General features: G+C 62.4%; 58 protein-coding genes and 2 tRNA genes (2 of these 60 cut by a window edge). 29 read left to right on the forward strand and 31 right to left on the reverse strand.

What is annotated here, in order from left to right:
* Positions 1-373, forward strand: partial view of a PhzF family phenazine biosynthesis protein gene (locus ABDW57_RS04390; protein WP_343728984.1) — the end only. 473 nt of this gene lie to the left of the window's left edge; only the last 373 of its 846 coding nucleotides appear in the window; the start codon falls outside the window, past its left edge; the stop codon is at positions 371-373.
* A gap of 23 nt (positions 374-396) precedes the next feature.
* On the opposite strand, the gene ABDW57_RS04395 is transcribed toward ABDW57_RS04390, so the two are convergent.
* The 7 genes from ABDW57_RS04395 to ABDW57_RS04425 form a co-directional block, all read right to left on the reverse strand.
* Positions 397-1,167 (reverse strand): transporter substrate-binding domain-containing protein, encoded by a 771-nt coding sequence (locus ABDW57_RS04395; RefSeq protein ID WP_343728985.1) that lies wholly within the window; start codon positions 1,165-1,167, stop codon positions 397-399.
* A 62-nt stretch (positions 1,168-1,229) separates the two neighbouring features.
* A complete protein-coding gene (locus tag ABDW57_RS04400) occupies positions 1,230-2,003 on the reverse strand; it encodes a hypothetical protein (RefSeq protein WP_343728986.1) in 774 nt (257 codons plus the stop codon).
* 75 nt (positions 2,004-2,078) lie between these two features.
* Positions 2,079-2,858, reverse strand: a complete 780-nt coding sequence (locus ABDW57_RS04405) for a transporter substrate-binding domain-containing protein (protein ID WP_343728987.1) — start codon at positions 2,856-2,858, stop codon at positions 2,079-2,081.
* Between the two features lie 117 nt (positions 2,859-2,975).
* Positions 2,976-3,051, reverse strand: a tRNA-Lys gene (locus ABDW57_RS04410).
* A gap of 51 nt (positions 3,052-3,102) precedes the next feature.
* Positions 3,103-4,875, reverse strand: a complete 1,773-nt coding sequence (locus tag ABDW57_RS04415; protein WP_343728988.1) for an ATPase, T2SS/T4P/T4SS family — start codon at positions 4,873-4,875, stop codon at positions 3,103-3,105.
* Between the two features lie 16 nt (positions 4,876-4,891).
* Positions 4,892-5,698, reverse strand: a complete 807-nt coding sequence (locus tag ABDW57_RS04420; protein WP_343728989.1) for a spermidine synthase — start codon at positions 5,696-5,698, stop codon at positions 4,892-4,894.
* Between the two features lie 89 nt (positions 5,699-5,787).
* Complete coding sequence (locus tag ABDW57_RS04425) at positions 5,788-6,309, reverse strand: glycine zipper 2TM domain-containing protein (RefSeq protein ID WP_343728990.1); 522 nt, start codon at positions 6,307-6,309, stop codon at positions 5,788-5,790.
* 404 nt (positions 6,310-6,713) lie between these two features.
* Between ABDW57_RS04425 and ABDW57_RS04430 the strand changes: the two genes are divergently transcribed.
* From ABDW57_RS04430 to ABDW57_RS04455, 6 genes are all read left to right on the forward strand, one after another.
* Positions 6,714-7,106 (forward strand): barstar family protein, encoded by a 393-nt coding sequence (locus ABDW57_RS04430; protein WP_343728991.1) that lies wholly within the window; start codon positions 6,714-6,716, stop codon positions 7,104-7,106.
* A 106-nt stretch (positions 7,107-7,212) separates the two neighbouring features.
* A complete protein-coding gene (purN, locus tag ABDW57_RS04435) occupies positions 7,213-7,824 on the forward strand; it encodes a phosphoribosylglycinamide formyltransferase (RefSeq protein WP_343728992.1) in 612 nt (203 codons plus the stop codon).
* Positions 7,825-7,843: 19 nt separating this feature from the next.
* Positions 7,844-9,133, forward strand: coding sequence for an RsmB/NOP family class I SAM-dependent RNA methyltransferase (locus ABDW57_RS04440; RefSeq protein WP_343728993.1), 1,290 nt, complete (start codon positions 7,844-7,846; stop codon positions 9,131-9,133).
* Positions 9,134-9,202: 69 nt separating this feature from the next.
* On the forward strand, positions 9,203-10,546 hold the full coding sequence (locus tag ABDW57_RS04445) for a mechanosensitive ion channel domain-containing protein (protein WP_343728994.1): 1,344 nt from the start codon (positions 9,203-9,205) through the stop codon (positions 10,544-10,546).
* Positions 10,547-10,645: 99 nt separating this feature from the next.
* Positions 10,646-11,842, forward strand: coding sequence for a fatty acid desaturase (locus ABDW57_RS04450; protein ID WP_343728995.1), 1,197 nt, complete (start codon positions 10,646-10,648; stop codon positions 11,840-11,842).
* A gap of 128 nt (positions 11,843-11,970) precedes the next feature.
* On the forward strand, positions 11,971-12,282 hold the full coding sequence (locus tag ABDW57_RS04455) for a hypothetical protein (protein ID WP_343728996.1): 312 nt from the start codon (positions 11,971-11,973) through the stop codon (positions 12,280-12,282).
* Between the two features lie 52 nt (positions 12,283-12,334).
* Here ABDW57_RS04455 and rpmG read toward each other — a convergent pair whose 3' ends face one another.
* The 3 genes from rpmG to radC form a co-directional block, all read right to left on the reverse strand.
* Positions 12,335-12,502 (reverse strand): 50S ribosomal protein L33, encoded by a 168-nt coding sequence (gene rpmG, locus ABDW57_RS04460; RefSeq protein ID WP_005665735.1) that lies wholly within the window; start codon positions 12,500-12,502, stop codon positions 12,335-12,337.
* Positions 12,503-12,515: 13 nt separating this feature from the next.
* Positions 12,516-12,752, reverse strand: a complete 237-nt coding sequence (gene rpmB / locus ABDW57_RS04465) for a 50S ribosomal protein L28 (protein WP_008451488.1) — start codon at positions 12,750-12,752, stop codon at positions 12,516-12,518.
* Between the two features lie 161 nt (positions 12,753-12,913).
* On the reverse strand, positions 12,914-13,588 hold the full coding sequence (gene radC / locus ABDW57_RS04470) for a DNA repair protein RadC (protein WP_343728997.1): 675 nt from the start codon (positions 13,586-13,588) through the stop codon (positions 12,914-12,916).
* 113 nt (positions 13,589-13,701) lie between these two features.
* Here radC and ABDW57_RS04475 point away from each other — a divergent pair, with 113 nt between their 5' ends.
* The 6 genes from ABDW57_RS04475 (at position 13,702) to ABDW57_RS04500 (ending at position 18,998) form a co-directional block, all read left to right on the forward strand.
* The gene (locus ABDW57_RS04475; RefSeq protein WP_343728998.1) at positions 13,702-14,148 is read left to right on the forward strand and encodes a peptidylprolyl isomerase; all 447 of its coding nucleotides are present in this window, start codon (positions 13,702-13,704) and stop codon (positions 14,146-14,148) included.
* Positions 14,148-15,113 (forward strand): 4-hydroxy-3-methylbut-2-enyl diphosphate reductase, encoded by a 966-nt coding sequence (gene ispH, locus ABDW57_RS04480; RefSeq protein WP_343728999.1) that lies wholly within the window; start codon positions 14,148-14,150, stop codon positions 15,111-15,113. The genes ABDW57_RS04475 and ispH overlap by 1 nt, the downstream gene beginning before the upstream one ends.
* A 219-nt stretch (positions 15,114-15,332) precedes the next feature.
* Positions 15,333-16,262, forward strand: coding sequence for a branched-chain amino acid ABC transporter permease (locus tag ABDW57_RS04485; protein WP_343729000.1), 930 nt, complete (start codon positions 15,333-15,335; stop codon positions 16,260-16,262).
* Positions 16,263-16,274: 12 nt separating this feature from the next.
* A complete protein-coding gene (locus ABDW57_RS04490; protein ID WP_343729001.1) occupies positions 16,275-17,492 on the forward strand; it encodes an ABC transporter ATP-binding protein in 1,218 nt (405 codons plus the stop codon).
* A 13-nt stretch (positions 17,493-17,505) separates the two neighbouring features.
* A complete protein-coding gene (locus ABDW57_RS04495) occupies positions 17,506-18,276 on the forward strand; it encodes an ABC transporter ATP-binding protein (RefSeq protein WP_343729002.1) in 771 nt (256 codons plus the stop codon).
* Complete coding sequence (locus tag ABDW57_RS04500) at positions 18,276-18,998, forward strand: ABC transporter ATP-binding protein (RefSeq protein ID WP_343729003.1); 723 nt, start codon at positions 18,276-18,278, stop codon at positions 18,996-18,998. Before ABDW57_RS04495 ends, ABDW57_RS04500 begins: the two co-directional genes overlap by 1 nt.
* A 221-nt stretch (positions 18,999-19,219) precedes the next feature.
* Here ABDW57_RS04500 and phaP read toward each other — a convergent pair whose 3' ends face one another.
* Positions 19,220-19,780 carry a TIGR01841 family phasin gene (gene phaP, locus ABDW57_RS04505; RefSeq protein ID WP_343729004.1) on the reverse strand — a complete coding sequence of 187 codons (561 nt, stop codon included), beginning with the start codon at positions 19,778-19,780 and terminating at the stop codon, positions 19,220-19,222.
* Positions 19,781-20,117: 337 nt separating this feature from the next.
* Between phaP and ABDW57_RS04510 the strand changes: the two genes are divergently transcribed.
* From ABDW57_RS04510 to pbpG, 3 genes are all read left to right on the forward strand, one after another.
* The gene (locus ABDW57_RS04510) at positions 20,118-21,026 is read left to right on the forward strand and encodes a DMT family transporter (protein ID WP_343729005.1); all 909 of its coding nucleotides are present in this window, start codon (positions 20,118-20,120) and stop codon (positions 21,024-21,026) included.
* A 7-nt stretch (positions 21,027-21,033) separates the two neighbouring features.
* Positions 21,034-21,729, forward strand: a complete 696-nt coding sequence (locus ABDW57_RS04515) for a nitroreductase (protein ID WP_343729006.1) — start codon at positions 21,034-21,036, stop codon at positions 21,727-21,729.
* 130 nt (positions 21,730-21,859) lie between these two features.
* Positions 21,860-22,933, forward strand: a complete 1,074-nt coding sequence (pbpG, locus tag ABDW57_RS04520; protein ID WP_343729007.1) for a D-alanyl-D-alanine endopeptidase — start codon at positions 21,860-21,862, stop codon at positions 22,931-22,933.
* Here the strand turns inward: pbpG and ABDW57_RS04525 are convergent.
* Positions 22,915-23,694 carry an IclR family transcriptional regulator gene (locus tag ABDW57_RS04525; RefSeq protein WP_343729008.1) on the reverse strand — a complete coding sequence of 260 codons (780 nt, stop codon included), beginning with the start codon at positions 23,692-23,694 and terminating at the stop codon, positions 22,915-22,917. The two genes, pbpG and ABDW57_RS04525, sit on opposite strands and share 19 nt — an antisense overlap.
* Before the next feature lie 103 nt (positions 23,695-23,797).
* Here ABDW57_RS04525 and ABDW57_RS04530 point away from each other — a divergent pair, with 103 nt between their 5' ends.
* The 10 genes from ABDW57_RS04530 to ABDW57_RS04575 all read left to right on the forward strand — a co-directional run bounded on the left by ABDW57_RS04530 (position 23,798) and on the right by ABDW57_RS04575 (position 32,970).
* On the forward strand, positions 23,798-24,181 hold the full coding sequence (locus ABDW57_RS04530; protein WP_343729009.1) for a diacylglycerol kinase: 384 nt from the start codon (positions 23,798-23,800) through the stop codon (positions 24,179-24,181).
* An 88-nt stretch (positions 24,182-24,269) separates the two neighbouring features.
* The gene (locus ABDW57_RS04535; protein WP_343729010.1) at positions 24,270-25,277 is read left to right on the forward strand and encodes a sulfate ABC transporter substrate-binding protein; all 1,008 of its coding nucleotides are present in this window, start codon (positions 24,270-24,272) and stop codon (positions 25,275-25,277) included.
* A gap of 12 nt (positions 25,278-25,289) precedes the next feature.
* Positions 25,290-25,844 (forward strand): alpha/beta hydrolase, encoded by a 555-nt coding sequence (locus tag ABDW57_RS04540; RefSeq protein ID WP_343729011.1) that lies wholly within the window; start codon positions 25,290-25,292, stop codon positions 25,842-25,844.
* A gap of 26 nt (positions 25,845-25,870) precedes the next feature.
* On the forward strand, positions 25,871-26,509 hold the full coding sequence (locus ABDW57_RS04545) for a peroxiredoxin (RefSeq protein ID WP_343729012.1): 639 nt from the start codon (positions 25,871-25,873) through the stop codon (positions 26,507-26,509).
* 81 nt (positions 26,510-26,590) lie between these two features.
* A complete protein-coding gene (locus tag ABDW57_RS04550; protein ID WP_343729013.1) occupies positions 26,591-27,367 on the forward strand; it encodes a sulfite exporter TauE/SafE family protein in 777 nt (258 codons plus the stop codon).
* A 95-nt stretch (positions 27,368-27,462) separates the two neighbouring features.
* Positions 27,463-28,338 carry a sulfate ABC transporter permease subunit CysT gene (gene cysT / locus ABDW57_RS04555; protein WP_155464879.1) on the forward strand — a complete coding sequence of 292 codons (876 nt, stop codon included), beginning with the start codon at positions 27,463-27,465 and terminating at the stop codon, positions 28,336-28,338.
* Between the two features lies 1 nt (position 28,339).
* Positions 28,340-29,230 carry a sulfate ABC transporter permease subunit CysW gene (gene cysW, locus ABDW57_RS04560; protein ID WP_343729014.1) on the forward strand — a complete coding sequence of 297 codons (891 nt, stop codon included), beginning with the start codon at positions 28,340-28,342 and terminating at the stop codon, positions 29,228-29,230.
* A gap of 4 nt (positions 29,231-29,234) precedes the next feature.
* Positions 29,235-30,305: a sulfate ABC transporter ATP-binding protein gene (locus tag ABDW57_RS04565; RefSeq protein WP_343729015.1), complete on the forward strand. Its 1,071-nt coding sequence runs from the start codon at positions 29,235-29,237 to the stop codon at positions 30,303-30,305.
* Entirely contained in the window at positions 30,302-31,234 is a 933-nt protein-coding gene (locus ABDW57_RS04570) for a CysB family HTH-type transcriptional regulator (protein WP_343729016.1), read from the forward strand. The genes ABDW57_RS04565 and ABDW57_RS04570 overlap by 4 nt, the downstream gene beginning before the upstream one ends.
* Positions 31,235-31,350: 116 nt before the next feature.
* Complete coding sequence (locus ABDW57_RS04575; protein WP_343729017.1) at positions 31,351-32,970, forward strand: methyl-accepting chemotaxis protein; 1,620 nt, start codon at positions 31,351-31,353, stop codon at positions 32,968-32,970.
* On the opposite strand, the gene ABDW57_RS04580 is transcribed toward ABDW57_RS04575, so the two are convergent.
* From ABDW57_RS04580 to ABDW57_RS04605, 6 genes are all read right to left on the reverse strand, one after another.
* Positions 32,958-35,300 (reverse strand): TonB-dependent receptor, encoded by a 2,343-nt coding sequence (locus ABDW57_RS04580; RefSeq protein WP_343729018.1) that lies wholly within the window; start codon positions 35,298-35,300, stop codon positions 32,958-32,960. The two genes, ABDW57_RS04575 and ABDW57_RS04580, sit on opposite strands and share 13 nt — an antisense overlap.
* Before the next feature lie 113 nt (positions 35,301-35,413).
* Positions 35,414-36,463: an aldo/keto reductase gene (locus tag ABDW57_RS04585; protein WP_343729019.1), complete on the reverse strand. Its 1,050-nt coding sequence runs from the start codon at positions 36,461-36,463 to the stop codon at positions 35,414-35,416.
* 9 nt (positions 36,464-36,472) lie between these two features.
* Complete coding sequence (locus ABDW57_RS04590) at positions 36,473-37,510, reverse strand: quinone-dependent dihydroorotate dehydrogenase (protein ID WP_343729020.1); 1,038 nt, start codon at positions 37,508-37,510, stop codon at positions 36,473-36,475.
* Positions 37,511-37,543: 33 nt separating this feature from the next.
* Positions 37,544-38,272, reverse strand: a complete 729-nt coding sequence (locus ABDW57_RS04595) for an arginyltransferase (RefSeq protein WP_343729021.1) — start codon at positions 38,270-38,272, stop codon at positions 37,544-37,546.
* Positions 38,273-38,313: 41 nt separating this feature from the next.
* A complete protein-coding gene (gene aat, locus ABDW57_RS04600) occupies positions 38,314-39,042 on the reverse strand; it encodes a leucyl/phenylalanyl-tRNA--protein transferase (protein WP_343729022.1) in 729 nt (242 codons plus the stop codon).
* A complete protein-coding gene (locus ABDW57_RS04605) occupies positions 39,039-39,620 on the reverse strand; it encodes an NUDIX hydrolase (protein ID WP_343729023.1) in 582 nt (193 codons plus the stop codon). Before ABDW57_RS04605 ends, aat begins: the two co-directional genes overlap by 4 nt.
* Before the next feature lie 161 nt (positions 39,621-39,781).
* Between ABDW57_RS04605 and ABDW57_RS04610 the strand changes: the two genes are divergently transcribed.
* Both ABDW57_RS04610 and ABDW57_RS04615 read left to right on the forward strand, forming a co-directional pair.
* Positions 39,782-39,858 (forward strand) — tRNA-Met (locus tag ABDW57_RS04610).
* A gap of 177 nt (positions 39,859-40,035) precedes the next feature.
* Positions 40,036-42,486: an alginate lyase family protein gene (locus ABDW57_RS04615; RefSeq protein WP_343729024.1), complete on the forward strand. Its 2,451-nt coding sequence runs from the start codon at positions 40,036-40,038 to the stop codon at positions 42,484-42,486.
* Here the strand turns inward: ABDW57_RS04615 and ABDW57_RS04620 are convergent.
* The 6 genes from ABDW57_RS04620 to ABDW57_RS04645 all read right to left on the reverse strand — a co-directional run bounded on the left by ABDW57_RS04620 (position 42,443) and on the right by ABDW57_RS04645 (position 47,813).
* Positions 42,443-42,937, reverse strand: a complete 495-nt coding sequence (locus ABDW57_RS04620) for a DUF29 domain-containing protein (RefSeq protein ID WP_343729025.1) — start codon at positions 42,935-42,937, stop codon at positions 42,443-42,445. The genes ABDW57_RS04615 and ABDW57_RS04620 overlap by 44 nt on opposite strands.
* 21 nt (positions 42,938-42,958) lie before the next feature.
* Positions 42,959-43,975 (reverse strand): MerR family transcriptional regulator, encoded by a 1,017-nt coding sequence (locus ABDW57_RS04625; RefSeq protein ID WP_343729026.1) that lies wholly within the window; start codon positions 43,973-43,975, stop codon positions 42,959-42,961.
* 15 nt (positions 43,976-43,990) lie between these two features.
* The gene (gene accD, locus ABDW57_RS04630) at positions 43,991-44,857 is read right to left on the reverse strand and encodes an acetyl-CoA carboxylase, carboxyltransferase subunit beta (RefSeq protein WP_343729027.1); all 867 of its coding nucleotides are present in this window, start codon (positions 44,855-44,857) and stop codon (positions 43,991-43,993) included.
* A gap of 62 nt (positions 44,858-44,919) precedes the next feature.
* On the reverse strand, positions 44,920-45,840 hold the full coding sequence (locus ABDW57_RS04635) for a DNA-3-methyladenine glycosylase 2 (protein ID WP_343729028.1): 921 nt from the start codon (positions 45,838-45,840) through the stop codon (positions 44,920-44,922).
* The gene (locus tag ABDW57_RS04640) at positions 45,837-46,721 is read right to left on the reverse strand and encodes a DMT family transporter (RefSeq protein ID WP_343729029.1); all 885 of its coding nucleotides are present in this window, start codon (positions 46,719-46,721) and stop codon (positions 45,837-45,839) included. Before ABDW57_RS04640 ends, ABDW57_RS04635 begins: the two co-directional genes overlap by 4 nt.
* 69 nt (positions 46,722-46,790) lie before the next feature.
* Positions 46,791-47,813, reverse strand: coding sequence for an XdhC family protein (locus ABDW57_RS04645; RefSeq protein ID WP_343729030.1), 1,023 nt, complete (start codon positions 47,811-47,813; stop codon positions 46,791-46,793).
* A 44-nt stretch (positions 47,814-47,857) separates the two neighbouring features.
* Between ABDW57_RS04645 and ABDW57_RS04650 the strand changes: the two genes are divergently transcribed.
* Positions 47,858-47,986 (forward strand): hypothetical protein, encoded by a 129-nt coding sequence (locus tag ABDW57_RS04650; protein WP_343729031.1) that lies wholly within the window; start codon positions 47,858-47,860, stop codon positions 47,984-47,986.
* On the opposite strand, the gene ABDW57_RS04655 is transcribed toward ABDW57_RS04650, so the two are convergent.
* The 7 genes from ABDW57_RS04655 to ABDW57_RS04685 all read right to left on the reverse strand — a co-directional run.
* Positions 47,983-48,378, reverse strand: coding sequence for a surface-adhesin E family protein (locus ABDW57_RS04655; protein WP_343729032.1), 396 nt, complete (start codon positions 48,376-48,378; stop codon positions 47,983-47,985). The two genes, ABDW57_RS04650 and ABDW57_RS04655, sit on opposite strands and share 4 nt — an antisense overlap.
* Before the next feature lie 16 nt (positions 48,379-48,394).
* The gene (locus tag ABDW57_RS04660) at positions 48,395-49,483 is read right to left on the reverse strand and encodes a M48 family metallopeptidase (protein ID WP_343729033.1); all 1,089 of its coding nucleotides are present in this window, start codon (positions 49,481-49,483) and stop codon (positions 48,395-48,397) included.
* A 20-nt stretch (positions 49,484-49,503) separates the two neighbouring features.
* Complete coding sequence (gene dut, locus ABDW57_RS04665) at positions 49,504-49,953, reverse strand: dUTP diphosphatase (protein WP_343729034.1); 450 nt, start codon at positions 49,951-49,953, stop codon at positions 49,504-49,506.
* Entirely contained in the window at positions 49,954-51,177 is a 1,224-nt protein-coding gene (coaBC, locus tag ABDW57_RS04670; RefSeq protein WP_343729112.1) for a bifunctional phosphopantothenoylcysteine decarboxylase/phosphopantothenate--cysteine ligase CoaBC, read from the reverse strand.
* 16 nt (positions 51,178-51,193) lie between these two features.
* A complete protein-coding gene (gene lspA / locus ABDW57_RS04675) occupies positions 51,194-51,697 on the reverse strand; it encodes a signal peptidase II (RefSeq protein WP_176645401.1) in 504 nt (167 codons plus the stop codon).
* Between the two features lie 66 nt (positions 51,698-51,763).
* Positions 51,764-54,631 (reverse strand): isoleucine--tRNA ligase, encoded by a 2,868-nt coding sequence (gene ileS, locus ABDW57_RS04680; protein ID WP_343729035.1) that lies wholly within the window; start codon positions 54,629-54,631, stop codon positions 51,764-51,766.
* A gap of 63 nt (positions 54,632-54,694) precedes the next feature.
* Positions 54,695-55,148 carry the 3' end of a bifunctional riboflavin kinase/FAD synthetase gene (locus ABDW57_RS04685; RefSeq protein ID WP_343729036.1) on the reverse strand. The gene runs 503 nt beyond the window's last position, so only the last 454 of its 957 coding nucleotides appear in the window; its start codon lies off the right edge, out of view; it ends in the stop codon at positions 54,695-54,697.

Raw genomic sequence — 55,148 nt, forward strand, 5'->3', positions numbered from 1 at the left:
CGTGCACCATCTGGTGCTGGCGCTGGCCAGCCGCGACAAGCTGCGCGCCATGCACTATGAGCTGGGCGCCGGCCGCAGCCTGATGCAGCGCTATGGCCTGACCACCATTTCGCTGGTGTATGCCGAGACGCCGCAGCGCTTCCATGCGCGCAACCCGTTTGCCTCCGGCGGCGTGTATGAAGATCCTGCCACCGGCGCGGCCGCGGCGGCACTGGCCGGTTATCTGCGCGACCTGGATTGGCCGCATGGCGGCGCCATCGATATCATCCAGGGCGAGGACATGGGCGCGCCTTGCCATCTGCAGGTGCAGATTCCCAACCAGCCGGGCAGCTCAATCCGGGTCTCGGGCAAGGCGCGGATGATTGGTGATTGATTGGCCGCCGGCGTTGCCCGACGCTAGTCCCACTTATTGAGCAGCCGCGCCAGCTCGCCGGATTTCTCCAGCTGTTGGACGGCGCGCTGCACGCGCTGGCGCACGGCCGGCTCGACGTGGGTGCCCATCGCCATGTAGACGTTGGTGGTGGCCATCACGGTGGGCAGGATTTTCACTTTGCCGGCAACCCCGGCGCGGTCGATGAAGCCCTGCATGCCGGGCGCGCGGTGCAGGAAGAAGCGGCCGCGTCCGGCCGCCAGTTTTTGCAGGTTGATGGCGGGGCTGGTGGCGCTGGGATCGACGTGCAGGCCGCCCACGCGTTCCAGCATTTCCGGCGTGGTGTAGCCGCGGTTGGTCAGGATGATGGCCTTGGGGCCGAGTGCGCGCACATCGTCCCAGTTGTTGATGACGGCGGTGTCGTCGGCGCGCGCGATCAACTGATAGCGCAACTGGAACAGCGGCGGATCGAGGAAGACATACTGGCGCGCGCGCTCGTCGGTTTTTTGCACGGCGCACAGGGCGTCATGCTGGTGGGTGGCCAGTTCGGAGTGGGCGCGCAGCAGCGGCAGCCATTGCTGGTCGCCGACAAACTGCAGGGACGGATCGGTACGCTCGATGGCGCGGAACAGGTCGATGCACACACCCACCACGCGGCCGATGCCGGCCGGAATGAATTTGGGCTCGGTGCCTTCCTGCGCCACCACCTTCAGGACCGTGACCGGGGCGGCAAGCGCCGGCGCGCCCAGCAAGGCGCACAGCAGCGTCAGCCCGCAGCGCAATCCCTTCGACAACATGAGCTCTCCTCTGGTTTCCTTGTGAGGGAAAGTATAGAGCAGGCGCGGATGCGGGTGACAGATTATTGCTTGAGCAGGCGCGGCACGCCTTCGCTGACGGCCTCGCGCAGCAGGTGGTCGAGGTAGTCAGTCTTTTGCTTGGCGGTGAGCGCGCCCCAGGTGCGCACCGCGCGCTCGTCGGCATCCTGCGCGTAGGTGACCATCTGGCTCTGCTTGAGACGCACTTCACCTTCCACCGCCAGCGTATCCGCATTGATCAGGCGCAGCTTGATGTAAGCGAACGGCATCAGGACGCCCCGGTTGCTGTGATGCTGGTCCTTTTTGTCGTTATGGGAGACCACCTCCACGCGGTTGTCCATGTAGAAGCCCAGCCCTTCGATCTTGCCGGTGCCGCCCGATTCGTTCATGAACTTCAGCTCGGTGTCAGCGCGGTATTTGGTGACCAGGATCAGATGGGTGATGCCCTTGTCTTTCCACAGGCTTTTCAGGAAGTCGCGGTCGGCCTGGTTGCCGGCGGGATCGTCAAACATGGCGTTTTGCTTCTGGTGCAGGCCGGCGTCGGTGCTCAGCATCAGGAAGCGGCCAGCCGCTGGCTGGACTTCCTGCACGGCGGCGCTGGTGGCGCGGATGGCGGCTTCGTCGAACAGGGTATTCTCGCCCAGCGAGTACACCTGCTTGTCGTTGATGTCGGTGCGGCTGCCGATTTCCGGCACATAGGTGACGGTGGAGATGCTGTCGCCAACCAGCGAGAGAATGCCGTATTTGCGCGGCACATCGGCAGCATGGACGGTGCTGGCCAGCAGCAGGGCGGCCATAATGAGTAAGGATGGTTTCATGAAATCGGCCTGGGTGGGTAAGCTGGCGATTCTAACATTGTTGATTAGTGGAAATACTCACCAATTGCCACCACTTCAGTCCCATTTCCGCATCAGGCGTTCCAGCTCGCCTTTCTTTTCCAGCTGGTTCAGTGCGGCGGCCAGGCGCTCGCTGATTTTGCTGTCCAGTTGCTTGCTGGTGGCGAAGTACAAATTCGCGCTGTACATCACTTGCGGCAGAATTTTGATCTTGTCGGCAGTGCCGGTGCGCTGCAGCAGTTTTTGCAGGCCGGGGCCGCGATGGAAGTACAGGCGGCCGCGGCCAGCGATCAATTTTTGCAGGTTCAATTCCGGGCTGGTGGAGCTGGCGTCGACTTCGATGCCGCCCATCGCCGCCACGATATCGCCGGCGGCAAAGCCGCGGTTGACCAGCACGATGCCGTTGGGCGCCAGCTTGCGCACGTCGTCCCAGCTCTGAATGACGGCGTTGTCGTTCTGGCGTAACAGGAAGTGGTATTCAATGGCGTACAGCGACGGACCAATGAAGTTGAAACGCTTTTCGCGGTCGACGGTCCGCTGCACGGCGCACTGTACATCCTCCAGGCCGGCTTCCAGTTCCGAATAGGCGCGGATCAGGGGTTTCCAGAGCTGGTCGCCGACGAAGCGCAGGCCGGGATCGATTTGCTCGACGGCGCGCATGATGTCGATGCACAGGCCGCCAATGCGGCCCCTGCCGTCAGCAATGAACTTGGGTTCGGTGCCTTCTTGGGCGGCGGTGCGCAACTGCACCGGCTGTTGCGCCTCGGCGGCGGCCAGCAAAGGAATGAAACACGCGGCCAGCAGCAGCTGTTTCCGTTTGCCTCGCCCTGCACTCATATCATCCCCAGGAGTCCGGCGCATCGCGCGCTTTACCCCTAGCTTACACCAGCGGCTGCCCGTGCGGAGAATGGACGAAAAAAAAGCTTCCGTGTGGAAGCTTTTTTAGGAATTCGGTGGTAGGCCGTGCGGGATTCGAACCTGCGACCAACGGATTAAAAGTCCGCTGCTCTACCAGCTGAGCTAACGACCCCCGAAAGAGGCCGTATTATAGACTGCTCCCGCTAAATTGCAAAGGGCTTTTTTATTTGAGTCCCAAGGCTGCGGTGACTTTCAGCACTTCGTCGGCGGTGGTGACGCCTTCCTGAATCTTCAGCGCGCCGGCGATGCGCAAGGGTTTCATGCCGTCCGCCACGCTCTGGCGCCGCAGGGCCTGGATGTCGGTTTCTTCGCGCACCTGGGAACTGAAGGCTTCGGTCACGGTCAGCAGTTCGTACAGTCCGGTCCTGCCGCGATAGCCGGTCTGGCGGCATTCCGGGCAGCCGACCGGTTTGTAGATGGTTGCCGGCTTCGGCAACTGCCATTCGCCGGCCAGGCTGTGCCAGATCTCGTCGCTCAGTTCGCCGCCTTCGGCCTTGCAGTCCTCGCACAGGGTGCGCACCAGGCGCTGCGCCATGATGCCGATCAGCGTCGCTTCCAGCAGGTAGTAGGGCACGCCCAGTTCCAGCAGTCGCATCACCGCCGAGGGCGCGTCGTTGGTATGCAGGGTGGACAGCACCAGGTGGCCGGTTAGCGCCGCCTGGATCGCCATTTCGGCGGTGGCCAGATCGCGGATCTCGCCCACCATGATGATGTCCGGGTCTTGCCGCATCAGCGCGCGCACGCCGTCGGCAAACGACAGGTCGATGCCGGGCTGCACCTGCATCTGGTTGAAGGCCGGCTCCACCATCTCGATCGGGTCTTCCACCGTGCAGACGTTGACCTCGGAGGTGGCCAGCGCTTTCAGGGTGGTGTACAGGGTGGTGGTCTTGCCGGAGCCGGTCGGGCCGGTGACCAGGATGATGCCGTGCGGGCGCTGGGTCAGCGCGTCCCAGCGTTGCGCGTCGTCCAGCGGGAAGCCCAGTTCCGGCAGGGTCTTGACCACCACGTCCGGATCGAAGATGCGCATCACCAGCTTTTCGCCAAACGCGGTTGGCAGGGTGGACAGGCGCAGCTCGACTTCCTGGCCGCCAGCGGTGCGGGTCTTGATGCGGCCGTCCTGCGGGCGGCGCTTTTCAATCACGTCCATGCGCCCCAGCAGCTTGATGCGCGCGGTCATGGCGATCATCACCACCGCCGGCACCTGGTACACCTGGTGCAGCACGCCGTCGATGCGGAAGCGGATCGCCGCCATGTCGCGCTTGGGTTCGAGGTGGATGTCGGAGGCGCGCTGTTCAAACGCGTACTGCCACAGCCAGTCGACGATGTTGATCACGTGCTGGTCGTTGGCGTCGACCTGCTTGTTGCTCTTGCCCAGCTCCACCAGCTGCTCGAAGTTGTTGCGCAGGGCCAGGTCGTTGCCGCTGGATTTGTTGGCCTTCTTGATCGACTTGGCCAGGCTGAAGAACTGGGTGATGTATTGCGCGATGTCGAGCGGATTGGCAATCACGCGGCGCACCGCGCGGCGCGAAATCTTGGCGATCTCCGCTTCCCATTCCTGCACGTTGGGATCGGCGGTGGCCACCACCAGCGTGTCGGCGGTCAGTTCCACCGGCAGGATGTTGAAGCGCGCCGCGTAGCTGGCCGACATCACGTCGGCCACCTTGGTGAAGTCGATCTTCAAGGGGTCGATGCGGATGAAGGGCAGGTTGGCGCGGTGCGCCAGCCACTCGCACAGCGCGTCCAGCGTCAGCAGCTTGTGCGGCGGCTGCGCCGACAGCAGCTTGGCGTGCGCCACCGCGCACAAGGGATGCATATAGCCGCTGGTGTTCTTGAGGATGGCCGAACTTTGCGCGTACAGCTGCTTGACCTCGGCCTTGCGTATCATGCCGTCGGCCAGCAGCCATGTGTAGATCTGTTGCAGGTCGAGCGGTGTCATGGTGCGGCCAGCCTTTCTATTTCGTGATGATGCCCTTGACCCAGGATTTGGCCGGCAGCTTGGTGTCGGCCACGATCTGCGCGGCGCGCGCCGCCAGCACCGCCGCATCGATCGCGTGCTGGCGCTTGAAGGCAATCGCAACCACGTTACCATCATGTACCTGCGGCAGGCAAATCACCTGCGCAAAGGCGAACTTCATGGCCTTGAGATTGCGCGCGTAGCTTGGATGGTCGCCAAACAGGTTGACGGTCATCACGCCATCGTCGGTCAGGCAGGCGTTGCAGGCGCTGTAGAACTCCGGCGTGTCCAGCACCGGGCCGCGCGCGGTGGCGTCGTACAGATCGACCTGCAGCACCTCCAGCGTGTTGGCATTGGCCGGGTCGTTGACGAAGTCCAGCGCATCCATCTCCAGCACCTGCAGGCGCGCGTCGTCGGGCGGCAGCTTGAACATCGATGCGCAGATCGCAATCACGGCAGGATTCAGCTCGACCGCCGTCACCTGCGCGTCGGGGAAGGTGGCGTGGCAGAACTTGGTCAGCGCCGCCGTGCCCAGGCCCAGCTGGGCGATGCGGCGTGGCTGTTCCAGCCACAGCATCCACGCCATCATCTGCTGCGCATATTCCAGCTCCGGCCAGTTCGGCTTGCGGATGCGCATCGCGCCCTGCACCCATTCGGTGCCGAAGTGCAGGTAGCGCACGCCGTCCTGCTCGGACAGGGTGACCGGCGCGTATTTCGGCTTGCGGGCCTTGGCCGGGGCTGGCGCAGCTTTCGAGGCCGGGCGCGAGGATTCTTCTTTTTCGATGGATTTGCGTTTAATTAACATGGGGAAGGCCGCTGGAGGTGAAACGGCATTATCTGAAAACGACAATGCCGGCGCAAGGCCGGCATTGACAGGGCAGGGCGCTCAGGCGATCAACGCTGCATCGGTTCCACCACCACGCGCAGGCGCACGCGCTCGCCCGGGTCGTAGGACATCACGCTGGTGTAGTTGCGGCCGCGATAGTCATAGGTCACTTCGTAGCCCGAGGTGCGCGACTCCCAGTGATCGACCGTGCGGCACTGCTTGACGGCCTGCTGCGATACCGGGCCGCTGTTCGGGGTGTTGGCGTTGTCGACGCGGTCGCCCACCAGCGCGCCGGCGATGGCGCCCGCCGCGGTGGCCACCGAACGGCCGCTGCCGCCGCCGACCTGGTTGCCGGCCAGGCCGCCCACCAGGCCGCCGATGATGGCGCCGCCGACGCTGCGCTCAGGCGCAGGCTGCTGCACTTGCACGTACTCGGTACGGCATTCCTGGCGCGGACGGTTGATCTGTTCGACTTGCGGGGTAACGCGCACCACACGGCCAAAGTCTTCAAAGTCGGCGGCTTGGGCGTGGGCAAAAGGCATGGCGGTCAGGCACAGGGCCGACGCGATCAGTTTGGCTTGCAGGTTCATGTGATACCTCGTTTTGGTTCAGGGTGTCTATCAGGGGAATTCTGATATTGCATGAAACGTATGGTAATCCGGCGCGCAAGCCCCGACTAGTGGCCAGGCAGTATCTGTGGCAACAAATTGTAACAGCGGGCCAAAGGCGAATTGTGCCGATTTCACCCCTAAAACCGGCAAAAAACTTCTGTTTTTAACAAATATTGCGTTAGACATCACATACGTGTTGATCTGGGAGGAACAACACGTTACCCTAATACGCGTATGGGATTAATGGCTGGCGCCGACCTGCTGGCCATGTTTAGTGGACAGGTGCTCAAATTATTTACTCTTTAATACACAAGTTAGGCACTCCCGACAGTAATAAAGTGGACACTCCGTACATACCAGGTCAAATTGAGGGAAACGAGAGCTTGCTGGCCAGCGTGCCGCCCAACCTCGTGCAGTCGATCCGCGCCTACCGCGTGGCCGAACTGCAAGAGGAAGCAGCCCGGCTGGGACAGCACTTCCTGTACGCGCACTGCATCGCCGGCGCGACCAAGCAGCAAGTGCTGGGCATTATTTCGGAGTCGTTCCAGTTTCCCAAGGGAGTAGGCAAGAACTTTGACGGGCTGCGCGCCACCCTGACCGAGACCATGTTCCAGGCCGGCGCGCAGACCGGGTTCCTGATCGTGCTGGAACAATTGCCGAATACCCAAAAATTTGACAAGGAAGCAAGGGAAACCTTGCTGGACGTCTTCCGCGACGCTGCCGATTACTGGGCCGACAAAAAAGTGCCATTCCGGGTGTTTTACTCCTTCGAGTAAGCCCGCGCCGCCGCCTGCCCGCGCTTGGGCAGGCCGCCGGCCGTCTGCTGCGGCGCAGCAATTCTTCAGTGGCCCTGTGCCTGTGGACAAGGTACAATGCCGGGTTATGAAAAACATCGTCATCCTTATTTCCGGTCGCGGCAGCAACATGGAAGCCATCGTGCACGCGCTCAAGACCGAGGGCTGGCCGGCGCGCGTTGCCGCCGTGATCAGCAACCGCGCGGATGCGCCCGGCCTGGCGTTTGCTGCCCAGCACGGGATCGCCACCGCAGTGGTGGGAAATAAGGATTACGCCAGCCGCGCCGAGTTCGACGCCGCCCTGCAAGCGGTGGTGGACGGCTACGCGCCGGATCTGGTGGTGCTGGCCGGGTTCATGCGCATCCTGACCGAGCCGTTCGTCACGCACTATGCGGGCCGCATGCTGAATATTCACCCGTCGCTGCTGCCGCTGTTCCCGGGCTTGGCGACGCATGCGCAGGCGCTGGCCGCTGGGGTGCGGGAACATGGCGCCACGGTGCATTTCGTAACGGCCGAACTCGATCACGGGCCGATGGTGCTGCAGGCGTCCGTGCCTGTGCTGCCGGATGATACGGTCGAAACCCTGTCGGCCCGCGTGCTGGAACAGGAACATGTCATCTATCCACGCGCGGTGCGCTGGTTTATAGAAGACAGGTTGACAATAGCGCAGGGCGCGGTCCAGGTGGACCACAGTAAGTAAAAACTAACCAAGGAATTCCATGAGATTGCCTCCAGCGATACTCGCCAACGCCGAAGAAGTGTTGCGCGAGATTTTGCGCTTTGCCGCGCCGGCCGACACCACCCTGTCGCGCTACTTCAAAGATCACCCGCGCCTGGGCGGCCGCGAGCGCGGCGCCATTGCCGAAGCCGTGTACAACGTGCTGCGCAACAAGAACTTCTACACCGACTTCTCCGAGCAGGGCGGCGGCGCCACCATGCGCCGCCTGACGCTGCTGGGCATGGCCGATGCCGTCGGCCTGGAATCGCTGGGCGGCGTGTCGGCCGAGGAAGCCGAGTGGGTCACCCGCATCATGGGCATCGACCGCAAGCTGATGCACAAGTCCAGCCGCTCCAACATGCCGAAATGGCTGTTCGACAAGTTGGTGGCGCAAATGGGCGAGGAAGAAACCCTGCAACTGGCCGACGGCATGAACCGCCCGGCGCCGCTGGACCTGCGCGTCAACACGCTCAAGGCCAACCGCGACGAGGTGATCGCCAAGCTGGCCGAAGCGCCGATCAAGGCCGAGCCGACCCCATATGCGCCGCTCGGCCTGCGCATCCTGACCAAGCCGGCGCTGCAAAACCTGCCGCTGTTCAAGGACGGCCATATCGAAGTGCAGGACGAGGGCAGCCAGATCCTGTCCGCGCTGGTGGCTGCCAAGCGCGGCGAGATGGTGGTGGACTTCTGCGCCGGCGCCGGCGGCAAGACGCTGTCGCTGGGCGCGACCATGCGCAACACCGGCCGCCTGTATGCCTTTGACGTGTCCGAAAAGCGCCTGACCAAGCTCAAGCCGCGCCTGGCGCGCAGCGGCCTGTCGAACGTGCATCCGGTGGTGATCGCCCACGAGCGCGACGCCAAGATCAAGCGCCTGGCCGGCAAGATCGACCGCGTGCTGGTGGATGCGCCATGCTCGGGCCTGGGCACGTTGCGCCGTAACCCGGATGTCAAGTGGCGCCAGAAGCCGGATGCCATCGCTGAACTGCAGGCCAAGCAGGCCGCCATCCTGGACGGCGCCGCGCGCCTGGTCAAAGGCGGCGGCCGCCTGGTGTACGCCACCTGCTCGGTGCTGGATGACGAGAACGACTTCATCGCCCAGCAATTCCTGGCAACCCATCCGGACTTCGAACTGGTCCCGATGAGCAAGGCGCTGGCCGAGCAAAAGATCGAACTGGAGATGGGCGACTACCTGAAGCTGTTGCCGCACAAGCACCAGACCGACGGCTTCTTTGCCGCGGTATTCGAGCGCAAGCCGATGCCGAAAAAGGCCAGGGAAGACGACGAGGAGTAATTCAACAGGCCGGGGAATCCGGCCTGTTTTACGTTAAGCTACACACCTCAACAACAACGCACTGAAACGATGTCGCAACAACAACCACTGCTCAACCTGATCGAAGACCTGACCGGCGACCTGAACGACCCACGCATCCTGTGGCAGATTGCTGCCATCGTGCTGTGCGCGGCCATCGGCTTCGGCATGGCGCGCCTGCTGAAGAAGCGCTTTGGCCGGCAGGAGGTGCAGAGTGGCGTGCTGGGCTTTGGCGTCGAGAGTTTCGGCCGCGTGATGGCGCCGCTGATGGTGGTGGGCCTGCTGGCGATCGCGCGGCTGGTGCTGCTCAAGTACCGCTTCCACGTCAACTGGATTGATGTGGCGCAGCCGATCTTCGGCTCGCTGGTGGTGATCCGCTTCACCTTCTACCTGATCCGCCGCGTGTTTGCGCGCAACGGCCGCACCATCAGTCCCGGCATGCTGGCGTTTGAGAAAGTGTTCCAGCTGCTGGTGTGGCTGGCTTTCGTGCTGTACGTGACCGGCATGTGGGTCGATGTGTTTGACGTCATGGAAGGCACCAAGCTGCCGATCGGTAAGTACAAGGTGTCGATTGCCGACATCCTGCAGGCCAGCGCTTCGGTCATCGTGCTGCTGATGCTGGCGCTGTGGGCCGGCGCCGCGCTGGAAGAATGGCTGATGAAAATGCAGGGCGGCATGCACACCAATTTGCGGGTGGTGGTGTCGCGCACGGCGCGCGCGGTGCTGATCCTGGTGGCGGTGCTGATGAGCCTGTCGCTGGTGGGCATCGACCTGACCGTGCTGTCGGTGTTTGGCGGCGCGCTGGGCGTGGGCCTGGGTCTGGGCCTGCAGAAAATCGCCAGCAACTATGTGTCCGGCTTTGTGATCCTGCTGGACCGTTCGCTCACCATCGGCGACATGATCACGGTCGACAAATACAGCGGCCGCGTCACCCAGATCAACACCCGCTACACCGTGCTGCAAAGCCTGGACGGCATGGAATCCATCGTGCCGAACGAGATGCTGGTGTCGGGCGCGGTGCAGAACTCCTCGCTGTCAAACAGCAATGTGAACATTTCGACCAAGGTGTCGGTAGCGTACGATACCGATGTTGATTTCGTGATCCAGCTGCTGACCGATGCCGCGCTGACGGTGGAGCGCGTGCTGAAAGATAAACCGCCCTCGGTCAACCTGACCAGCTTTGGTGCCGATGGCCTGGACCTGACGGTCAGCTTCTGGATTGCCGATCCGGAAAACGGCCGTGGCGGCGTCACCTCGGACGTCAACCGCGCGATCTGGCGCGCGCTCAAGGAAAACCATATCTCTGTTCCATTCCCGCAACGGGAAATGCGCATCCTCGGTCCCGTGCCTACGCCCCTGACGGGGCAGGAAAGCACGACCGTGCCCAAGGAATAGTCAGTGATTCGAGGAAAACCATCGTACAATATCGTCCAAAAGACGGAAGCGGCGGGCGGCTTGCGCCTGTAAAAAAACACAATCTTGGTTGGAGTAGTAATGAGTTTATACGCAGTATTGGATTTCCTGTCGAACGGCATCACCCGCTTTACGGGCTGGGAAGTTTTCTTCTACACGATGGTCGTGACCCACATCACCATCGCCAGCGTGACGATTTACCTGCATCGCTGCCAGGCGCACCGCGCGCTGGATCTGCACCCTGTCGTCAGCCACTTCTTCCGCTTCTGGCTGTGGCTGACCACCGGCCAGGTGACCAAGGAGTGGGCATCGATCCACCGCAAGCACCACGCCAAATGCGACACCGAGGAAGATCCGCACAGCCCGGTGACCCGCGGCATCAAGAAAGTGTTCTGGGAAGGCGCCGAGCTGTATCGCGCTGAATCGAAGAACAAGGAAACCATGGAGAAGTATGGCCATGGCACCCCGGACGACTGGATCGAGCGCAACGTCTATACCCGCCACAGCGCGCTGGGCGTGTCCTCGCTGCTGGTGATCAACGTGCTGCTGTTCGGCGTGATCGGCATTACCGTGTGGGCGGTGCAGATGCTGTGGATACCGGTGACGGCTGCCGGCATCATCAACGGTATCGGCCACTACTGGGGCTACCGCAACTACGATTGCGCGGACGCGGCCACCAACATCATTCCGCTGGGCCTGCTGATCGGCGGCGAAGAGCTGCACAACAATCACCACACTTTTGCCACTTCGGCCAAGCTGTCGTCCAAGTGGTATGAATTCGATATCGGCTGGGGCTACATCCGCACGCTGGAAATCCTGGGCCTGGCCAAGGTGAAGAAGCTGGCGCCGGAGCCGAAGTTCGCCAAGGGCAAGCTGGAGGCCGACTTCGACACCCTGCAGTCGGTCATCGCCAACCGCTACGACGTGATGGCCAAGTACGCCAAATCGGTCAAGAGCGCCTGGAAAGAAGAGCTGGAGCACCTGAAGGACAAGGCGCAGCTGGAAACGCGTTTCCTGAAATCGTCGCGCAAGCTGCTGCAGCGCGAGCCGGGCAAGCTGGAAGCGCCGCAACAGCAGCAGCTGTCGGAGCTGTTCCAACACAGCAAAGCGCTGGAAACCATGCACAATATGCGCGTGGAACTGGGCGTAATCTGGGAGCGTTCGCACTTCACCCGCGACCAGCTGCTGCACAAGCTGCAAGACTGGTGCAACCGCGCGGAAGCGTCGGGCATCAAGTCCCTGCAAGACTTCTCGCTGCGACTGCGCAGCTACGCTTGAGGAAGATGGCCCTGCGGGGCCATTTTTTTTGGCCGGTTCTCCTACAGGCGCGCATGACGCCGGCCTATATCGTGGTCCGGCGGGCGCGGCTACGCTGGTGCTTCACTCATTTAGGGGAGGGGACCACCATGCGAACATTATTCCAAACCATGCTGGCGACGGCCGTGATGACGCTGGCGCTGGGCGGCTGCAAGGACAGCCGCGTCAATGCCACGCCGTCGGGCGCCGGCAATAGCGAAAGCGGCGCCAGCGGCGGCTCGGCGGCGGCGCCCGGCGTCGAACGCGGCACTACCGGCAACAGCTCGGACAGCCCGGCCGCCACCGCGCCCGGCACCACCAATGGCGCCACCGGCACGCCCACCACCACCGGCGGCAATCCGACCGCCAGCGGCCAGCAGGTCACGCCGCCGCCGGACGGCAAGACCAACACCACGCGCTAGGACGAAAAAAAAGCCACTCGATGAGTGGCTTTTTCAGAGAAGCGAAGACCGATTACTTGATCTTGGTTTCTTTGTAGATCACGTGCTTGCGAGCTTTAGGATCAAACTTGGTGATCTCCATTTTCGCAGGCATGGTGCGCTTGTTTTTGGTCGTGGTGTAGAAGTGACCAGTACCAGCGGTCGATTCCAGCTTGATTTTGTCGCGGCCAGTTTTTGCCATGATAGCTCCCTATTTAGACTTTTTCGCCACGGGCGCGCATGTCGGCCAGAACGGCATCGATGCCGACCTTGTCGATTACACGCAGACCAGCGTTGGACAGACGCAGGGAGACCCAGCGGTTTTCAGATTCAACAAAAATACGACGGTTCTGCAGGTTAGGCAGGAAACGACGTTTGGTTTTGTTGTTTGCGTGGGAAACGTTGTTGCCGACCATCGGCTTCTTCCCAGTAACTTGGCAAACACGTGCCATAACGCACTCCTTAAAAGACATTCCAAAATTGGAAAAACAAGAGTATATCCAAAAAAATCAGGTTTTTCAATCACTTACGAAAAACAATGGTGTCTTGCGCTAACGCAGAAATTTAACAATTGTGAATTCGCTGGTAAACCCTTGAGCGCATAGGGGTAAACCTAGAGTTGCCCGTGCTCGGCAAAGGAGTGAATTTGATGTCCGGCGACCACAAAATGGTCGAGGATGCGGATATCGACCAAGGCCAGTGCCTGCACCAGCGCGCGCGTCAGCAGCAGATCGGAGTCGCTGGGCTCGGGCGTGCCGGACGGGTGGTTATGGGCCAGCATGACGCTGGCGGCGTTGCGCGCCAGCGCTTCCTTGACCACTTCGCGCGGGTAGACCGAGGTGTGGGTCAGGGTGCCGCGAAACATTTCCTTGGCGTCGATCAGGCGGTTCTTCACGTCGAGGAACAGCACGTGGAAGGATTCAAACGGCTTGGCGGCAAAGGTGGTGCGCAGGTATTCCTTCACCGCGCGTGGCGAGTTGAGCATGGAACCGTTCTGGATGTCCTCCAGTATGGCGCGCCGCGCCAGCTCCATCACTGCCTGCAGCTGGGTGAACTTGGCCGGCCCCAGGCCCTTGACGGCCGCAAATTCCGGCAAGCTGGCGCTGAACAGTTTCTGCAACGAGCCGAAGTGACGCATCATTTCCGCGCCCAGCTGCACGGCATCCTTGCCCATGACGCCGGTGCGCAGAAAGATGGCCAGCAGTTCGGCGTCGGACAACGCCTGCGGGCCTTCGCGTATCAGGCGTTCGCGCGGGCGCTTTTCTTGCGGCCAATCCATTATCGCCATGGTGATCCTCCCCGATTGATCATTTACTTTGCATCAGCTGCAGCGGGAGAAGGCGAGGAGGATCAAAGGTGGCTTACAATAGAGCCTTTGTCAGTTCACCCAAGCTTAAGTCCATGTCTAACGAGCAACCTGTCGTCACCGCGTCGTCCTACCTCACTTTGAACTATCGTCTGGCCTCGCTGGACGGGAAGGATATCGTCACCACTTTCAGCACCACGCCCGCCACGCTGCTGATGGGCCAGGGCCAGCTGGCGCCTGTGCTGGAGGAACTGCTGATCGGCCTGCCGGAAGGCACGCACAAGACTTTTGAGGTGAGCGGCGGCATCGGTCCGCGCAATCCTGAGCTGATCCGTGAAGTCAGCCGCGCCACGCTGGATCAGAATTCGGCGCCGGACGCGGAATACAAAATTGGCGACCTGGTGGATTTCGCCGCACCGGGCGGCGGTCGTTTTGCCGGCATTTTGCGTGAGTTGGGCGAAGAAACCTGCGTGTTCGACTTCAATCACCCGCTGGCCGGCCAGCCATTGAAGTTTGAAGTGCAACTGATCTCGGTGCTGTGATGAGCGATAAAGAACTCCTGTTGGCCCAGCCGCGCGGCTTTTGCGCCGGCGTCGATCGCGCGATTGAAATCGTCGAGCGCGCCCTGCAGCAATTTGGCGCGCCGATCTACGTGCGTCATGAAATCGTCCACAACGCTTATGTAGTGGCTGACTTGCGCGCCAAAGGCGCCATTTTCATCGAAGATCTGGATGAAGTGCCGGCCGGCCAGACGCTGGTGTTCTCGGCCCACGGCGTCTCCAAGGCGGTGCGCGCGGAAGCCGATGCGCGCGGTTTCAGCATCTTTGACGCCACCTGTCCGCTGGTCACCAAGGTGCACGTGGAGGTGGCCAAGATGCGCAAGCAGGGCTGCGAAATCATCATGATCGGACATGACGGCCACCCGGAAGTGGAAGGCACCATGGGCCAGACCGAGGAGGGCATGTATCTGGTGGAAACCGTGGAGGACGTGGAAAAGCTGCAGGTGACCAAGCCGGATCAGCTGGCCTACGTGTCGCAGACCACGCTGTCGGTGGACGATACCGCCGACATCATCGAGGCACTCAAGCGCAAGTTCCCGGCCATCATCGAGCCGAAGAAGGGCGACATCTGCTACGCCACCACCAACCGTCAGGAAGCCGTGAAGTTCATGGCCCCGCAAGTGGAAGTGGTGATCGTGGTGGGCAGCCCGAACAGCTCGAATTCCAACCGTCTGCGCGAAGTGGCGGAAAAGAAGGGCACGCCGGCCTATATGGTCGATAACGCCAGCCAGATCAATCCGGCCTGGCTGGAAGGCAAGCTGCGGGTCGGCGTGACGGCAGGCGCCTCGGCGCCGGAAGTGCTGGTGCAGGCGGTGATCGACCGCCTGAAGGAGCTGGGCGTGCGCAGCGTTCGTCCGCTGGAAGGCGTGGAGGAAAACGTCACCTTCCCGCTGCCGAAAGGCTTGGACGGTGTCCAAAAAACTGCACCAGTCGAGGGCGCAGTCTAACTATTGTTTGGACGGCGCGGAATATAATTCAGCGCCGTTGGTATTATTCCACGATTAGTTTTTCGGAATTATGGCTATCATTTGCAACGCTCTAAAAGAGTGAGAGACACCGATCAGGCATGAATCTTGCATCGTGGGCATGCAGTCAACGGCGGCACTACGGGGACACCCGGGTGCCGTTTTTGTTACATGGTCGCATAACAATAGGTAAAGGCAGAAATGGATACTTTTATCCAACAAATCATTAACGGGCTGGTGCTGGGCAGCATGTACGCACTGGTCGCGCTGGGCTACACCATGGTGTACGGCGTGCTGAATCTGATCAACTTCGCCCACGGCGATGTGCTGATGATCGGCGCCATGACCGGTCTCACCATCCTCAACATCCTCAACACCCATTTCCCCGATTTGCCCGGTTACGTCAAGCTGGCAATTGCCATCGGCGGCGCGATTCCGGTCTGCATGATCGTCAACATCATCATCGAGCGCGTCGCTTACCGCAGCCTGCGCAACGCGCCGCGCCTGGCGCCGCTGATCACCGCGATCGGCGTGTCGACCCTGCTGAACACCTTTGCCATGATGATCTGGGGCCGCAACCCGCTGGCTTTCCCGCAACTGCTGCCATCTGATCCGATCTCCATCGGTGGCGCGTTGATCTCCCCGACGCAGATTCTGCTGCTGGCGCTGGCGCTGGTGTCGATGGCCGGCCTGGTGCTGCTGGTGGAGAAAACCCGCATGGGTCGCGCCATGCGCGCCACGGCGGAAAACCCGCGCGTGGCCGGCCTGATGGGCGTGGATTCCAACAAGGTCATCATCGCCACCTTCGCGCTGGGCGCGGCGCTGGCGGCGGTGGCCGGTGTGATGTGGGGCGCCAACTATGCCTCGATCCAGTTCTCGATGGGCTTCCTGCCGGGCCTGAAAGCCTTCTGCGCGGCGGTGCTGGGCGGCATCGGCAATATCTATGGCGCCATGCTGGGCGGCATCGTGCTGGGCATTATTGAAAGCCTGGGCGCCGGCTACATCGGCGACCTGACCGGCGGCTTCCTGGGCAGCCATTATCAGGACATCTTCGCGTTTGTGGTGCTGATCCTGGTGCTGACGGTGCGGCCGTCCGGCATCATGGGCGAGCGCGTGGCGGACCGGGCGTAAGGAGGGCGGACTATGGGCATCATGAATTTCGACACCACCCGCAATCCGCGCAAGGCGTACGCCAGCATGGCCGTGCTGGCCATCCTGCTGGTGGCTTTCCCGTTCTTCGCGCAAAACTATGGCAACTCCTGGGTGCGCATTGCCGACATGGCCTTGCTGTACATCATGCTGGCGCTGGGCCTGAACATCGTGGTTGGCTTTGCCGGCCTGCTGGACCTGGGCTATATCGCGTTTTACGCGGTGGGCGCCTACCTGGCCGGCCTGCTGGCCTCGCCGCAGTTCGCCACCCTGCTGGAATCGATTATTTCTCAGTATCCGGCGCTGGGGGAATCGCTGGTCGCCATCCTGGGGCCGGAAATCCAGCAGAACGGCATTCACCTATCGGTATGGGTCATCGTGCCGCTGGCGGCGGCGCTGGCGGCCTTCTTCGGCGCCCTGCTGGGCGCGCCGACGCTGAAACTGCGCGGCGATTACCTGGCCATCGTGACGCTGGGCTTTGGCGAGATCATCCGCATCTTCATGAACAACCTGAACGAGCCGATCAACTTCACCAACGGCCCGCAGGGCATCAACCTGATCGACCCGATCAAGGTGTTTGGCGTCAACCTGGCCGGCGAGGCCGGCTCGCGTGCCACCGTCTACATCGGCAGCTACGGCATGCCGTCGGTGAACGCCTATTACTTCCTGTTCCTGTTCCTGTGTGTGGCGGTGGTGTTTGTGACTTCGCGCCTGCAGCACTCGCGCCTGGGCCGGGCCTGGGTGGCGATCCGCGAGGACGAAATTGCCGCCAAGGCCATGGGCATCAATACCCGCAACGTGAAATTGCTGGCGTTCTCGATGGGCGCTTCGTTTGGCGGCATCGCTGGCGCCATGTTCGGCTCGTTCCAGGGCTTTGTCTCGCCGGAATCGTTCTCGCTGACCGAATCGATTGCGGTGCTGGCGATGGTGGTGCTGGGCGGTATCGGCCACATTCCGGGCGTGATCATGGGCGGCGCGTTGCTGGCGGCCTTGCCGGAAGTGCTGCGCCACGTGGTGGAGCCGTTGCAGGAAAAACTGTTCGGCCACGTGCTGATCGAGGCGGAAGTGCTGCGCCAGCTGCTGTACGGCCTGGCCATGGTGTTGATCATGCTGAATCGTCCGGCCGGCCTGTGGCCCGCGCCCAAGCATGAAGATCGCCCGGATGGCGATTCCGACACCAAGAATCAATCGTCCGGCGTGATGGCGGCTTGAGGAAGAGACAATAATGACTGAACAGGTAATTCTCCACATCGCCGGCGTCAACAAGCGTTTCGGCGGTTTGCAGGCGCTGACCGATGTTGGCATCAAAATCATGAAGGGCCAGATTTACGGCCTGATCGGCCCGAATGGCGCCGGTAAGACGACGTTCTTCAACGTGATTACCGGCCTGTACCAGCCGGACACCGGCACCTTCGAGCTGGCAGGCAAGCCGTATTCGCCGTCGGCGCCGCATGAGGTGGCCAAGGCCGGCATCGCCCGCACGTTCCAGAACATCCGCCTGTTTGGCGAGATGACGGCGCTGGAAAACGTCATGGTGGGCCGTCATGTGCGCTCGAAGCAAGGCGTGTTTGGCGCGATTTTCCGCCACAAGGCGGCACGCGAAGAGGAGGCGGATATCCGCCGCCGCGCGCAGGAGTTGCTGGACTTTGTCGGCATCGGCCAGTTTGCCAAGCGCACGGCCAAGTTCCTGTCCTACGGCGACCAACGCCGCCTGGAGATCGCCCGCGCCTTGGCCACCGACCCGCAGCTGCTGGCGCTGGACGAACCGGCGGCCGGCATGAACGCCACCGAGAAACTGGCCCTGCGCGAACTGTTGATCAAGATCAAAGAACAGGGCAAAACCGTGTTGTTAATTGAACACGACGTCAAGATGATGATGAGCTTGTGCGACCGCTTGATGGTGCTGGAATACGGCAAACCGATCGCGGAAGGCTTGCCGGCAGAAATACAGAGCAATCAGGCAGTGATTGACGCCTACCTCGGAGGATCGCATTAATGAGCGACAACGTTCTAAAAGTATCGGGACTGAAAGTCGCATATGGCGGCATTAAAGCCGTCAAGGGGATCGATCTCGAAGTTAATCAGGGCGAATTAATTGCCCTGATCGGCGCCAATGGCGCCGGCAAAACCACCACGCTGAAAGCCATTACCGGCACTTTACCGCCGTGTAAAGTCGAGGGCACGATTACTTATCAGGGCGAGGCTTTAAAAGGCACTAAATCTTTCCATTTGGTGGAAAAGAAACTGGCGATGGTGCCGGAAGGCCGTGGCGTATTTACCCGCATGACGATACACGAGAATCTGATGATGGGGGCTTATACCCGTGATGATAAAGCCGGCATTGAATCGGATATTGCCAAATGGTTTGAGGTATTCCCGCGTTTGAAAGAACGGGCACAGCAATTGGCCGGTACCTTATCCGGCGGTGAACAACAAATGCTGGCCATGGCGCGGGCATTAATGTCGCATCCCAAATTGCTGTTATTGGATGAGCCATCGATGGGTTTATCACCGATTATGGTGGAAAAGATTTTCGAGGTGATCCGCAATGTGTCGAAAGAGGGGATTACCATTTTGCTGGTGGAGCAGAATGCGAAACTCGCATTGCAAGCCGCACACCGCGGCTATGTCATGGACTCCGGCAATATCACCATGACCGGCAATGCCAGCGACATGCTGGACGACCCGCGCGTCAAAGCCGCCTACCTGGGCGAGTAATCCCGCCGCTCCTATGAAGAAGCCGCCGCGCGCGGCTTTTTTGTCGTCCTGCTTATGCTAGAAATTGGCATGTATAAGCCGTTTTCTGGCGTGGAGCGGGAATAAAAAAAAGCCCCGGGATTAACCGAGGCTTTCAAGGACACCCGTTAAAGTGGAAACCACGGATGCCGAGGAGACCTTTAAAACGGGAAGCCGGCGCCCTACCGCGCCGGCGTCCTTATTTATTTCTTGGCTGGAGCGGCTTTAGCGGCAGCAGCGCTGAATTGGTTCACAGCGGCATTCAGATTGCTTTCCAGCGATTCAACAGCTTGTTTAGCGGTTTTGGTGAATTGCTCGTAACCGGCGCTGGCATTGCCAATTGCCGATTTAAACAGGGCCACGGCATTTTCGGTGCCGGCTGGGGCGTTTTTGCTCACTTCTTCAACCAGCGAAATAACTTTACGGTTGGTTTCGGCGATTTGGGTTTCAGCAGCTTTGCTGAATTCAGCGCCGGTGCTGGAAGCGATGGTTGCCAGGTGACGGCCGTAAGCGATGGTTTTTTCAGCGCTTGGTTGTGCCTGAGCGGTCGCCAGCGAGAAGAATTCCTGTGGATCTTTAGCGGCCAGCAATTGCTTGGTGGTGGCCGAAGTTTCTTCCAGCGAGGCTTTGGCGGCGGTCAGGTTCAGGTCGACAAATTTCTCCACGCCTTCGAAGGCTTTATTGGTCAGCGTCGAAAAGATAGCGAACTGAGCTTCGAAATTAGCTTTGGTCGCATTGGAAAATTGCTCAGGAATTGCAAACATTTAGTTCTCCAGGAAAAATAGTCGTTGATGAATACTGCTCATGTTTCTACCGTCGGTGAGAAACCTCCAAACTACGTTTCAGACCGAACAACGAATTGTGCAACGCAACAAACCCGATTTTACGGCCTTCAAAAATTAAGTCAAGCGATTTTTTGTGCGTTGCATCAAAGCACATCATCTTCATCTCGCGGAAATATTGATAGGCGTGAACTATTGCTTTCGCCTGAGGAAAATAGCGGCCTCCCGATGAGAAATCGCCTGTCGTGTTAGACTGGGACCATCCCGGGTCGGCGCCGAAATGTGGCGCCGATTGCCTTTTAGATCACAAGTCAACTTGATGACCGATACCTCCAAAGCCGTTCCTGTTGCCCGGCAAGCCAGTTTTTTGTCACCGTTGCCGTTGTTTTTCGTGCTTTTGTGGAGCAGTGGTTTCATCGTGGCCAAGTTTGGCTTGCCGTATGCGCCGCCGCTGACTTTCCTGCTGCTGCGCTTCCTCGGCGTGTTGCTCATCCTGGTGCCGGCGGTGTTGCTGCTGAAGGCGCCTTGGCCCCACGGCAAGATCGGCCACATCGCGATCGCCGGGCTGCTGGTGCAAGCCGGTTACCTGATCGGCGTCTGGTGCGCCATCAAGCAGGGCATGCCGGCCGGCCTGTCGGCGCTGATTGTCGGCATGCAGCCGATCCTGACTGCGTTTGCCGCGCCGCTGATCGGTGAAAAAGTCCGCCCGCGACAATGGCTGGGCTTGCTGTTTGGCATCGGCGGGGTAGGGCTGGTGGTGGCCGCCAAGATCCAGTTAGTGGGGCTGACCCTGGAGGCCATCCTGCTGTGCCTGCTGGCCCTGGTCAGCATCACGGTCGGCACCTTGTATCAGAAGCACCATTGTCCGCAATTCGACCTGCGCGTGGGCACCGTGATCCAGTTTGCCGCTTCCGCGGTGCTTATATTGCCCTTGGCGATTATTTTTGAAGACCTGGGTCCGGATTTTGCTGCGGTGCATTGGGAGCCGGGCTTTATTGGTGCATTGTTGTGGTCAGTACTGGGCTTGTCGATCGGCGCCATTTTCCTGCTATTCGCCTTGATCCGCCGAAATGACGCCACCCAGGTCACCAGCTTGATGTATCTGACGCCGCCAACCACCGCTATCATGGCATGGCTGATGTTTGGCGAAGCTTTTAACGCCCTCGGCATGGCAGGCATGGTGCTGGCCGTCACTGGCGTGATATTCGTGGTGAAGCAACCCAAATAGAGGACGCATGATTTCCAATCCAGACCAGCAAGCCGTCGATGCGGCCATCACCTCGCGGCGCTCGATCCGGGCGTTTCTGGACACGCCGGTGGCGCGCGAAGATATCGAAGCCATTCTGCAGGTGGCTGGCCGGGCGCCGTCCGGCACCAACACCCAGCCGTGGAAAGTCTACGTGCTGCAGGGCGAGCGCAAGCATCAGTTGTCTTCCGCCATCCTGGCCGCACATAACGACCCGGAGCTGGCGCGCCAGCACACGGAAGCATATGCCTATTATCCGCGCGAGTGGGTGTCGCCCTATGTCGACCGGCGCCGCAAGGTCGGCTGGGATTTGTACGCGCTGCTGGGCCTGACGCGCGACAACAAGGCCGGCATGGCGGCCCAGCATGGCAAGAACTATGCATTCTTTGGCGCGCCGGTCGGCCTGATCTTCACCATCGACCGGATCATGGAGCAGGGCTCGTGGCTGGACTACGGCATGTTCTTGCAAAACATCATGGTGGCGGCGCGCGGCCGCGGCCTGGATACCTGTCCGCAGGCGGCTTTCACCCAGTATCACCGCATCATCAGCGCGCAGCTGGCGCTGCCGGAAAACGAGACCGTGGTGTGCGGCATGGCGCTTGGTGTTGCCGATATGAGCAAAATCGAGAATTCTTTGATCACTGAGCGCATGGCGCTCGAAGAATTTGTTAAATTTATCGAATAACTCAGCTTGTTTTTCCCGTATTGCGGCTACGCAACCAATAGCGGGAAAAAGGTTAAATTTGCTTGCGCTCGCTCAGTGTTTTGCTACACTGCAACGAGTATTGGAACGGATTCTTTTTTGGGGAAGTGGAATGATTAAACTCGCAATTAGCGCGCTGATCTCGCTGATGTTTGCATCTGCTGCCATCGCCGCACCGGCGACGGAAGCCGGCGGCGCCGCGCCCAAAAAACAGCAAGTCAAAAAGAAGCGCCAACCCGTGCGCGTGGCCGCCGCCGATGCCGGCGACCGCGTGGTCAAGCGCGTGATGAAAGTCAACGGCAAGCGCAAGGTGGTGTACCAGCGCGTGCTGGCGGCCGCGCCGGCCGTGCCGACCATGGGCGATCTGGCGGGCCTGAACCACACCAGCGATCCGCTGGACCTGAAATCGAATGTGGCGCTGGTGCTGGACCAGGCCAACTCGGAAGTGCTGTTTGAAAAGAATTCCAATATCGCCTTGCCGATCGCCTCGATCACCAAGATGATGACCGGCCTGGTGGTGGTGGAAGCCAAGCAGGACATGGACGAAGTCCTGACCGTCACCGACGAGGACGTCGACCGCGAAAAATTCAGCAGCTCGCGCCTGAAAGTCGGCACCCAGATGACGCGCGCCAATATGCTGCACATCGCCCTGATGAGTTCGGAAAACCGCGCCGCCTCGGCGCTGGGCCGCAACTACCCGGGCGGCAAGCCGGCCTTCGTGGAAGCCATGAATGCCAAGGCGCGTGAGCTCGGCATGACCGATACCCACTACGTCGATTCCAGCGGCCTGTCGAAAATGAATGTGGCCAGCGCGCGCGATCTGGCCAAGCTGGCCATGGCAGCGTATCAGCAGCCGATGCTGCGCCAGTTCTCCACCGATCCGAAAGCCATTGTCGAGACCAGCAATGGCCGTCCGATGCAGTTCGGCACCACCAACCATCTGGTGGCCAACCCGGACTGGGCGATCGGCTTGCAGAAAACCGGCTTCATCAACGAAGCCGGGCGCTGCCTGCTGATGCAGGCCGTGATTGAAGGCCGCTCGGTGATCATGGTGTTCCTTGATTCCAAGGGCAAGCAGTCGCGTACCGCCGATGCCGGCCGCATGCGCAAGTGGCTGGAAGCGCTGCGTCCAGCCAGCCTGGGCGGCGGCATCAGCACCGGCGCCGCTTATTCCACCGGGATGTAACCGAGGGTGACGGAGATCTGGCGCGCAGTCAGCACCAGATCTTCCAGCCATTCTTCCTGCAGACGGTCGGCCGGCGCCGAGATCGACAGCCCGGCAATCAGCTTGCCGCTGTCATCGTAGATGCCGGCGGCCATGCAGCGCACGCCCAGTTCCAGTTCCTCATTATCGCGCGAGTAGCCGCGCGATTTCACCAGGCTCAGCTCGCGCTCCAGCTTGCCCAGATCCGTGATCGAATTCTTGTTGTGCCCCGCCAGCCCGGTGCGGGTGGCGTAGGCGCGGATGGCTTTCGGCTCGTCCACCGACAGGAACAGCTTGCCGGTCGAGGTCAGGTGCAGCGGGCCGCGGCCGCCGATGGCGCGCACCACCTGCATGCCCGAGCGCTCCGAGAAAGCGCGGTCGATGTAGACAATCTCGTCGCCTTGCCGCACCGACAGGTTGATGGTCTGCTGGGTCTTTTTGTGCAGTGCACGCATGAAGTCCAGCGCCGCCTCGCGCACGGACAGGCGGCTCTTGACCACATTGCCCAGTTCCAGCAGGCGCATGCCAAGCCGGTACGTGCCGGGCTCGACCCGGTCGACAAAGCGGGTGACCACCATGTCGTTCAAAATCCGGTGGGCGGTGGACGGGTGTAGCCCTGAGACCTTGGATAATTCCTTCAGGCTGACGGGGTCGGGATACTTGGCCAGGGCATCGAGCAGCGCCACCATGCGCTCGATCACCTGGATGGTGGTCTTTTGCTCTGGAACGGGTTCGATTTTCATGATGTGGTTGGTGCGATGCAGTATGCGATACCAAACTTTATACCATAATGTGGAAAAAAACGAAAATGCTGCATAATGTGACATTATTTCTTTTCGCCACATCATGGAACCAGTCAGCGAGTTCAAGAGCAAGAGCGGCCTCAAACGCATCTACACGGCATTTTTCTATTCCATCGACGGCTTCCGATCGGCCTGGCGCAACGAGCACGCCTTCCGCCAGGAGGTGGGGGTGTTTGTGGTGGGCGCCATTATTGCGCTGCTGCTGAAGGTGTCGGCGTTTGAAAAACTGGTGCTGATCGGCGTGCTGCTGCTGATCCTGATCGTGGAACTGATCAATTCCTCGATCGAGGCGGTGGTGGACCGGGTATCGCTGGAGCGCCACCCCTTGTCCAAGAACGCCAAGGATTTTGGCAGCGCGGCCGTGCTGCTGACCTGCCTGCTGGCGATCGCTACTTGGTCTGTGGTGCTTTACAATCGTTTCATATGATTTTTATGCATAAGAAACTGATAAAAGCTTAGTTCTCATTTATAAGGGGCAGGATTAATCTGGAGGCCTTCACTACTAGGGGAATCCAATGCTGTCCAAGAAAATCATTGCTGCCGCTGTTCTTGCTGTTTCCGCCGTTGCCCCAGCCCTGGCTGCGGACATCTCGCTGCTGAACGTTTCCTACGACCCGACCCGCGAGCTGTACCAGGACGTCAACACGGCCTTCGCCAAGGAGTGGAAAGCCAAGACCGGCGACAACGTCAAGATCAAGCAATCGCACGGCGGTTCGGGCAAACAAGGCCGCGCAGTGATTGACGGCCTGGAAGCCGACGTGGTCTCGCTGGCCCTGGCCTACGACATCGACGCCATTGCCGACCACAAGCTGCTGTCCCCAGACTGGCAGAAAAAGCTGCCGCATAACAGCACCCCCTATACCTCGACCATCGTGTTCCTGGTCCGCAAAGGCAATCCCAAAGGCATCAAGGACTGGAACGACCTGGTGAAACCAGGCGTGGCCGTGATCACCCCGAATCCGAAAACCTCGGGCGGCGCCCGCTGGAACCACCTGGCAGCCTACGGCTACGCCCTGCGCCAGCCCGGCGGCAGCGAAGCCTCGGCCAAGGAATTCCTGAGCAAGCTGTACAAGAACGTGCCGGTGCTGGATTCCGGCGCCCGCGGCGCCACCACCACCTTCGTCGAACGCGGCATCGGCGACGTGCTGATCGCCTGGGAAAACGAAGCCCTGCTGGCGATCAAGGAACTGGGGCCGAACAAGTTCGACATCGTGGCGCCGTCGGTCTCCATCCTGGCGGAACCGCCAGTGGCCGTGGTCGACAAAGTGGTCGACAAGCGCGGCACCCGCAAAGTGTCGGAAGCCTATCTGAACTTCCTGTACACCGATGAAGCGCAGGACATCATCGCCCAGAACTACTACCGTCCCGGCACCGAGAAAGCGTCGAAAAAATACGCGGCCCAGTTCCCGAACGTCAAGCTGTTCACCATCGCGCAAGTGGCTGGCGACTGGACCAAAGCCCAGAAGACCCACTTCGCGGACGGCGGCCTGTTTGACCAGATCTACCAGCCTACCGGCAAATAAGGTCAGCAAGCCATGACCGGCGTCTTTGAACAACTGCGCGTGCTGATCGCGCCCGGTCTGCACAACAGCGGACCGGACCACTGGCAAAGCCGCTGGCAACGCTTGTACCCCGCTTTCGAGCGGGTGCAGCAGGATGACTGGAAGCAGCCGGACCTGGCGCGCTGGTCGGCCAGGGTGGACGCGTTGCGCGGCGCCGATGAACGGCCGACGCTGATCGTGGCGCACAGCTTCGGCGCGCTGGCCACCGTGCACAGCGTGGCGCGCAAGCCGGACCACGTGGTGGGCGTGCTGCTGGTGGCGCCGGCCGATCCCGACAAATTCAAGGTGGCGGCGCTGCTGCCGCAGCAAGCCCTGCCGGTGCCGTCCATCATGGTCGGCAGCACCAACGATCCCTGGATGGCGGCGCCGCGCGCCGAACTGTGGGCGCGGCGCTGGCACAGCCGCTTCATCAACGGCGGCCCGCTGGGCCATATCAATGCCGAGTCCGGCTTGGGCGACTGGCCGGAGGGGCTGGAAACCTTGTACTTTTTAGCAGAGCAGGCGCACAATAGCGCCTTGTCCGCGTGACCACTTTCTACTCTGGAGACCAAGTTATGACTATCCGCCTGGGCGATACCGCGCCTGATTTTGAACAAGACTCGTCCATCGGCAAGCTGAAGTTCCATGAGTGGGCGGGCAATTCGTGGGTGGTGCTGTTCTCGCACCCGGCGGATTTCACCCCGGTCTGCACCACTGAACTGGGCCTGACCGCCAAGCTGAAACCGGAATTCGACAAGCGCAACGTGAAAGCGATCGCGCTGTCGGTCGATCCGGCGGAATCGCACCAGGCCTGGATCAAGGATATCGAAGAGACGCAGAAAACCGTGGTTGGTTTCCCGATCATCGCCGATGCCGACCGCAAGGTGGCCACCCTGTACGACATGATCCACCCGGAAGCCTCGGCCACCGCCACCGTGCGCACCCTGTTCGTGATCGACCCGAACAAGAAGGTACGCCTGAGCATCACCTACCCGATGAGCACCGGCCGCAACTTCGACGAAGTGCTGCGCGTGATCGATGCGCTGCAACTGACCGACGGCTACACCGTGGCCACGCCGGGCAACTGGAAAGATGGCGACGACGTCATCATTCCGCTGACCGTGCAGGACCCGGACGTGCTGAAGCAAAAGTATCCGAAAGGCTTTACCGCCGAGCGCCCATACCTGCGCGTGACGCCGCAGCCAAACAAATAATCCGGATAAGCTTATAAGTTTTCCGTTGTTTGGATCTTTCCCCAAAGTAGGTAACCTTCACACCTACTTTGGGGAAACTCTATGGATTTGCAGTTTGTCGCGTCAGGTTTTGCGGTGGGTTTGCTGGTCGGGATGACCGGTGTAGGCGGCGGTTCGCTGATGACGCCACTACTGACCCTGCTGTTCGGCGTCACGCCCGCAGTGGCGGTCGGCACCGATCTCGCCTTTGCCTCCCTCACCAAAGGGGTCGGCACCTTCACCCATCGTATGCGCGGCACGGTTCACTGGGACATCGTGCGCCGCCTGTGCATTGGCGCGCTGCCGGCGGCCCTGCTGGCCAGCATCGGCCTCAAATATTTTGGCACGCTCAGCAAGGAGATGGGCCAGATCATCCGCTACACCATTGCCGGCTCCGTGCTGCTGACCGTGATTGCGTTGCTATTCAAACGCAAGATGCTGACCTGGATCACCGCCCACCCAGAACGCCAGTTGCAGGGCAGGGCGCTGCACAACGCCACCATTTTTACCGGCGCCGTGCTGGGCGTGCTGGTGACGATATCCTCCATCGGCGCCGGCGCCATTGGCGCCACCGTGCTGGTGATGTTGTATCCGCGCCTGACCGCCGCCGAAGTGGCCGGCACCGACATCGCCTACGCCGTGCCCCTGACCGCGATTGCCGCAGTCGGCCACTGGTGGCTGGGCTCGATCAACTGGACGCTGTTGCTGACCCTGCTGGTGGGATCCGTGCCTGGTATTACCATTGGTGCGTACGCTGCCCGCGCCGTGCCGGAGCGCCTGCTGCGCGGCATTCTGGCCTTCACCCTGGTCGCTGTGGCCGTCAAACTTGTATATAGCTGAATCGCATAACGACATGAGAAATGCTTCGTTTGTATTATGAAGCATTGATGAGAACATGCAGCCCTTATAGAAGGAATTGTAATAAGGGAGCATACATGTCTGCTGTTCTTGCAGCGTCCGGCGCCACCCCGGTGGCGGCCAAACGGGGCGCACCGTTCCGCGTCATGCCGGGTTTCCGGCTGTCGCTGGGCTTCACCATTTTCTACCTGACGCTGATCGTCCTGATCCCGCTGTCGGCGGTGTTCCTGAAAACGTCCACCATGAGCTGGGAGCATTTCTGGAACACGGTCACCTCGGCGCGCGTGGTGGCTTCCTACAAGCTGACGTTTGGCGCCTCGCTGCTGGGCGCTTTCATCAACGTCATTTTTGGCGGCATCGTGGCCTGGGTGCTGGTGCGCTACGAATTCCCCGGCAAGCGCATCGTCGACGCCCTGGTCGACCTGCCGTTCGCGCTGCCGACCGCCGTGGCCGGCATCACCCTGACCGCGCTGTACTCGGCCAATGGCTGGCTGGGCCGCTTCATCGAGGGCGAGCTGGGCATCAAGGTGGCGTTCACCCCGCTGGGCGTGATCATCGCGCTGACCTTCATCGGCCTGCCGTTCGTGGTGCGGACCGTGCAGCCGGTGCTGGAAGACGCCGAGCGTGAACTGGAAGAGGCCGCCGCCAGCCTGGGCGCCAACGCCTGGCAAACTTTCTCGCGCGTGGTGTTCCCGACCATCCTGCCATCGCTGATGACCGGCTTTGCGCTGGCCTTCGCGCGCGCCACCGGCGAATACGGTTCGGTGATTTTCATTGCCGGCAATATGCCGATGGTGTCGGAAATCACGCCGCTGTTCATCATCACCAAGCTGGAGCAGTACGACTACTCGGGCGCCACCGCGATTGCGGTGGTGATGCTGGTGGTGTCCTTTATCCTGCTGCTGACCATCAACCTGTTGCAAGCCTGGGCTCGCGGAAAGTCGGGGAAATAATATGAGCGGAGCTCCTGTCACCAATGTGCGCCGTGGCGAACTGCCATCGGCGCCGCAAATCCTGGAACCGCGCTGGGTGCGCGGCGTGCTGATCGCCGTCGCGCTGCTGTTCCTGACCCTGTTCCTGTTCGTGCCGCTGGTGTCGGTGTTTTACGAAGCGCTGAAAAAGGGCTGGGACGCTTACGCCGCCGCCATCGTTGAAGAAGACGCGATCTCGGCCATCAAGCTGACCCTGATTACCGCCGCCATCGCCGTGCCGCTCAATCTGGTGTTTGGCGTGGCTGCCTCGTGGTGCATCGCCAAGTTCGAGTTCCGCGGCAAGAGCATCCTGCTGACGCTGATCGATCTGCCGTTCTCGGTGTCGCCGGTGATCTCCGGCCTGATCTATGTGCTGCTGTTTGGCGCGCAGGGCTGGTTCGGCCCGTGGCTGCAGGAGCACGATATCAAGATCCTGTTTGCGGTGCCGGGCATTGTGCTGGCCACCATCTTCGTCACCTTCCCGTTTGTGGCGCGCGAGCTGATCCCGCTGATGCAGGCACAGGGCAGCGAAGAAGAAGAGGCCGCCATCGTGCTGGGCGCCTCGGGCTGGGATACCTTCCGCCGCGTCACCCTGCCGAACATCAAGTGGGGCCTGCTGTACGGCGTGATCCTGTGTAACGCCCGCGCCATGGGCGAGTTCGGCGCGGTGTCGGTGGTGTCCGGCCACATCCGTGGCGAAACCAACACCATGCCGCTGCAAGTCGAGATTCTCTACAACGAATATAACTTTGCCGCCGCCTTTGCCGTGGCGTCCCTGCTGGCCCTGCTGGCGCTGGTGACGCTGGTCGTGAAAACCTTTATCGCCTGGCGCCTGAACGAATCCATCGCCGACGACGTGCGCACTTCGGAGTAATACCATGACGATCCAAGTTAAGAACATCAACAAGCGTTTCGGCGATTTCGTCGCCCTCAACAATATCTCGCTGGACTTCCCGCAAGGCGAGCTGACCGCGCTGCTGGGGCCTTCGGGCTGCGGCAAGACCACGCTGCTGCGTTGCATCGCCGGCCTGGAACATCCGGATTCGGGCCAGGTGCTGCTGGACGGCCAGGATGCCTCGGACCGCCATGTGCGCGAGCGCCAGGTGGGCTTTGTGTTCCAGCATTACGCGCTGTTCAAGCACATGACCGTGTTTGAAAACGTCGCCTTCGGCCTGCGCGTCAAAAAGCGTTCGGAGCGGCCTTCGGAAGACCAGATCCGCCGCAAGGTCAAGGACCTGCTGGAACTGGTGCAGCTGGACTGGCTGGCCGACCGCTATCCGCCGCAATTGTCGGGCGGCCAGCGTCAGCGCATCGCCCTGGCGCGCGCGCTGGCGGTGGAACCGCGCGTGCTGCTGCTGGACGAACCGTTTGGCGCGCTGGACGCCAAGGTGCGCAAGGAACTGCGCCGCTGGCTGCGCCGCCTGCACGACGAATTGCACGTCACCTCCATCTTCGTCACCCACGACCAGGAAGAAGCGCTGGAGGTGGCCGACCAGGTGGTGCTGATGAACAAGGGTAACGTCGAACAGATCGGCGCGCCGGACGAGGTGTACAACCACCCGGCCTCGCCGTTTGTGTACGGCTTCCTCGGCAACGTCAACGTGTTCCACGGCCGCGTGCAGGATGGCGTGCTGGCCAGCGGCGAAGCCAGCTTCGACGTGCCGGGCCAGCCGGCAGCGGCGGGCCGGGGCACGGCCTATGTGCGGCCGCATGAGCTGGACGTGGACCGCTACACGCCGGGCGCGGAAGGCATCGTGGTCAAACTGCGCCGCGCGCATGCGATCGGCCCGCTGGCCCAGCTGGACCTGGAACGCGGCGACAACGCCGAACTGATCGAAGCAGTCATCCCTAACGAGCGCTTCAGCAGCCTGGGCCTGAAAGAAGGCGAGACGCTGGTAGTGCGACCGAAACGCCTGCGCGTGTTCGTGGACGAAGGAGCCTCCATATGAATTTTCAACAGCTGCGGTCCATCCGCGAAGCCGCCCGTCGCGGCTACAACCTGACCGAAGTGGCCAATGCCCTGTTTACCTCGCAACCTGGCGTGTCGCGCCAGATCCGCGAACTGGAAGACGAACTGGGCGTCGTCATCTTCGAGCGTAACGGCAAGCGCCTGACCGGCATGACGGAGCCGGGCAAAGGCATCCTGAAAATCATCGACCGCCTGCTGATCGAGGCCGAGAATCTGCAACAAGCCAGCCTGGAATACACCGGCCAGCAAAGCGGCACGCTGAGCGTGGCCGCCACCCACACGCAGGCGCGTTATGCGCTGCCGAAAGTGGTGCAGAGCTTCCGCACCGCGTACCCGGACGTGCGCATCGCCCTGCAGCAAAGCGCGCCCGAGCACATCGCGGAGTGGATCCTGTCCGGCAAGACCGATATCGGCATCGCCACCGAAGGCTTGTCGGCGTTTCCGGATCTGGTGTCCTTCCCTTGCTACCGCTGGAGCCACCTGATCGTGGTGCCGGACGGCCATCCGCTGCTGTCGCGCTCGCCGATCAGGCTGGAAGACCTGGCTGAGTTCCCGCTGATCACCTACGATGTCGGCTTCACCGGCCGCGGCCACATCGATGCCGCGTTTGAACAAGCCGGCGTGCGCCCGGACATCGTGCTGACCGCCATGGATTCGGACGTGATCAAGCAATACGTCTCGCTCGGCCTGGGGGTCGGCATCGTTGCTTCGATGGCCTTTGATCACGGCCGCGACAAGGGCATGCGCGCGGTGGAAGCCTCGCACCTGTTCGCGCAAAACACCACGCGGCTGGCGGTGCGCAAGGGCGCTTACCTGCGCTCCTACGCGTATCACTTCATCCAGCAATTCGCGCCGGAGCTGAGCCGCGCCGACATCGACGCGGCCCTCAACGGCAACGAGTTGAACTAAGCGCTGGCCGCCGCCACCAGAGTGTGGCGGCGGCAAAACAGTCTTAAATTTTTTCCTATTTGCATGTTCAATTGACCATATACTGAATCCCTGCAACCAACTCCGGGGAGCCTCAAATGGGATTCGGTAATTGGAAAATCGGCTATCGCCTGGCAGCCGGTCTGGGTGTGGCCATCATCTTCATGATCGGCATCGCTGTGGTCGGTATCGGCAATCTTGGCAAGTTGAATAACAACACCAACGATCTCGCCACCGACAAAGTTCCCAAGGTGATACTCGCTTATGAAACGATAGGCGGTCTGAATGATATTGCCCGCGCCATGCGCAATGCCATGCTGTCCAGCGATCCGGCGGTGGTCAAGGCCGAGCTGGAGCGGGTGGACCAGCGCAAGCTGGAAAACGCCGAGCGCCTGGAAAAACTGGGCAAGCTGGTTGCCGACGACACAGACCCGCAAAGCAAGGCCAGGCTGCAGGCGGTGCTGGACGCGCGCGAAAAATACCTGGTGGTGCAAAGCCAGTTTGTCGCCATGTCGGCTGACGACAGCAAGCGCGGCGAGAACGTCAAGTACCTGCTGACCACGGTGCGCAAGGAGCAGACGGCTTACCTGAATGCGCTGACCGATCTGGTCAAGTTCCAGAACGCGGCGGTGGAGCAGGCCAGCGCGCTGGCCGAGCAATCGTATTCCAGTTCGCGCACCACCATGGTGGTGCTGACGGTGATTGCCGTGGCGCTGGCGGCCTGGGTGCTGCACTGGATTACGCGCAGCATCACGCAGCCGCTGAACCGCGCGGTCGGCATGGCGCAGGCAGTGGCGGGCGGCGACCTGACCATGCGCATGGAGTGCAACACCACCGATGAAACCGGCCAGCTGCTGCGTGCGCTGATCGACATGAACGAGGCGCTGGCGCGCACAGTGGGGCAGGTGCGGTCCGGGACCGACACCATCACCAATGCGTCCAACGAGATCGCCAACGGCAATCTGGATTTGTCGACGCGCACCGAGCAGCAAGCCTCCAGCCTGGAGGAAACGGCGTCGTCGATGGAGGAGCTGACCTCGACCGTGTCGCAGAATGCGGAAAATGCGCGGCAGGCCACCCGGCTGGTGGTGGCGGCGTCCGATTACGCCACCAAGGGCGGGCAGGTGGTGGGCCAGGTGGTGAGCACCATGGGCGCCATCAAGGAAAGCTCCAGCAAGATAGTCGACATCATCAGCGTGATAGACGGGATTGCGTTCCAGACCAACATCCTGGCGCTGAATGCGGCGGTGGAGGCGGCGCGCGCCGGCGAGCAGGGCAGGGGCTTTGCCGTGGTGGCCTCGGAGGTGCGCACGCTGGCGCAGCGCTCGGCCGCTGCCGCCAGGGAGATCAAGGAATTGATCGGGCGTTCGGTGGAAACGGTGGATGCGGGCGCTTCACTGGTGGATCAGGCCGGGGCCACCATGCAGAACATCGTGCAATCGGTGCAGCAGGTGGCGGACATCATGAAGCAGATCAGCGCCGCCAGCAGCGAGCAGAGCACCGGCATCGAGCAGGTCAATCAGGCCATCGTCTCGATCGACGATGTGACGCAGCAGAACGCCGCGCTGGTGGAAGAAGCGGCCGCCGCCGCGCAGAGCATGCGCGATCAGGCCGATTTGCTGGCGCAGGCGGTCAGCGTGTTCAAGCTGGCGGGCAGTGCGCCGCCAGCGCGGCCGATGAAGCAGCTGAGCGCCCGCTTGGGCGCTTACCAGCTGTAGCCGGCCTTGGCGTAGTAGTAGCGGCCGTTGAAGCCGTTCGGCGCCCAGCCGCTGTACGGGTTGATGCCGTTGTTGTTGAGGTTGCCCGCCGACGTGACCTGATCCGGATAGCGGTCGGTCACGTTGTCGATGCCCACACTCAGGCGCCAGTGCCTGCCCAGCCTGACGCTGGCCGACAAGTCCAGCACCCATTGCGGATCGTAAGTCTGATCCAGCGTCGCATTATTCTGCGGCACGGTGAAGCTGCCGTAGCGCGTGACCACCGCGCGCGTGCCCCAATTCCCCAGCGTCCAGTCGGTCGCCAGGCTGAACTTGTCCTTGGGCGAACCCACCGTGATGCGGTTGATGGTCTGGCGGTCGATCAGGGTCAGGCCATTGGCGCTCAGGATGGCCGGATTGGCGTTGACGTGCTCCAGCGAATTCTTGTTGTGGTTGTAGGCGGCGGTGAAGTCAAAACGGCCGGCCTTGCTGGTTTCCCAGCGGTAGGTGCTGAGGATGTCGACGCCGGTGGTGCGGGTGTCGATGGCGTTGGTGAAGTAGCGGCCGGCGCCCACCAGCAAGCCTTGTTTGGCCAGCGTGTCCTTCAAGGCCTGGTTCAGGGTCATATTGGCCGACAACGCGATGCGGTCGTCGATGTCGATGCGGTAAGCGTCGATGCTGGCGGTCCAGTTGCGGGTGGGCTGCAGCAGGATGCCGAGGCTGTAGTTGCGGGCTTTCTCGGCCTTGAGCGGCGTGGCGCCGAGGGCTGCCGCGGCGGCGCTGCCGACCGCAAAAGTGCCGGTTTCAATCGGCGTGTTGACGCCATTCACCACCGAGAAATTGGTGGTGGTGATGGTGTAGAACTGCTGCGCCAGCGATGGCGCGCGGAAACCGGACGAGGCGGTCGCGCGCAGCGACACCGTATCGTTGAAGGCGTAGCGGGTCGAGGCCTTGGCCGACGTCGTATTGCCGAAGTCGCTGTAGCGCTCGTGGCGCAGCGCGGCCGAGGCCGAGAACTGCCTGCTCACTTCCGCCTCGAAGTTGGCGTACAGCGATTCGTTGTGGCGGCTGTTCTTGCCCGCATTCACCGCGCGGAAGCCGGAGAAGCCCTGCGCGCCCGAGCCGCTGTACGAGGCCACGTCGCCGGCGCCGATCTCATATTCCTCGCGCCGGTATTCGGCGCCCAGCGCCACCGTCAGCGGGCCGGTGAAGGCTTCCACCGGATAATCACGCGCCACGTCCACATTCAACAGCGATTGCGAGCTCTTCAGCTTGCCGGCGTAGAAGTGGGTCGGGCTGTTGGCGCCGAGGTCGAGGTTGACGGTGTTGTCGAGGTCCAGCTTGAATGCATTCTGGCCGTAGTTCAGGCTGACGTCCCAACGCCAGCCCGCTGCTTCGCCGCGCAGGCCGGTGACCAGCGAGGCGTCGGTGGACTGGCTGTTCTCCAACGGCAGGAAGCCGTCCGGATACAGCGGCGAGCGGCCGAATGTGCGCCAGGTGGCGGCCGCCGACGTGTCGCGCTGACCGTAGTTGGCGAAGGCGTACCAGTCGATGTCGTCGCTCACGCGGTACTGGCCGTTGACGAACAGCACGCGTGGTTTGGTTTCGGGATCGCCAAAGCGCTGATTGACCTTGCCATAGCGCGGGTCGGCCGGATTGCGGAAATCGGCGCCGGCGCGGTTGGTCGGATCGCGGTCGGCGGCGTCGATGGCGATGCGCACCCAGCCGTCTTCACCGAGGTTGAAACCGGTCGAGCCGCGCAGCGAAACTTGCTTGCCGTCGCGTTCCTGGTATTCGCCAAAACCGATCTCGGCGTCGCCGCCGGCCGCGCCCTTTTTCAGGATGATGTTGATCACGCCGGCAATCGCGTCCGAGCCGTACTGGGCGGCGGCGCCATCGCGCAGCACTTCGATGTGATCGATGGCTGACAGCGGAATCGCGTTCAGGTCGACCGGCGCCGAGCCGCGGCCCTGGGTGCCGTTGACGTTGACCACCGCCGAGGCATGGCGGCGCTTGCCGTTCACCAGCACCAGCACCTGGTCCGGCGACAGGCCGCGCAGCTGTGCCGGGCGCACGGCATCGCTGGCATCGGCGCCGGATGGCCGCGGGAAGTTCAGCGACGGCAGCACGCGGCCCAGCACGGTGGCCAGTTCGGTCGAGCCGCTGGCCTGCAGCTCGCGCGCGCCGATGATGTCGACCGGCGACTCGGTATCGACGGTGCGGCGGTTCTTGGCGTAGGTGCCGGTCACCACAACCGACTGCAGCTCGCCGTCAGCGGCTTGTTGTTGGGCGAAGGCGGGAATGACGATGGAGGAAATCAGGCTGGCAAGCAGGAGGGGGCGTACGCGCATCGGTCAACTCGTTATGGTATCAATGGCAAAAGGATAGCAGCGGGTAGCCATGCTGCCCACTAATCGTTATGACTAATGATATTCAAGTTTTGGATAACGTGTCGCGAATGCCGTCATTGGCCGGGATTGGTGATCTCGGCGTGGACCTGATCCACTTGCTTGATGAGCTCCAGCGGCAGCTGGATGGCGTAGGCGTCGATGTTGTGCCTGAGCTGGTCGACACTGGTGGCGCCGATGATGGTCGAGGCCACAAACCAGCGCGAGTAGCACCACGCCAGCGCCAGTTGCGCCGGCGTCAGACCGTGGTCGCGCGCCAGCTGGGCGTAGCGCGCAGCTGCCGCCACCGTGGCCGGACGCGTGTAGCGCGGGCTCCAGTTGCTCGGGAAAATGGTCAGGCGGCCATGCGCCTTCGGATCATCGAGGTATTTGCCGGTCAGCTGGCCAAACGCCAGCGGGCTGTAGGCCAGCAGGCTGACGTTTTCGCGGTAGCAGGTCTCGTCCAGCAAACTGGTTTCGAAGTGGCGCGCGGTCAGGTTGTACAGGTTCTGGATGGTGGCGATGCGCGGCAAGTCTTTCATCTCGGACTGCTTGATGAATTCGTTCACGCCCCAGCACGATTCATTGGACACGCCGATCGCGCCGATCTTGCCCTGCTTGACCAGATCACCCAGCGCCGCCAGCGTTGCTTCAATCGGCACGCTCATCCGCTCGTGCCGGGGATTGAAGACGTTGTTGCCGAAGACAGGCACGTTGCGGCTGGGCCAGTGCAATTGGTATAAATCGATATGCTCGACCTGCAGGCGCTGCAGGCTGGTCTCGACCGCCGCCTTCAGGTTGGCGGCGTCGTAGTTGCGCGCGCGGCCGCCGCGCACCCAGGTCACGCTGGCGTTGGGGCCGGCGGCCTTGGTGGCGATCACCATCTTGTCGCGCCGGCCGGTCTTCTTCAGCCAGGTGCCGATGTAGCGCTCGGTCAGGCCCTGGGTTTCCGGGCGCGACATCACCGGGTACATTTCCGCCGTGTCGATGAAGTTGATGCCGCGCTCGAATGCGTAGTCGAGCTGGCTGTGTGCTTCCGCCTCGGTGTTCTGCTCGCCCCAGGTCATGCTGCCGAGGCAGATCTTGCTGACATGCAGATGGCTGTTACCCAGTTGTACCTGCTGCATAGGCTGTCCTTATTGGCGTACCGCGTCGGCGCAATCCTTGATCAGTGCCGGCCCCGCGTAGATCAGGCCGCTGTACAGCTGCACCAGTTGCGCGCCGCATTCCATTTTGACCTTGGCGTCCGCACCTTGCATGATGCCGCCCACGCCGATGATCGGCAGCGCGTCACCCAGCTCGGCCTTGAGCAGGCGGATCACGGTGTTGGAGAACTGGAACACCGGCGCGCCCGACAGGCCGCCCGCTTCAGCGCCGTGCAGCATGCCGGTGACGGCATCGCGGTTGAGCGTGGTGTTGGTGGCGATCACGCCGTCGATCTTGTGACGGATCAGCGCGTCGGCAATGTTCTTGACCTGGTCGCCATCCATGTCCGGTGCGATCTTCAGGGCCAGCGGCACATAGCGCTGGTGCTGGTCGGCCAGGCGCAGCTGGGCTTGCTTCAGCGTACTCAGCAGACCGTCCAGTTCCGAGCCGCCCTGCAGCTGGCGCAGGTTCTTGGTGTTGGGCGAGGAAATGTTGACGGTGACGTAGCTGGCGTAGGGATAGACTTTTTCCAGGCAGTGCAGGTAATCGTCGGTGGCGCGCTCGATCGGCGTATCGGCGTTCTTGCCGATGTTCAGGCCCAGCACGCCGGCCTTGTCCTGGTAAAAGCGCGAGGACTGCACATTGGCCACGAAGGCATCCACGCCGCCGTTGTTGAAGCCCATGCGGTTGATGATGGCGTGCGCTTCCGGCAGGCGGAACATGCGCGGCTTCGGGTTGCCGGGCTGGGCGCGCGGCGTCACGGTGCCGACTTCGATCGAGCCGAAGCCGAGATCGGCCAGCGCGTCGATGTAGGCGCCATCCTTGTCCAGGCCGGCAGCCAGGCCGACCGGGTTTTTAAAGGTAATGCCCATCACGGTGCGCGGATCGGCCTTGGGCTGCTGGATCAGCTTGGTCAGGCCCAGCGAGGCGGCGCGTTTCAGGGCCGGCAGGGTGAAGTGGTGGGCGGCTTCGGCGTCCATCGAGAACAGCATCGGACGGGCCAGGGAGTACAGGAATTTGTTGGACATGGGGCGCTCTGGTTATTGTTCGCCCGTATTTTATCAGGCGTCCAACACGCTCCACACGCCTTTCACGCGGGCTTCCAGCGGTTTGAAGTTGGTTTTGTAAGACATTTTCGGGCTTTCCTTGATCCAGTAGCCCAGATAAACGTAAGGCAGTTTCAGCTCGCGCGCCTGCTCGATTTGCCACAGGACGTTGAAGGTGCCGTAGGAGGCGCCCTCGACATCGGGATCGAAGAAGGTGTAGACCGAGGACAAGCCGTCCGACAGCACGTCGATGATGCTGACCATGCGCAGCGTGCCGCCCGGCTCGCGGAATTCCACCAGCCGCGTGTTGACGCGGCTTTGCAGCAGGAATTGCGCGTACTGGTCGCGGCTGTCCTGGTCCATGCCGCCGCCGGCGTGGCGCTTGCTCTGGTAGCGCAGGTAAAGCTCGTAGTGCTCGTCGGAGAACGACAGCGTGGCCACGCCCGCGACCAGTTCGCCATGCTTGATCCAGGCGCGGCGCTGGGTGCGGTTGGGGCGGAACTGGTCGGCCACCACGCGCACCGGAATGCAAGCCTGGCAGCCATCGCAATATGGCCGATAAGTAAAGATGCCGCTGCGGCGGAAGCCGTTTTTCACCAGCTCCGAGTAGACGTCGGCGTTAATCAGATGCGAAGGCGTGGCCACCTGCGAGCGCGCTTGACGGGCGTCAAGGTAGCTGCAAGGGTAGGGCGCCGTCGTGTAAAACTGCAGCGTCGCGAAAGGCAGGTCGTTCAGGTGCGTCATGCACGTCCTATCTGGCGTTTTGGTTGAGTCTTGATGCTAGCTTAACTGGCTGGCGCGAGTGGTGCAATTGGTTCCCATCCGGTGATCTGGGGCAATTCAATACTGTTGCGCAGATGCGCCAGGAATTGCGCGCGCGGCATCGGGCTGGCGCCGAGGGAGGCCAGATGGCCAGTCTCCTGTTGGCAATCGATCATGCTTACCCCTTTGTCACGCAGAAAGCGCACCAGATAGGATAAGGCGATCTTGGAGGCATCCGTGACGCGCGCGAACATCGATTCGCCGTAGAACATGCGGCCGATGCAGACGCCGTAGGCGCCGCCGACCAGCTCGCCGTCCAGCCAGACTTCGGCCGAGTGCGCGTAACCCATGCGGTGCAGGCCGGTATAGCCGGCAATGATGTCTTCCGAAATCCAGGTGCCGGGGCCGTCGCGGCGCGGCGCGGCGCAGGCGCGCATCACCTGTTCGAAGGCGCTGTCGAAGCGCACTTGCCAGCGGCCGTTTTCGCTGCGGCTGCGCTCCACCTTGCGCAGGGTTTTCTTGAGCGAATCGGAGATGCGGAAATTCGCCGTGTGCAGCACCATGCGCGGATCGGTGCTCCACCACAGGATGGGCTGCCCCTCCGAGAACCACGGGAAAATGCCGTGCCGGTAGGCCATCAGCAGGCGCTGCGGCGACAGGTCGGCGCCGGCCGCCAGCAAGCCCGGCGCGTCCTTGGTCAGCGCCTCGGAGACGTCGGGAAACGGCGTGTGGGTGTCAAGCCAGGGGATCACGTGGGGTCGAGGTCCGAACGCATATTGCGGATGATGTCTTGCGTGTGGAAACCGTAGCTGCCGCCTTCACGGATGTTGACGCGGTCGGCAAAGAACAGTTCCAGCGTGGTGCGGATGGTGGGGAAGGCCAGGTCGTCCCATGGGATGTCCTGTTCCGTGAACAGCCTGACTTCCAGGCTTTCCTCGCCGGGGGCGAAATCGAGGTCGAGCAGTTCGGCCAGGTAGAACATGTGGACTTGATGGACACGCGCCACGTTCAGCAGCGTGAACAGCTTGCCCAGTTTGATATTGGCGCCGGCTTCTTCCTGCGTCTCGCGGATCGCCGCTTCGCCGGTGGTTTCATTGTTTTCCATGAAGCCGGCCGGCAGCGTCCAGTAGCCGTAGCGCGGCTCGATGGCGCGCTTGCACAGCAGGACCTGCAGTTCGCCGTCGCGTTCCCACACCGGGATCGAGCCCAGCACCATTTTCGGATTCTGGTAATGGATGGCGGCGCAGCTGCTGCACACATAGCGGGGACGGTTGTCGCCAGCCGGAATGGACAGGCTGACGGGGGAAGCGCATTCGGAACAGAATTTCATAAACAATTGCTCAAGTCGATTTTATGCTTACTTTACACCGATTGCCGCCCGCACGGCGTGTTGGCGGCGGCGCCGGCCGGGCATTTATTCGAACTATCGCGCCTGTTTCCGGGATTGATATTGCCTAAACTCCAGATCTGCCCTATAATAACGGCATCAGACGCGGGGTGGAGCAGTCTGGCAGCTCGTCGGGCTCATAACCCGAAGGTCACAGGTTCAAATCCTGTCCCCGCAACCAAATTCGAAGCCGTTGATACCGTCAGGGATCAGCGGCTTTTTCGTTTTCCGCCGGCCTCCTGCTTCGTGCGCATGAAACTAGTTTAAAAAAAACTGTTGACGTACGGAAACTATGTAACTTAGACTCCACTGCAGTTTGCATTAATCTGGCGTACACGTTCATTTTGGAGACTGGTCTATGGAAATCCGAAACATCCTGGCGGGCATGTTTGATCGAACCCATGTTGCAGCTGCGTTGCTCCTGCTGAGCACTGCCACACTGCCGGGGCACGGCAGCGCTGCCGAGTCCCGTGTTTTCACGCATCCCGGCACGCCGCTCACGCTGGCGGATCTGAGCGCGCTCAAGGCGCAAGTCGACCAGGGGCGGGAGCCCTGGAAGTCGGCCTATGACATGCTGGCCAACGATGGGCGGTCCCGGCTCACCTACGGCATGGCGGGGCCGTTCGCCACCGTCAGCCGGGCGCCCGATGTGAATCTGGGCGCGTGGCGCAGCGATATGATGGCAATCTGGAATCTGTCGCGGATGTGGTATTTCACCGGCAACCAGGAATACGCGAAGAAGGCGCGGGCGATCCTGAGGGCATGGGCCACCACCCAGACCGAATTCACCGGCCGCGAATCGATGCTGGATCTGGGCGATTACGCTTACATGTTCGTGGGCGGCGCCGACATTCTGCGCGGCACCTGGCAGGACTGGACCGAGGACGACACGGCGGTGGTGAAGAAGTATTTCAAGGACGTGCTGATGCCGGCTTCCAACCCCTACGGCGAAAAACAGTTCGGCGCCGCCAACAAGGGCGCGCTGGCGCTGGTTGCGCTCGGGCTGATGGCCATCTACAACGACGATGCCGAGGCGCTGGACAAGGTGATTTACCAGACTCGCACGCTTGCCCACATCGGGCTGCGCAGTTCCAACGATATCGGCATGCTGGGCGACTCCCTGCGCGACCAGGGCCATGCCCATGGTCAGCTCAAGTCGCTGACCATGCTGGCCGAGGCGTTGTGGAAGCAGGGCATCGACATCTATTCCGATCTGGATGATCGTTTGCTGGCGGCCGGCGAATATTTTGCGCGGGTGAATGAGCTGGCGCCGACGCCGGCGCTGCCGTTCGGCACCACCGACGCTTACTACACCGCCGACAACACCAACCGCGGCTGGGGTGGCGGCAACATTACCCTCAATCAGGTGTATGGCGCTTACGTCCTGCGCAAGGGCATGCAGGCGCCGTTCATCGCCCAACGGCGTTTGTGGATGCCGGTGGACAGCGGCAGCTTCATGTTCCTGAAGGAAGCCGACAGCGCGACCGCAGCGCCCGAGCCGGCGCCGGCCATGCCGTCCAGCGCGTCGGTCACTGCCGGGTTGAGCGGCATTAACATCGGCGGCGCCACGCCGGCCGGCACCGCCACCTATGCCGACGGCAAATGGACCGTGCAGGGCGCCGGCGCCGAGATCTGGGGCACGAGCGACAGCTGCTACTTCGCCTACCAGGCCCTCACCGGCGACGGCAGCATCATCGCCAAAGTCGACGCGGTGCAGAACACCAGCCCGTCCGCCAAGGCCGGCGTGATGATACGCACCAGCCTGGACCAGGGCGCCCCGCGCGCCTGGATGGCGATCACCAACCGCATCCAGGCCGAGCAGAACATGCAGAATCTCGCGGTGTACGGCGGCAACAACTACGGCAACAAGGCCCTGCCCATCGCCAGCGCCACGCCGTCGTACTGGGTCAAGCTGGAGCGCATCGGCAACGTCATCAGCGGCTACATCTCGCCCGACGGCACCAACTGGGCCGCCACCGATGTCGGCCGCCTCAACGCGCCGCTGCCGGATACCATTTATGTCGGCCTGGTGGTGTCCTCGGTGGCGAATGGCACGCTGAATCGCTCGGTCTTCAGCAACGTCCAGATTACTGGTGGCGACGGGGCGGCGCCGGCCGTCATCCCGGCGGCGCCGGCGGCGCTGCTGGCGGCGCCTGGCGATGGCGTGGTGCCGTTGCGCTGGCAGGCGGCGTTCGGCGCCACCAGCTACGCGGTAATGCGCTCCACCTTCAGCGGCGGGCCGTACACCACCATCGCGCCGCACGTGACGGGCAGCAGCTATACCGACACGACAGTGACGAATGGCATGACCTACTACTACACGGTCAAGGCGGCCAATGCCGCCGGCACCAGCGCCAATTCGCCGGAGGACAGCGCCACCCCGGTCCATCCGCTGGTGAACGTGGCCACCGGCGGCAGCGCCACCGACAGCGCCAGCAACGCCGCCAACGCCAGGCGCGCTTTCGACCAGAATTCGGCAACGCAGTGGTTCTACTCGGGCGTGGCGGGCTGGCTGCGGTATGACCTCGGCCACACCGAGAGCGTGCAGCGCTACACGGTCATCAGTTCCAACGACAAGGTCGAGCGTGATCCGAAAGACTGGCAATTCCAGGGTTCCAACGATGGCGTCAACTGGACCACGCTCGATACGCAAAGCAACCAGATGTTCAGTGCGCGCTTCCAGCCGAAAAACTATGCAGTCGCGACGCCGGCCGCCTATCGCTACTACCGGCTCAACATCACGGCCAATAATGGCGACGCCAGTTTTACCGACCTGTCGGAATTCGGACTGTTCGCGGCCCGGCCGTAGGTAGCGCCGTCCACGGCATGAAGTCCCGTTCCAGTAGTTGTTCCCGGGTATAGGCCAGGGTGTCAGGGAAGCTGGAGCGGGGCAGATTGGCTTTGCAGGTCAGGCGCTCGGTGATGTCGGCGTAGGCGTCGGCGATGTGGTTGTCGATAAGCGGCGCCATGCTGGGCATTTTGTTGATCAGCTTTTCGATCCAGCGGCGATGGTGGCATAGCTCGCCCAGCCAATGACCCGAGACCCGCTCGGGGTAGAGTTTGCTTTTCAGGAAGTAGTGCAGCAGCTTGCGTACGTGGCGCTTGAGCTGCTTTTGCTCCTGCCCGGCCAGATGCAGTACTTCGGCTACCAGATTGTCCACGTCCAGTTGTTCAAAGTGCTTGGTAGAAGTCTGCGTTGTAGAGATTGTTGAGATGATCGTCCATGGGGCACCATCGTAGAATGGGGGAGGGACTTTCACTTTATGCGGGATCAACGCGTGTCAAGCGGCGGCGGCTGTGCGGATGTAGTCGAGCATGGCTGTGCTGACCCAGGTGCCTTGCAGCAGCGCTGGCTCGCGTTCGTGGGCGGTGCGGATTTTTTTCAGGGTGGCCGGATCGTTGCCGACGCGCAGGCGGAACAGGCGCAGCCACTCGCAAGCCAGTGCATGCGACGATGGCGCGTTTGCAGGTACGCCGCTGGCCATGTGCTTGTGCACGGCGACGATCAGTTCCATCCATTCGCGAAAGTGCTTGCCGCCGTGCTCGCGCATGTGCTGCACTTCTGCGGCGCTCAGGTAGTTGGCGTACAGTGATAGCCGGTATTCGCTGAACGCTTCGCCGACGTATTGCCTGAGTTCCGGCGTGATGCGCGTGAGCCGCTGCGCCGTGGCTTCCTGTTCCAGCATGGCGGTCATGCGCCAGGCGAATTCGGGGTTGCCGCCGGTGTCTTGTTCCAGCATCTGCATCCAGCGTCGGGCCAGCGCACCGGCCTGCGGATCGCTGGCCGGCAGTTTGCGCGCCATGGCTTCGCGGACTTCACGCACCAGCGCCTCCCACGCCTGATTGCGGCGCGCGTCGCGCTGCCAGAAGGGCAGGCGGCGCAGTTCGTCCTGTGAGAAGTATTGCTCATACAGATGCATGTGTTCGAGCGTGGACAGCCAGTCCTCCAGCGCCGGTTCGTCGCCGCCACGCATCTGGCGCTGCAATTGCGAGAGCTGCTCGCGCAGCGTGGTCGCTTGCGCGATCTGGCGGTTGAGCGCCTCGATCTGCTGCGCGACGATATCGGCAAACGGTGCATCGGGACTGGCGAGGAAAGTGCCGATATCGGCCAGCGACATGCCGAACTTGCGCAGCGCCTGGATCTGGTGCAGGCGCGCGACGTCGTCGCGGCTGTACAGCCGGTAACCGGAATCGGCGCGCGCCGATGGCGTCAGCAGGCCGATGTTGTCGTAGTGGTGCAGCGCGCGTACGGTAAGGCCGGAGCGCGCCGCCAGTTCGCCGATTTTCAGTGCTTTCATGCGTGCTAGTGTACTTCACGCCACCGCATCACGTGGCAGGTTAAGCAGCAGCGCCAACAGGGCCGCCAGTTCGGCGCGCATTTCGCGGCGGTCGACGATCATGTCGATGGCGCCGCGCTCCAGCAGGAACTCGGGCCGCTGATAGCCATCCGGCAGCGTCACGCCCAGCGTGCTTTTGATGACGCGCGCGCCGGTGAAGGCGATCAGCGCTTTCGGCTCCGCGAGCACCAGGTCGCCCAGGAAGCAGAACGAGGCCGAGATGCCGCCCGAGGTGGGATCGGTCAGCACGGAGACGAAGGGCAGTTTTTTCTCCGCCAGCCGGGCCAGCATGGCGGTGGTTTTCGCCATCTGCATCAGCGACATCAGGCCTTCCTGCATGCGCGCGCCGCCGCTGGCGGTGATGCAGATGAAGGGCACGTGCTGCTCGATGGCCGCCTGCACGCCACGCACGAAACGTTCGCCCACCACGGCCCCCATCGACCCGCCCATGAAGTTGAATTCAAAGCAGGCCACTACCACCGGCACCGAAAGGATGGCGCCGCCGATGACGATCAGGGCATCGGTTTCGCCGGTGGCTTCCATGGCGGACTTCAGGCGCTCGGTGTAGCTTTTGCTGCCTTTGAATTTGAGGGTATCGACCGGCAGCACTTCCTGGCCGATTTCGTGGCGGCCGCCGGCATCGAGCAGCGCGTCGAGCCGTGCGCGCGCGCTGATGCGCATGTGGTGGCTGCACTTGGGGCAGACGTGCAGATTGGCTTCTAGGTCGGCGCGGTACAGCACCGCGTCGCACTCCGGGCATTTGATCCACAGGCCGGCCGGAATGGCCTGGCGCGCGGCGCCGCTCTTGATGCGCGGCGGTAGCAGTTTTTCGATCCAGCTCATGACGATCCTCCAGTAATGCAGCGGATCGTAAACCCTGACGTTACGTCAGGTTCAAGCGGAATTTAGTCTTCGTCGCGTGGGTGCAGGCTGGCCCACAGGTGGGCGGCCGCCATGGTGCGGTGGGGGCTGTAGCGGGCCAGGATTTCTTCGGTGCGTTTGATGTCGGGACGTTCGTCATCACCCAGCAGGGTTTGCAGCGCCGCGCGCACGGCGACGTCGCCATGCAGCGAGCAGTCGGCGTAGCCGTAGCCGCGCAGCAGGCCATAGTTGACGGTCCAGGGGCCGATGCCTTTGACGGCCAGCAGGGCGGCGGAGATCTGTTCGATGCTGTTGTCGTCCGCGAGCTCCAGCCGCAGCTGGCCATCGGCCACCAGTGCGGCCAAGCGCAGCAGGGTTTCCGCTTTCGCGCGCGAGAATTTGCGGCTGGTGAGGTCTTCCACCGACAGCGCCGCCGCGCTGCGGGCGTCGGGATAGCACCATAGGCCGCTGCTGTGCTGGCGGCCGGCCAGCAGGATGAAGGTGCGACGCAGCGAGATCGCAAACGACAGGTTGATCTGCTGGCCGATGATGGCCCAGGTCAGCGCCTCGAACACGGTGGCCGACTGCACGATGCGCAGGCCAGGCTGTTTGCGCGCCAGGGCGGCGAACAGTTTGTCCTTTTTCACGAAAGCGATGAATGGTGCGGGATCGATGCGCAGGCCGAGGATGTTCAGCACGGCCTCGCGCGCCTGCTCGCGGCCCGCCGCGGTTAAAGCGCCATCCGCGTGAATGCTGACGCGGGCGCCAGCGCCGGCGCGTGCGGTCTTCCCGGCGGCCGGTGGCAGCACGATGTCCAGCACCACCGGCACGCCCTCCAGCAGCACGCCCTTGCGCAGGCGTTCTGCGCTGACTTCTTCAGCGATGCTTTCGGCATCGCGGCGGTGAAAGGTCAGCACATCCTGCAGGCGGTAGTCCGCGGGCAGCTCCAGCGTGTAGGGTTTCATGCCGAGCGTGGCTTGAGGCCGAAGCCTGGACGGAAGCCGGTCACCAGCGCGGTGCCGGCGATGACGATGGCGGCGCCGGCAAAGGTGTACCAGCCCACGGTCTCGTCGAGGAACATGACGCCCCACAGGATGCCGAACAGCGGGCTGAGAAAAGTCACTGTCAGCGCCGACGACGGACCGACGTCCTGGATCAAACGGAAGTAGATCAGGTAGGCCACGCCGCTGCACAACACGCCCAGCGCAATGACCGCGCCCATGATGCCGACGGTCGGTTCGCCGGGCGCGGGGAAGAACGGCACGACTGGCAGCACCAGCAGCGCCGAGGCCCACATCGAGCCATGTGCATTGGCAAACGGCTCCACCGCCTTGGCCTGTTTGGCGTAGTTGCTGGCGATGCCGTAGTTGAAGGAGGCGAACAGCACCGCCGCAATCGCGATGCCGGCGCCCGGCTTGGAGCTGACGTGGTCAAAGCCGACCAGCAGCGCGACGCCGGCCGTGCCCAGCGCAAGGCCGATCAGCACTTTGGCGCTGACCATGGTGCGCGACCACACGGCGGCGATCAGGGTGCCCCACAGCGGCGTGGTGGCGTTCAGCACCGCCAGCACGGAGGCCGACAGCGTGCGCGCGGCGAAGGCAAACATCAGGAAGGGCAGCGCGGAATTGAACAGCCCGAGGATGAAGTAATGCTTCCAGTGCTGTTTGAGATCCAGCGACTTTTTCAGGAACACGCCGATCACTGCCAGGAACAGCGCCGCAAACAGCACGCGGTATTCGATCAGGACCGCGGCGCCCAGCACCGGCGCGGCAATCCGCATGAACAGGAAGGAGCCGCCCCAGATGGCGGCCAGCAGGATAAGGCGGAGTAGGTTGGCGGTGCTCATGCTGATTCCAGAAAAAGAAGTATTCTCCGGCTAGCGAGCCGATTGCGCCAGCCGTTTCTTGCTTTTGAATTAAACGGCGCCGCTATCGACCACGCAGACCGCATCACCGGCTTTGGTCGGCGCGGCGGCGTGCGGCACGATCAGATTGGTCGGCACGCCGTTTTTAATCGCGGTCATTTCGGCCAGGATGGAGATGGCAATCTCCGATGGCGTCTTGCTGCCGATGTACAGGCCGATCGGACCATGCAGACGCGCCAGCTGTTCCGGCGTCAGGTCGAATTCCAGCAGCCGCTCGCGGCGCTTGCTGTTGTTCAGGCGCGAGCCGATCGCGCCGACGTAGAAGGCGTCCGATTTCAACGCTTCCATCAGCGCCAGATCATCCAGTTTCGGATCGTGCGTCAGCGCCACCACGGCGCTGCGGTGGTCCAGCTGCATGTCGATCACTACGTCGTCCGGCATCTCGTGCACCAGCTGCACGCCGTCGACGTGCCAGCCGGCGCGGTATTCTTCGCGCGGATCGCACACGATGACACTGTAATCCATGGCCAGCGCAATCTGCGCCAGAAAGCGCGACAACTGTCCGGCGCCGATGATCAGCAGCCGCCAGCGCGGGCCGTGCAGCGTGACCATGGCTTGTTCGCTGACCTGCATCTGCGCGCCCGGCGCGGCCTTGGACAGTTCCACTGCGCCGCTGTGCAGATCGAGACGGCGCTGCACCAGTTCATGCCGCTCCAGCCGCTCCAGCAGCTCGGCAATGCGGCTGCGCTCCGACAGCGGCTCGATCGACAGTTCAATGGTGCCGCCGCAGGGCAGGCCGAAGCGGTGCGCTTCGTCGGCGGTAATGCCGTAGCTGACGATTTCCGGCACCGTGCGGCTGATGCCCTCATTGCGCACGCGGGCAATCAGGTCGTCCTCGATGCAGCCGCCCGAGACGGAGCCGATCACCGTGCCGTCCTCGCAGATGGCCAGCGTGGCGCCGATCGGGCGCGGGCTGGAGCCCCAGGTCTTGATGACGGTGATCAGTTCACAGCGGCGTCCGGAGGCAATCCATGCGGCGCTGGTTTTTAATACTTCGAGGTCGATAGAGTCCATGGATGGAATATACTACGCCGATGCTAATCTTGCAGGGAACGGATATGCCTCAAAAGGAAGATGACGGTTCACCTAAATTCGGCCGCCTGCTGGTGGTGCTGATTTGCGCGGTGCTGGTGTGCGCCGGCCTGACCTGGCTGATGGCGACAGTCTTCCCCAACTTCCCGAATTAGATCTTGCAGGCTGCGGCCAGCGCGCTGTCGAAAGCGCTGTCCGGCACGATGTCTTCCGGGTTGAATTTCTCGAACTTGTAGTTCTCGACCGGCTCGCCCTTGCCCATCGGCTCCGGATAGTAGACCTGTGCCAGCAGGGTGGTGGTGTGCTCCTCGCAGGCATACACGTGCAGCATCTTCACCGAGCGATACAGCTTGCCCTCCGGCGTTTTCTGCGGGCGTCCATAGCTTTGCATGGACCAGACCTTGCGCGTTTTCTCGGCCTTGATCACGCTGGCCTTGTCGATGTAGAAGACGTTGCCGCTGCTGCTGCCCACCTTCATCCATTGCGCCGCCTGCGCCCAGCCGGCCGTCAACATCAATACGATTGCGATCAGGCCGGATTTGTTCATGGCGTTCTTTCGGAGGTTACGGGACCAGCGGGCGCTTGGCCGCCTGCTTGCTGCGGATTTCGGCCACGGTCTTCTCGATCACGGCCAGGCGGTGCGACACGGCGGGATGGTTGGCGGTGTAACCGTTCAGCACTGTGGCCGGATACTGGCTGGCGAGACGCTGCCAGAACGCACGCGCGCCGTCCACGCTGTAGCCGGCGCGCGCCACCATGTACAGCGACAGGTAGTCGGCGGCGCCGTCCAGATCCTGCGGCATCGGCTTGACGCCGGCGGTCCCGATCAGCATCGACAGGTCGGGGCGCACGGCCACCAGGTTGTCGATGATGCTGCCCACCGTGTAGGCCTGCTTGGTGATGGCCGCGTGGCCCAGCACATTGTGGGCGATGTCCTTGGCCAGCACGTAGGCAATCGCTTCGTCGCTCTGCGCGAAGTTGACCATGCCGCGCGTGATCATCACACGCTGGCCGTCGGAATAGGCGTTGATGTTGTCCGAATTGCCGATGTCGATCTTGAAGGCGCAGGCGCGCGTGACCGGCACCTTGAGCTGCTGGTTGCTGCCGCCGCGCGCCACCGTCAGGTCGAGCGACTGGCTGCTGCTGGCCAGCGGACCGAGGATGCCGGCGGCCAGCGTTTCGGCGTTCGATCCGATCGGCAGCACCTTGCCGTTGGCGGCCACCAGCGCGTCGCCCTTGCGCAGGCCTGCGCGCGCGGCGCCGCTGCCGGACAGCACGCTGGCGACCTCAAGACGGTCGCCGTAGTTCAGCACCGCCTGGGCGGCGTCGACGAATTCGCCGGTGTAGGAATATTTATTCTTGGCGGTGAAGCCCAGCAGGTTGCGCGCCTGCGTGCGGCACAGGTCGGCGTTGTTGATCAGCAGGGGACCGGCGATGCGGTACAGCCGGTCCTGCAGGGCCACCATCTGGCTCAGTTGCTGGCGCGCGGCGGCCATCTTGGCGGTGACCACCGGCGGCGCCTCGGTCACGCTGCTGACGACTGCCGGCGCCGGCGCCGGGGCGGCGGGCTGGGACTGGAAGGTGGAGCAGGCGCTGAGCAGGACGCTCGCGGCCAGCAGGGATAATGTGCCAATGTTATGCGTCTTGTTCATCCCTGTGCTCCGTCTCCATTTTAGTGTTTGCCAGTGCTGCCGAAACCGCCGGCGCCGCGTTCGCTGGTGTCGAATTCTTCAACAATATTAAAGCCGACCTGCAGGACCGGTACGATGATCAGCTGCGCCAGGCGTTCCATCGGCTGCAGCGTGAAGGCGCTGTGGCCGCGGTTCCAGGTCGATACCATCAACTGGCCCTGATAGTCGGAGTCGATCAAGCCTACCAGATTACCCAGCACGATGCCGTTTTTATGGCCCATGCCGCTGCGCGGCAGGATCATGGCGGCATAGCCCGGATCGGCGATGTGAATCGCCAGGCCGGTTGGAATCAGCACGGTCTGGCCAGCTTCGATCACCATCGGCGCGTCGATGCAGGCGCGCAGGTCCAGGCCCGCCGAACCTGGCGTGGCATACGCCGGCAGCTGGTCCTTCATGCGCGGGTCAAGGATTTTAACGTCTACGTTTTTCATTTATTTAGCGAACAAAGAGTGTTGCGAGATCCGCTTGGAGATCTCCGAAATCAGCTGGCGCGCCAGCGTCAGTTTGTCGGCGCGCGGCAGGATGGTGTGGCCGTTCTCATCGAACAGGATGATGGTGTTGTCATCCTGGCCGAAGGTGTGATGGCCGATATTCCCGACCAGCAGCGGGATGCCTTTTTTCTCGCGCTTGTCGGCGCCGAACTGCACCAGGTTCTCCGACTCGGCGGCAAAGCCCACGCAGTAGGGATGGCCGGCCAGGTTGGTGCGGGCCGCCACGGTGGCGAGGATGTCCGGGTTCTGCTCGAATTTCAAGTCAGGCGCGGTGCCGTCCGGGTTTTTCTTGAGTTTCTGCTCGCTGGCGTTGGCGATGCGCCAGTCGGCCACCGCCGCCACCGCGATGAAGATGTGCTGGTGGTCGACGTCGGCCATCACCGCGTCGTACATCTGCTGCGCGCTTTGCACGCTGATGCGCTGCACGCCAAACGGCACCGGCAGCGTCACCGGCCCGGAGACCAGCACCACTTCGGCACCGGCTTCGCGCGCGGCGCGCGCCACGGCGTAGCCCATCTTGCCGGAGGACAGATTGGTGATGCCGCGCACCGGGTCGATCGGCTCGAAGGTCGGGCCGGCGGTGATCATGATGCGCTTGCCGGCCAGGACTTTCGGCTGGAAGGCGGCAATCACTTCTTCCAGCAGCTGCTCCGGTTCCAGCATGCGGCCGAAGCCCACTTCACCGCAAGCCTGGTCGCCGGCCGCGGGGCCGAACAGGGTGATGCCGTCGTCGCGCAGCTGCTGCACGTTGCGCTGGGTGGCGGGGTTCTGCCACATCTCGACGTTCATGGCTGGCGCGATCAGCAGCGGCACGTGGCGCGGACGGGCCACGCACATGGTCGACAGCAGGTCGTCGCAGGCGCCGTGCGCCAGCTTGCGGATGAAGTCCGCCGAGCAGGGCGCGACGATGATGGCGTCCGCATCGCGCGTGACGTCGATGTGAGCCATGTTGTTGTTGACGCGCGGGTCCCACTGGTCGGTGTACACGGTGCGGCCGGACAGCGCCTGCATGGTGACCGCCGTGATGAAGTGGGTGGCCGCTTCGGTCATCACCACCTGCACCGAAGCACCGGCCTTGGTGAAGGCGCGGCACAGCTCCGCGGCCTTGTAGCAGGCCACGCCGCCGGACAGGCCGAGGACGATTTTTTTACCAGTCAATTCCATCATGATGCTGCTCCGCTTATTTATTCACCCGGCGCAGTTCGTCGAGGATGAACAGGCCGGCGCCGATGCAGATGGCCGAATCGGCGACGTTAAACGCCGGGAAGTGGCCAATGCCGGGCCAGTGAAAATCGAGGAAGTCGACCACGTGGCCGTAGGCGATGCGGTCGATCACGTTGCCGACGGCGCCGCCCAGGATCAGCGACAGCGCCCACGAGAACATGCGCTGGCTGCCGTTCTTCTTCAGCAGGTAGACGATGAACACCGCGGCAGCGATGCCGATGCCGGTGAAGAAGTAGCGCTGCCAGCCGCCGCTGTTGCTGAGGAAGCTGAAGGCCGCGCCCTTGTTATAGGCCAGCACCAGGTTGAAGAACGAGGTGATGATTTTTTCTTCGCCCAGCTGGAAGGTCTTGGTGATGGTGATCTTGGTCAGCTGATCGATCAGGATCACCAGGGCGGCGATGCACAGCCAAGGCGTGAGACTCGACGAGGATTTGGTCGGGAAGATTTTTTTGGTGGCCATGTTGAATAATTTACGTAGCGGTAGCACCGTCATCCCGGCCTTCGCGGGATGACGGTGGCCGTCATATTAAGCGAACTTGCGTTTTTCGCCCGCACCAAACAGGTTGCTGTGGCAGCGGCCGCACAGGGTCGGATGATCGGCGTGGGCGCCGACGTCGGCGCGGTAGTGCCAGCAACGCTCGCACTTCTCCGCCTTCGACGCCGCCACGTTGACCGCTTCCTCCGCTTCGGTCGCCACTTCGCTGACCGATGCCAGCGAGGTGATGAAGATGAACTTCAGATCATCTTCCAGGCTGGCCAGCATCTTGTACTTGTCGCCGGCAGCCTTGATGCTCAGCTCCGCCTGCAGCGACGAACCGATCGCGCCCGAGGTGCGCAAGTCCTCCAGCTGCTTGGTCACGTCGGTACGCACGGTGCGCAGTGCGCTGTACTTGGCCAGCAGGGCGTCGGCATCGGCCAGTTCCGGCAGCTGCCACCAGGTCTGGGTGAAGATGGTTTCGTCGCTGGCTTGCCAGCCTTGCGGACCGGCGAAGATTTCCCACGCTTCCTCGGCGGTGAAGGACAGCGCCGGCGCCATCAGGCGCAGCAGGCTTTGCGTCAGGTGATACAGCGCGGTCTGCGCCGAACGGCGCGCCTGCGAAGTCACGCCGGTGGTGTACAGGCGGTCCTTCAGGATGTCCAGATAGAAGCCGCCCAGGTCTTCCGAGCAGTAGTTCTGCAGCTTGGAGGTCACCGGCTGGAATTCGTACTGCATGTAGTGCGCTTCGATTTCCTTCTGCAGCGCCGCCATGTTGGCGATGGCGTAGCGGTCGATCTCCAGCAGCTCGGCCGCCGGCACGGCGTCCCTGGCGTAGTCGAAGTCCGACAGGTTCGCCAGCAGGAAGCGCAGGGTGTTGCGGATGCGGCGGTACGACTCGGTCACGCGCTTGAGGATCTCGTCCGAGATCGACAGCTCGCCGGTGTAGTCGGTCGACGCCACCCACAGGCGCAGCATGTCGGCGCCCAGCTTGTTCCACACGTCCTGCGGCGCGACCGTGTTGCCGATCGACTTGGACATTTTCTTGCCTTCGCCATCGACCACGAAGCCGTGGGTCAGCAGCGCCTTGTACGGCGGCGCGCCGTTCAGCATGGAGGAGGTCAGCAGCGACGAGTGGAACCAGCCGCGGTGCTGGTCCGAACCTTCCAGATACAGGTCGGCAGGGAAGGCCGATTGCTCCTTGTGCGAGCCGCGCAGCACGGTCTGATGGGTGGTGCCGGAATCGAACCAGACGTCCAGCGTGTCCTTGTTCTTCTCGTATTGCGCGGCCTGGTCGCCGATCAGGTCTTTCAGGTCGAGCGACTGCCAGGCGGCGATGCCGTCTTGTTCGATCAGCTGGGCCACTTGCTCCAGCAGCTCCGGGGTGCGCGGGTGCAGCGCGCCGGTTTCCTTGTGGACCACGAAGGCCATCGGCACGCCCCACTGGCGCTGGCGCGACAGGGTCCAGTCAGGACGGTTGGCGATCATGCCGTGCAGGCGCGCCTTGCCCCAGTCCGGGAAGAACTGGGTGGCTTCAATGCCTTGCAGCGCGGTCTGGCGCAGGGTCGGGCCGCCGTCTTTCGGATGCGCGTCCATGCCGGCAAACCACTGCGAGGTGGCGCGGTAGATGATCGGGGTCTTGTGACGCCAGCAGTGCATGTAGCTGTGGTCGAACATCTTCAGCTCGAACAGGGCGCCGGCTTCCTTCAGCGCGTTGCAGATCGGCTTGGACGCGTCCCAGATGGTCATGCCGCCGAACAGCGGCAGGGTGGAGGCGTATTTGCCGTCGCCCATCACCGGGGTCAGGATCTTGTCGTCCTTCATGCCGTGCGCGCGGCACGAGATAAAGTCGTCCAGGCCGTAGGCTGGCGCCGAGTGCACGATACCGGTGCCGCTGTCGGTGGTCACGTAGTCGGCCATGTAGACCGGCGACAGGCGGTCGTAGAACGGATCGGCCGCGTGCAGCGGATGGCGGAAACTGACGCCGTCAAACGCCGCGCCGTGGGCGGTGCCGATGGTGGTGCCTTCCAGCTTGTAGCGCGCCAGGCAGGATTCGACCAGGTCCTGCGCCAGGATCAGCAGCAGCGGCTGGCCATCGCGCTCGGTCTGCACCAGCGAGTAGATCACTTCCGGATGCACGTTCAGCGCCTGGTTGGACGGGATGGTCCATGGCGTGGTGGTCCAGATCACCAGGAAGCCGTTATCGGTCGGCAGCTGGTCGAGGTTGAAGATCTGCGCCAGCCTGGCGCTGTCGGCAAATTTAAAACCGACGTCGATGGCCGGATCGCGCTTGTCCTTGTACTCCACTTCCGCTTCGGCCAGCGCCGACTGGCAGTCGAAGCACCAGTTGACCGGCTTCAGGCCGCGATACACATAGCCTTTTTCCAGCAGCTTGCCGAGGGCGCGCAGTTCGTCGGCCTCGTTGGAGTAGTTCATGGTCAGATAAGGATGCTGCCATTCGCCCAGCACGCCCAGGCGGATGAAGTCCTTGCGCTGGCGGTCGACCTGTTCCAGCGCGTAGGCGCGCGCCTTGGTCAGCACGTCGGCGGTCGGCAGGTTCTTGCCGTATTGTTTTTCGATCTGGATCTCGATCGGCATGCCGTGGCAATCCCAGCCCGGCACGTAAGGCGCGTCGTAGCCGGCCAGGGTACGGGCCTTGACCACCATGTCTTTCAGGATCTTGTTGACGGCGTGGCCGATGTGGATGTCGCCGTTGGCGTATGGCGGACCGTCGTGCAGGATGAATTTAGGACGGCCGGCGGCCGCCTTGCGCACGCGTTCATAGATTTTCTTGTCTTGCCATTGCTTGACCCAGTTCGGCTCGCGCTTGGCCATATCGCCGCGCATCGGGAACGGGGTTTCGGTCATGTTGACCGGGTATTTACTCTCTGGCTTCTTTGCTGGTTTGTTATCGGACATGGTATGCGTTCAGTGATTTATACGGGTGTTCTGTGTAGCCGGCGCTCGTAGCTGATCGCGCGGTCAAATTCGGTCGGTGGCGCGCTTGGCGAAGAAGGCGCGGGCGATGTCGGCGTCGCGGTGTATCGCGGCCGTCAGCGTCGGCAGGTCGACGTATTTTTCCTCGTCGCGGATCTTTTGCAGGAATTCGACCCGCACCTGCTTGCCGTAGCAGTTCTGCGCGAAGTCGAGCACGTGCACTTCCAGCAGCACGCGGCCGCTGTCGTCGACGGTGGGGCGCACGCCGAGGCTGGCGACGGCCGGCAGCGGCTGTTCGTGCAAACCGTGCACCTGCACGATGAAGATGCCTGACAGCGCCGGGCGGTGCGGCACGCGCAGGTTGAGGGTCGGGAAACCCAGCGTGCGGCCCAGTTTCTGGCCGTGGATCACATGGCCGGAGATGGCGTAGGGGTGGCCCAGCAGCGCTTCGGCGTGCGGGAAATCGCCGTCGCCGAGCGCGGCGCGCACGGCGGAGGAG

The sequence above is a fragment of the Duganella sp. genome, assembly GCF_039595735.1.
In the GTDB taxonomy this organism is placed as follows: domain Bacteria; phylum Pseudomonadota; class Gammaproteobacteria; order Burkholderiales; family Burkholderiaceae_D; genus Rugamonas.

Coding starts and splice junctions, on each gene's coding strand:
- ABDW57_RS04395 (WP_343728985.1), bottom strand. CDS start 1,167: ATGTTGTCGAAGGGATTGCGCTGCGGGCTGACGCTGCTGTGCGCCTTG.
- dut (WP_343729034.1), bottom strand. CDS start 49,953: ATGAAAAACGTAGACGTTAAAATCCTTGACCCGCGCATGAAGGACCAG.
- ABDW57_RS04650 (WP_343729031.1), top strand. CDS start 47,858: ATGCCTCAAAAGGAAGATGACGGTTCACCTAAATTCGGCCGCCTGCTG.
- ABDW57_RS04490 (WP_343729001.1), top strand. CDS start 16,275: ATGGGCATCATGAATTTCGACACCACCCGCAATCCGCGCAAGGCGTAC.
- ABDW57_RS04575 (WP_343729017.1), top strand. CDS start 31,351: ATGGGATTCGGTAATTGGAAAATCGGCTATCGCCTGGCAGCCGGTCTG.
- ABDW57_RS04660 (WP_343729033.1), bottom strand. CDS start 49,483: ATGAACAAGACGCATAACATTGGCACATTATCCCTGCTGGCCGCGAGC.
- ABDW57_RS04535 (WP_343729010.1), top strand. CDS start 24,270: ATGCTGTCCAAGAAAATCATTGCTGCCGCTGTTCTTGCTGTTTCCGCC.
- accD (WP_343729027.1), bottom strand. CDS start 44,857: ATGAGCTGGATCGAAAAACTGCTACCGCCGCGCATCAAGAGCGGCGCC.
- ABDW57_RS04585 (WP_343729019.1), bottom strand. CDS start 36,463: ATGCAGCAGGTACAACTGGGTAACAGCCATCTGCATGTCAGCAAGATC.
- ABDW57_RS04510 (WP_343729005.1), top strand. CDS start 20,118: ATGACCGATACCTCCAAAGCCGTTCCTGTTGCCCGGCAAGCCAGTTTT.
- ABDW57_RS04495 (WP_343729002.1), top strand. CDS start 17,506: ATGACTGAACAGGTAATTCTCCACATCGCCGGCGTCAACAAGCGTTTC.
- ABDW57_RS04405 (WP_343728987.1), bottom strand. CDS start 2,858: ATGAGTGCAGGGCGAGGCAAACGGAAACAGCTGCTGCTGGCCGCGTGT.
- ABDW57_RS04635 (WP_343729028.1), bottom strand. CDS start 45,840: ATGAAACCCTACACGCTGGAGCTGCCCGCGGACTACCGCCTGCAGGAT.
- ABDW57_RS04445 (WP_343728994.1), top strand. CDS start 9,203: ATGTCGCAACAACAACCACTGCTCAACCTGATCGAAGACCTGACCGGC.
- ABDW57_RS04655 (WP_343729032.1), bottom strand. CDS start 48,378: ATGAACAAATCCGGCCTGATCGCAATCGTATTGATGTTGACGGCCGGC.
- ABDW57_RS04415 (WP_343728988.1), bottom strand. CDS start 4,875: ATGACACCGCTCGACCTGCAACAGATCTACACATGGCTGCTGGCCGAC.
- ispH (WP_343728999.1), top strand. CDS start 14,148: ATGAGCGATAAAGAACTCCTGTTGGCCCAGCCGCGCGGCTTTTGCGCC.
- ABDW57_RS04530 (WP_343729009.1), top strand. CDS start 23,798: ATGGAACCAGTCAGCGAGTTCAAGAGCAAGAGCGGCCTCAAACGCATC.
- purN (WP_343728992.1), top strand. CDS start 7,213: ATGAAAAACATCGTCATCCTTATTTCCGGTCGCGGCAGCAACATGGAA.
- ABDW57_RS04545 (WP_343729012.1), top strand. CDS start 25,871: ATGACTATCCGCCTGGGCGATACCGCGCCTGATTTTGAACAAGACTCG.
- pbpG (WP_343729007.1), top strand. CDS start 21,860: ATGATTAAACTCGCAATTAGCGCGCTGATCTCGCTGATGTTTGCATCT.
- rpmG (WP_005665735.1), bottom strand. CDS start 12,502: ATGGCAAAAACTGGCCGCGACAAAATCAAGCTGGAATCGACCGCTGGT.
- ABDW57_RS04605 (WP_343729023.1), bottom strand. CDS start 39,620: ATGAAATTCTGTTCCGAATGCGCTTCCCCCGTCAGCCTGTCCATTCCG.
- ABDW57_RS04640 (WP_343729029.1), bottom strand. CDS start 46,721: ATGAGCACCGCCAACCTACTCCGCCTTATCCTGCTGGCCGCCATCTGG.
- rpmB (WP_008451488.1), bottom strand. CDS start 12,752: ATGGCACGTGTTTGCCAAGTTACTGGGAAGAAGCCGATGGTCGGCAAC.
- cysT (WP_155464879.1), top strand. CDS start 27,463: ATGTCTGCTGTTCTTGCAGCGTCCGGCGCCACCCCGGTGGCGGCCAAA.
- ABDW57_RS04595 (WP_343729021.1), bottom strand. CDS start 38,272: ATGACGCACCTGAACGACCTGCCTTTCGCGACGCTGCAGTTTTACACG.
- ABDW57_RS04540 (WP_343729011.1), top strand. CDS start 25,290: ATGACCGGCGTCTTTGAACAACTGCGCGTGCTGATCGCGCCCGGTCTG.
- ABDW57_RS04420 (WP_343728989.1), bottom strand. CDS start 5,698: ATGTTAATTAAACGCAAATCCATCGAAAAAGAAGAATCCTCGCGCCCG.
- ABDW57_RS04515 (WP_343729006.1), top strand. CDS start 21,034: ATGATTTCCAATCCAGACCAGCAAGCCGTCGATGCGGCCATCACCTCG.
- ABDW57_RS04475 (WP_343728998.1), top strand. CDS start 13,702: ATGTCTAACGAGCAACCTGTCGTCACCGCGTCGTCCTACCTCACTTTG.
- lspA (WP_176645401.1), bottom strand. CDS start 51,697: ATGGCCACCAAAAAAATCTTCCCGACCAAATCCTCGTCGAGTCTCACG.
- ABDW57_RS04590 (WP_343729020.1), bottom strand. CDS start 37,510: ATGTCCAACAAATTCCTGTACTCCCTGGCCCGTCCGATGCTGTTCTCG.
- coaBC (WP_343729112.1), bottom strand. CDS start 51,177: ATGGAATTGACTGGTAAAAAAATCGTCCTCGGCCTGTCCGGCGGCGTG.
- ABDW57_RS04400 (WP_343728986.1), bottom strand. CDS start 2,003: ATGAAACCATCCTTACTCATTATGGCCGCCCTGCTGCTGGCCAGCACC.
- ABDW57_RS04440 (WP_343728993.1), top strand. CDS start 7,844: ATGAGATTGCCTCCAGCGATACTCGCCAACGCCGAAGAAGTGTTGCGC.
- ABDW57_RS04450 (WP_343728995.1), top strand. CDS start 10,646: ATGAGTTTATACGCAGTATTGGATTTCCTGTCGAACGGCATCACCCGC.
- ABDW57_RS04625 (WP_343729026.1), bottom strand. CDS start 43,975: ATGAAAGCACTGAAAATCGGCGAACTGGCGGCGCGCTCCGGCCTTACC.
- radC (WP_343728997.1), bottom strand. CDS start 13,588: ATGGCGATAATGGATTGGCCGCAAGAAAAGCGCCCGCGCGAACGCCTG.
- ABDW57_RS04455 (WP_343728996.1), top strand. CDS start 11,971: ATGCGAACATTATTCCAAACCATGCTGGCGACGGCCGTGATGACGCTG.
- ABDW57_RS04550 (WP_343729013.1), top strand. CDS start 26,591: ATGGATTTGCAGTTTGTCGCGTCAGGTTTTGCGGTGGGTTTGCTGGTC.
- phaP (WP_343729004.1), bottom strand. CDS start 19,780: ATGTTTGCAATTCCTGAGCAATTTTCCAATGCGACCAAAGCTAATTTC.
- ABDW57_RS04645 (WP_343729030.1), bottom strand. CDS start 47,813: ATGGACTCTATCGACCTCGAAGTATTAAAAACCAGCGCCGCATGGATT.
- ileS (WP_343729035.1), bottom strand. CDS start 54,631: ATGTCCGATAACAAACCAGCAAAGAAGCCAGAGAGTAAATACCCGGTC.
- ABDW57_RS04485 (WP_343729000.1), top strand. CDS start 15,333: ATGGATACTTTTATCCAACAAATCATTAACGGGCTGGTGCTGGGCAGC.
- cysW (WP_343729014.1), top strand. CDS start 28,340: ATGAGCGGAGCTCCTGTCACCAATGTGCGCCGTGGCGAACTGCCATCG.
- ABDW57_RS04425 (WP_343728990.1), bottom strand. CDS start 6,309: ATGAACCTGCAAGCCAAACTGATCGCGTCGGCCCTGTGCCTGACCGCC.
- ABDW57_RS04565 (WP_343729015.1), top strand. CDS start 29,235: ATGACGATCCAAGTTAAGAACATCAACAAGCGTTTCGGCGATTTCGTC.
- ABDW57_RS04570 (WP_343729016.1), top strand. CDS start 30,302: ATGAATTTTCAACAGCTGCGGTCCATCCGCGAAGCCGCCCGTCGCGGC.
- ABDW57_RS04500 (WP_343729003.1), top strand. CDS start 18,276: ATGAGCGACAACGTTCTAAAAGTATCGGGACTGAAAGTCGCATATGGC.
- ABDW57_RS04525 (WP_343729008.1), bottom strand. CDS start 23,694: ATGAAAATCGAACCCGTTCCAGAGCAAAAGACCACCATCCAGGTGATC.
- ABDW57_RS04615 (WP_343729024.1), top strand. CDS start 40,036: ATGGAAATCCGAAACATCCTGGCGGGCATGTTTGATCGAACCCATGTT.
- ABDW57_RS04580 (WP_343729018.1), bottom strand. CDS start 35,300: ATGCGCGTACGCCCCCTCCTGCTTGCCAGCCTGATTTCCTCCATCGTC.